General features: G+C 72.4%; 44 protein-coding genes, 3 rRNA genes and 1 riboswitch (2 of these 48 cut by a window edge). Of the genes, 17 read left to right on the top strand and 30 right to left on the bottom strand.

Going from position 1 to position 57,671, the window contains the following annotated elements; translation table 11 throughout:
* Nucleotides 1-188, bottom strand: the start of a protein-coding gene (locus tag D1J60_RS06120) for a CPBP family intramembrane glutamic endopeptidase (protein WP_185899547.1). 610 nt of this gene lie to the left of the window's left edge; the window shows 188 of its 798 coding nt (coding positions 1-188); its start codon is at nt 186-188; its stop codon lies off the left edge, out of view.
* Between the two features lie 96 nt (nt 189-284).
* On the bottom strand, nt 285-1,820 hold the full coding sequence (locus D1J60_RS06125) for a glutamate-cysteine ligase family protein (RefSeq protein WP_125600140.1): 1,536 nt from the start codon (nt 1,818-1,820) through the stop codon (nt 285-287).
* Nucleotides 1,821-2,315: 495 nt separating this feature from the next.
* On the opposite strand from D1J60_RS06125, the gene D1J60_RS06130 reads away from it, so the two are divergent.
* Both D1J60_RS06130 and D1J60_RS06135 read left to right on the top strand, forming a co-directional pair.
* On the top strand, nt 2,316-2,936 hold the full coding sequence (locus D1J60_RS06130) for a hypothetical protein (RefSeq protein ID WP_125820428.1): 621 nt from the start codon (nt 2,316-2,318) through the stop codon (nt 2,934-2,936).
* Between the two features lie 260 nt (nt 2,937-3,196).
* Nucleotides 3,197-3,385, top strand: coding sequence for a DUF5999 family protein (locus D1J60_RS06135; protein ID WP_007262885.1), 189 nt, complete (start codon nt 3,197-3,199; stop codon nt 3,383-3,385).
* Nucleotides 3,386-3,515: 130 nt separating this feature from the next.
* Here D1J60_RS06135 and gcvP read toward each other — a convergent pair whose 3' ends face one another.
* A complete protein-coding gene (gene gcvP / locus D1J60_RS06140) occupies nt 3,516-6,401 on the bottom strand; it encodes an aminomethyl-transferring glycine dehydrogenase (RefSeq protein ID WP_125820429.1) in 2,886 nt (961 codons plus the stop codon).
* A 197-nt stretch (nt 6,402-6,598) separates the two neighbouring features.
* A riboswitch (glycine riboswitch) is annotated at nt 6,599-6,697 on the bottom strand.
* Nucleotides 6,698-6,820: 123 nt separating this feature from the next.
* Between gcvP and D1J60_RS06145 the strand changes: the two genes are divergently transcribed.
* On the top strand, nt 6,821-7,174 hold the full coding sequence (locus tag D1J60_RS06145) for a PRC-barrel domain-containing protein (protein WP_206436488.1): 354 nt from the start codon (nt 6,821-6,823) through the stop codon (nt 7,172-7,174).
* Here the strand turns inward: D1J60_RS06145 and D1J60_RS06150 are convergent.
* The 13 genes from D1J60_RS06150 to D1J60_RS06210 all read right to left on the bottom strand — a co-directional run bounded on the left by D1J60_RS06150 (nt 7,171) and on the right by D1J60_RS06210 (nt 22,556).
* Entirely contained in the window at nt 7,171-8,559 is a 1,389-nt protein-coding gene (locus D1J60_RS06150; protein ID WP_125820431.1) for a DNA polymerase IV, read from the bottom strand. The genes D1J60_RS06145 and D1J60_RS06150 overlap by 4 nt on opposite strands.
* A gap of 126 nt (nt 8,560-8,685) precedes the next feature.
* Nucleotides 8,686-9,324: a MerR family transcriptional regulator gene (locus tag D1J60_RS06155; protein WP_125820432.1), complete on the bottom strand. Its 639-nt coding sequence runs from the start codon at nt 9,322-9,324 to the stop codon at nt 8,686-8,688.
* 198 nt (nt 9,325-9,522) lie between these two features.
* Nucleotides 9,523-9,996, bottom strand: a complete 474-nt coding sequence (locus D1J60_RS06160; RefSeq protein ID WP_007262890.1) for a bifunctional nuclease family protein — start codon at nt 9,994-9,996, stop codon at nt 9,523-9,525.
* A gap of 63 nt (nt 9,997-10,059) precedes the next feature.
* The gene (locus D1J60_RS06165) at nt 10,060-10,824 is read right to left on the bottom strand and encodes a MerR family transcriptional regulator (RefSeq protein ID WP_206436489.1); all 765 of its coding nucleotides are present in this window, start codon (nt 10,822-10,824) and stop codon (nt 10,060-10,062) included.
* Between the two features lie 71 nt (nt 10,825-10,895).
* Nucleotides 10,896-11,789: an FHA domain-containing protein gene (locus D1J60_RS06170; protein ID WP_125603031.1), complete on the bottom strand. Its 894-nt coding sequence runs from the start codon at nt 11,787-11,789 to the stop codon at nt 10,896-10,898.
* A gap of 130 nt (nt 11,790-11,919) precedes the next feature.
* Nucleotides 11,920-12,792 carry a DUF881 domain-containing protein gene (locus D1J60_RS06175; protein WP_125820433.1) on the bottom strand — a complete coding sequence of 291 codons (873 nt, stop codon included), beginning with the start codon at nt 12,790-12,792 and terminating at the stop codon, nt 11,920-11,922.
* Nucleotides 12,793-12,797: 5 nt separating this feature from the next.
* Nucleotides 12,798-13,130 carry a small basic family protein gene (locus D1J60_RS06180; protein ID WP_007262894.1) on the bottom strand — a complete coding sequence of 111 codons (333 nt, stop codon included), beginning with the start codon at nt 13,128-13,130 and terminating at the stop codon, nt 12,798-12,800.
* Entirely contained in the window at nt 13,127-14,032 is a 906-nt protein-coding gene (locus D1J60_RS06185) for a DUF881 domain-containing protein (RefSeq protein ID WP_125820434.1), read from the bottom strand. The genes D1J60_RS06180 and D1J60_RS06185 overlap by 4 nt, the downstream gene beginning before the upstream one ends.
* An 85-nt stretch (nt 14,033-14,117) precedes the next feature.
* Entirely contained in the window at nt 14,118-16,616 is a 2,499-nt protein-coding gene (locus tag D1J60_RS06190) for a mannose-1-phosphate guanyltransferase (RefSeq protein ID WP_125820435.1), read from the bottom strand.
* Nucleotides 16,617-16,717: 101 nt separating this feature from the next.
* A complete protein-coding gene (locus D1J60_RS06195) occupies nt 16,718-17,305 on the bottom strand; it encodes a CDP-alcohol phosphatidyltransferase family protein (RefSeq protein WP_125820436.1) in 588 nt (195 codons plus the stop codon).
* Nucleotides 17,306-17,442: 137 nt separating this feature from the next.
* A 5S ribosomal RNA gene (rrf, locus tag D1J60_RS06200) occupies nt 17,443-17,559 on the bottom strand.
* Nucleotides 17,560-17,634: 75 nt separating this feature from the next.
* Nucleotides 17,635-20,751 (bottom strand): 23S ribosomal RNA (locus D1J60_RS06205).
* 281 nt (nt 20,752-21,032) lie between these two features.
* Nucleotides 21,033-22,556: ribosomal RNA gene (locus D1J60_RS06210) — 16S ribosomal RNA — on the bottom strand.
* The 16S, 23S and 5S rRNA genes sit together here, the layout of an rRNA operon.
* Nucleotides 22,557-23,285: 729 nt before the next feature.
* Between D1J60_RS06210 and D1J60_RS06220 the strand changes: the two genes are divergently transcribed.
* Together D1J60_RS06220 and ptsP are read left to right on the top strand one after the other, a co-directional pair.
* Nucleotides 23,286-23,735, top strand: a complete 450-nt coding sequence (locus D1J60_RS06220; protein ID WP_125603851.1) for a PTS glucose transporter subunit IIA — start codon at nt 23,286-23,288, stop codon at nt 23,733-23,735.
* A 76-nt stretch (nt 23,736-23,811) separates the two neighbouring features.
* Nucleotides 23,812-25,482 (top strand): phosphoenolpyruvate--protein phosphotransferase, encoded by a 1,671-nt coding sequence (ptsP, locus tag D1J60_RS06225; protein WP_125603852.1) that lies wholly within the window; start codon nt 23,812-23,814, stop codon nt 25,480-25,482.
* An 87-nt stretch (nt 25,483-25,569) separates the two neighbouring features.
* Here ptsP and D1J60_RS06230 read toward each other — a convergent pair whose 3' ends face one another.
* Both D1J60_RS06230 and D1J60_RS06235 read right to left on the bottom strand, forming a co-directional pair.
* Entirely contained in the window at nt 25,570-26,487 is a 918-nt protein-coding gene (locus D1J60_RS06230) for a hypothetical protein (protein ID WP_125820437.1), read from the bottom strand.
* Between the two features lie 57 nt (nt 26,488-26,544).
* Nucleotides 26,545-28,521: an acetoacetate--CoA ligase gene (locus tag D1J60_RS06235; protein WP_125820438.1), complete on the bottom strand. Its 1,977-nt coding sequence runs from the start codon at nt 28,519-28,521 to the stop codon at nt 26,545-26,547.
* 212 nt (nt 28,522-28,733) lie between these two features.
* Here D1J60_RS06235 and D1J60_RS06240 point away from each other — a divergent pair, with 212 nt between their 5' ends.
* Complete coding sequence (locus tag D1J60_RS06240) at nt 28,734-31,145, top strand: TIM-barrel domain-containing protein (RefSeq protein ID WP_125820439.1); 2,412 nt, start codon at nt 28,734-28,736, stop codon at nt 31,143-31,145.
* 166 nt (nt 31,146-31,311) lie between these two features.
* Nucleotides 31,312-31,887 carry a hypothetical protein gene (locus D1J60_RS06245; protein ID WP_125820440.1) on the top strand — a complete coding sequence of 192 codons (576 nt, stop codon included), beginning with the start codon at nt 31,312-31,314 and terminating at the stop codon, nt 31,885-31,887.
* A gap of 184 nt (nt 31,888-32,071) precedes the next feature.
* Here the strand turns inward: D1J60_RS06245 and D1J60_RS06250 are convergent, their stop codons facing one another.
* Nucleotides 32,072-32,584: an NUDIX domain-containing protein gene (locus D1J60_RS06250; RefSeq protein ID WP_125820441.1), complete on the bottom strand. Its 513-nt coding sequence runs from the start codon at nt 32,582-32,584 to the stop codon at nt 32,072-32,074.
* 89 nt (nt 32,585-32,673) lie between these two features.
* Between D1J60_RS06250 and D1J60_RS06255 the strand changes: the two genes are divergently transcribed.
* Complete coding sequence (locus tag D1J60_RS06255; protein ID WP_125604824.1) at nt 32,674-33,129, top strand: zinc ribbon domain-containing protein; 456 nt, start codon at nt 32,674-32,676, stop codon at nt 33,127-33,129.
* Complete coding sequence (locus tag D1J60_RS06260; protein WP_125820442.1) at nt 33,126-34,316, top strand: lipid-transfer protein; 1,191 nt, start codon at nt 33,126-33,128, stop codon at nt 34,314-34,316. The genes D1J60_RS06255 and D1J60_RS06260 overlap by 4 nt, the downstream gene beginning before the upstream one ends.
* A gap of 177 nt (nt 34,317-34,493) precedes the next feature.
* Here the strand turns inward: D1J60_RS06260 and D1J60_RS06265 are convergent, their stop codons facing one another.
* Genes D1J60_RS06265 through D1J60_RS06280 form a run of 4 tightly spaced genes read right to left on the bottom strand, consistent with a single transcriptional unit; the run spans nt 34,494 to nt 38,763 of the window.
* Complete coding sequence (locus D1J60_RS06265) at nt 34,494-35,120, bottom strand: ATP/GTP-binding protein (RefSeq protein WP_125604820.1); 627 nt, start codon at nt 35,118-35,120, stop codon at nt 34,494-34,496.
* Nucleotides 35,101-35,532, bottom strand: coding sequence for a DUF742 domain-containing protein (locus tag D1J60_RS06270; RefSeq protein WP_125604818.1), 432 nt, complete (start codon nt 35,530-35,532; stop codon nt 35,101-35,103). The genes D1J60_RS06265 and D1J60_RS06270 overlap by 20 nt, the downstream gene beginning before the upstream one ends.
* A 10-nt stretch (nt 35,533-35,542) precedes the next feature.
* On the bottom strand, nt 35,543-35,980 hold the full coding sequence (locus tag D1J60_RS06275; protein ID WP_125820443.1) for a roadblock/LC7 domain-containing protein: 438 nt from the start codon (nt 35,978-35,980) through the stop codon (nt 35,543-35,545).
* Complete coding sequence (locus tag D1J60_RS06280; RefSeq protein WP_125820444.1) at nt 35,977-38,763, bottom strand: nitrate- and nitrite sensing domain-containing protein; 2,787 nt, start codon at nt 38,761-38,763, stop codon at nt 35,977-35,979. The genes D1J60_RS06275 and D1J60_RS06280 overlap by 4 nt, the downstream gene beginning before the upstream one ends.
* A gap of 340 nt (nt 38,764-39,103) precedes the next feature.
* Between D1J60_RS06280 and D1J60_RS06285 the strand changes: the two genes are divergently transcribed.
* A complete protein-coding gene (locus D1J60_RS06285) occupies nt 39,104-39,526 on the top strand; it encodes a hypothetical protein (protein ID WP_241253168.1) in 423 nt (140 codons plus the stop codon).
* A 77-nt stretch (nt 39,527-39,603) separates the two neighbouring features.
* On the opposite strand, the gene D1J60_RS06290 is transcribed toward D1J60_RS06285, so the two are convergent.
* From D1J60_RS06290 to D1J60_RS06305, 4 genes are read right to left on the bottom strand one after another with little or no spacing between them, the layout of a single operon-like run.
* On the bottom strand, nt 39,604-44,349 hold the full coding sequence (locus D1J60_RS06290; protein WP_125820445.1) for a hypothetical protein: 4,746 nt from the start codon (nt 44,347-44,349) through the stop codon (nt 39,604-39,606).
* Nucleotides 44,350-44,405: 56 nt separating this feature from the next.
* Complete coding sequence (locus D1J60_RS06295; protein ID WP_125820446.1) at nt 44,406-45,323, bottom strand: hypothetical protein; 918 nt, start codon at nt 45,321-45,323, stop codon at nt 44,406-44,408.
* Nucleotides 45,320-45,634: a hypothetical protein gene (locus D1J60_RS06300; protein ID WP_125820447.1), complete on the bottom strand. Its 315-nt coding sequence runs from the start codon at nt 45,632-45,634 to the stop codon at nt 45,320-45,322. The genes D1J60_RS06295 and D1J60_RS06300 overlap by 4 nt, the downstream gene beginning before the upstream one ends.
* Entirely contained in the window at nt 45,631-47,181 is a 1,551-nt protein-coding gene (locus tag D1J60_RS06305) for a hypothetical protein (RefSeq protein WP_241253169.1), read from the bottom strand. The genes D1J60_RS06300 and D1J60_RS06305 overlap by 4 nt, the downstream gene beginning before the upstream one ends.
* A gap of 80 nt (nt 47,182-47,261) precedes the next feature.
* On the opposite strand from D1J60_RS06305, the gene D1J60_RS06310 reads away from it, so the two are divergent.
* Genes D1J60_RS06310 through D1J60_RS06320 form a run of 3 tightly spaced genes read left to right on the top strand, consistent with a single transcriptional unit; the run spans nt 47,262 to nt 49,506 of the window.
* Nucleotides 47,262-48,020: a 5-oxoprolinase subunit PxpA gene (locus D1J60_RS06310; RefSeq protein ID WP_125823896.1), complete on the top strand. Its 759-nt coding sequence runs from the start codon at nt 47,262-47,264 to the stop codon at nt 48,018-48,020.
* Nucleotides 48,017-48,637 carry an allophanate hydrolase subunit 1 gene (locus tag D1J60_RS06315; protein WP_125820449.1) on the top strand — a complete coding sequence of 207 codons (621 nt, stop codon included), beginning with the start codon at nt 48,017-48,019 and terminating at the stop codon, nt 48,635-48,637. Before D1J60_RS06310 ends, D1J60_RS06315 begins: the two co-directional genes overlap by 4 nt.
* Nucleotides 48,638-48,642: 5 nt before the next feature.
* Nucleotides 48,643-49,506, top strand: a complete 864-nt coding sequence (locus D1J60_RS06320; RefSeq protein ID WP_125823897.1) for a biotin-dependent carboxyltransferase family protein — start codon at nt 48,643-48,645, stop codon at nt 49,504-49,506.
* A 758-nt stretch (nt 49,507-50,264) separates the two neighbouring features.
* Here the strand turns inward: D1J60_RS06320 and D1J60_RS06325 are convergent.
* Nucleotides 50,265-51,662 carry a HEAT repeat domain-containing protein gene (locus tag D1J60_RS06325; RefSeq protein ID WP_125820450.1) on the bottom strand — a complete coding sequence of 466 codons (1,398 nt, stop codon included), beginning with the start codon at nt 51,660-51,662 and terminating at the stop codon, nt 50,265-50,267.
* A gap of 342 nt (nt 51,663-52,004) precedes the next feature.
* Complete coding sequence (locus D1J60_RS06330) at nt 52,005-52,406, bottom strand: ankyrin repeat domain-containing protein (protein WP_125605338.1); 402 nt, start codon at nt 52,404-52,406, stop codon at nt 52,005-52,007.
* A gap of 351 nt (nt 52,407-52,757) precedes the next feature.
* On the opposite strand from D1J60_RS06330, the gene D1J60_RS06335 reads away from it, so the two are divergent.
* Both D1J60_RS06335 and D1J60_RS06340 read left to right on the top strand, forming a co-directional pair.
* The gene (locus D1J60_RS06335) at nt 52,758-52,952 is read left to right on the top strand and encodes a hypothetical protein (RefSeq protein ID WP_125605336.1); all 195 of its coding nucleotides are present in this window, start codon (nt 52,758-52,760) and stop codon (nt 52,950-52,952) included.
* Between the two features lie 203 nt (nt 52,953-53,155).
* On the top strand, nt 53,156-54,778 hold the full coding sequence (locus D1J60_RS06340) for an ATP-binding protein (protein WP_125820451.1): 1,623 nt from the start codon (nt 53,156-53,158) through the stop codon (nt 54,776-54,778).
* Between the two features lie 59 nt (nt 54,779-54,837).
* Here D1J60_RS06340 and D1J60_RS06345 read toward each other — a convergent pair whose 3' ends face one another.
* On the bottom strand, nt 54,838-56,340 hold the full coding sequence (locus D1J60_RS06345) for a PLP-dependent aminotransferase family protein (RefSeq protein ID WP_125820452.1): 1,503 nt from the start codon (nt 56,338-56,340) through the stop codon (nt 54,838-54,840).
* 181 nt (nt 56,341-56,521) lie between these two features.
* On the opposite strand from D1J60_RS06345, the gene D1J60_RS06350 reads away from it, so the two are divergent.
* Both D1J60_RS06350 and D1J60_RS06355 read left to right on the top strand, forming a co-directional pair.
* Entirely contained in the window at nt 56,522-57,292 is a 771-nt protein-coding gene (locus D1J60_RS06350; protein WP_125820453.1) for a glycerophosphodiester phosphodiesterase, read from the top strand.
* A gap of 66 nt (nt 57,293-57,358) precedes the next feature.
* Nucleotides 57,359-57,671, top strand: the 5' end (the start) of a protein-coding gene (locus D1J60_RS06355; protein WP_125603819.1) for an MFS transporter. It continues 1,070 nt past the right edge of the window; only the first 313 of its 1,383 coding nucleotides appear in the window; it begins with the start codon at nt 57,359-57,361; its stop codon lies beyond the right edge, outside the window.

A 57,671-nucleotide genomic window follows, 5' to 3' on the forward strand; every position in this document is an offset into this window, starting at 1 on the left:
GAGCCGTTGAGGGTGGCGGCCTGGTCCTTGAGGCCGCCCGGCTTGGTGAGCGAGCCGATGAAGCTGATCAGCGCCGAGACCCCGCTCGCGCCCAGCGACAGCGCGAGCACGAGCAGGGTCTCGGTGCGCAGGACCCGGCGCCCGTCCTCGCGCAGTTCCACGACCACCGGCTCCGGCTCGACGCGCACGCCTGACTCCCGTCCCGTTGCGACCACCACCCCATACTGCCTCCTCGGCGGCGGGAGCGGATCAGCGGGCGGGGACCGGCGCGGCCGGCCGGCTCCTCAGCGGCGGGCCGCCCGGGTGGCGTCCACCTCCTGTTCCTCCAGGCCCACGGGCCAGGTGTGCACGGGGTCGCCCTTGTGCATCAGCTCGCTGTAGCGCCGGGTGGTGGCCGCGAGGGCGGCGTCGCGCTCCAGTCCGCCCGCCAGGGCGCGGTGGTACGTCTCCACCTGCCAGGTCGCCCCGTTCACCCGGCGCCGGCACCGCTCCTCGATGATCCCGAGGTAGTGGTCCCGGTCGGCGGGTTCGATGCCCCAGGCGTCCAGCCCGGCCGCGGCCATCGGCAGCAGCTCGTCCAGCACCAGCCGCACCGCGGGCACGCTCACCAGCCCCCCGGCCCGGCCCTTGCGCGGCCAGCGGATCCGCGCGTCGATCCCGTACCGGCAGGCCGCGTCGAAGTTGGCCTCCGCCTCCGCGAAGGACATCCGGGTCCACACGGGGCGCGGCTCGTCCGCGAGGGTCCGTACGAGTCCGTAGTAGAAGGCGGCGTTGGCGACGACGTCGGCCACGGTGGGCCCGGCCGGCAGGACCCGGTTCTCCACCCTCAGGTGCGGCACCCCGTCGGCGACCCCGTAGACGGGCCGGTTCCACCGGTAGACCGTGCCGTTGTGCAGGACCAGCTCCTGCAGGCTCGGCACCCCGCCCTCGGCGAGCACCCGCAGCGGCTCCTCCTCGTCGCAGATCGGCAGCAGGGCGGGGAAGAAGCGGACGTTCTCGGCGAACAGCTCGTACGCCGAGTCCACCCACCGCTCCCCGAACCAGGTCCGCGGCCGCACCCCCTGCGCCTGGAGCTCGGGCGGCCGGGTGTCGGTGGCCTGCGTGAACAGCGGCGGACGCGACTCGCGCCACAGCTCGCGCCCGAACAGGAACGGCGAGTTGGCCCCCACGGCTATCTGGACGGCGGTCACCGCCTGCGCCGCGTTCCACACGTCGGAGAACCGGGCCGGGGTGACCTGGAGGTGCAGCTGTACGGAGGTGCAGGCGGCCTCCGGCACGATCGAGCCCGTGCTCCAGGTCAGCCGCTCCACCCCGTCGATGTCGAGGCGGAAGTCCTCCCCGCGCATCATCAGGATCTGCTCGTTGAGCAGGGAGTAGCGGTCCACCGCCGAGAGGTTGGCCAGGGCCAGGTCCGCGCGGGAGATGGTGGGGAGGATCCCGATCATCACGACGCCCGCGTCGATCTCCGCGGCCTGCCGGTGGGCGTAGTGGAGTCCCGCGCTCAGTTCTTCGGAGAGCTGGTCGAATACCCTCCCGTCGAGCCGGTGCGGGAGTACGTTCACCTCCAGGTTGAACATTCCGAGTTCGGTCTGGAAATCCGGGCTCGCTATCCGCTCCAGCACCTGCGCATTCACCATGCGCGGCAAACCGTCGGCACCCGCGAGATTCAGCTCGATCTCCAGCCCCATCATGTTCTTCGGGCGATCGAACCTCTTCTCCGCCAGAAGCCGCTCCAGCCCCTCCAGGCACTCGTGAAGCTTCCTCCGATACCGATGCCGATCGGACAGGTCGAATCCGCCTGCCACGACCTTCTCCCCCATCGAAGTGTCCCTCCTCGAGTGGGCCAGGCCCGGTCCCCCCGGGCGCACGTCACGGTCGATGATGCCCAGGCACCGTGATCCATAACGCGGGGCGGGCGGCCTTGGCGGGGAGCGCGCGCCGGTACGGCCCGAAGGGCGCTCCGGCACATTCACCTGGCAACCCACGGAACGCAATTTCCCCTTGGCCTTTGCCAATTCCTGATAGCCGAAGGTTTCAAGCCGAGCACCCCTGGGGTAACCTCCGAGGTCAGCGCGGCATGTCCGCGTGCATCCGGCATGAATACCATGGCAGCGGGACCGGAAGACGCCTTGCCGGCAATAGGCGGGACGGCTAGCCGAAACACTGCGTGAACACATGTCGTATAAACTCCGCAAACGAGGCAGAGAGTTGGCGCGCGGCCATTGCCCCAAAGCCCACCTCTGACCCCAGAATGCGACAGCGCCGTCCGCACCTTCCCCCGCACCACAGGTCTCCCAAGTGAGAGGCGACCCACCATGCCGCTGCATGTTCCCCCGGCTCCCGCGCCCGCCCTGCGCAGCGTTCTCGCGGCACTCGGTTCTCCCACCGCCGTCCACGAGGCACACACCCCGGCCCTGCGCTCGGTCCAGGGCCCGCTGACCGCCGAACTCCCGCTCCCGGTCCACGTGCTCGACCGCCTGAGCGTGTCCGGCCACGCGGCCGGCGGCCGCCCGCCCCGCACCCGCCTCACCGGCTGGCGGTTCCTGATCCGCAGCGGCGACCGCTTCGTCGCGGCGGCCGACACCCGGCTGACACCGGACGGCTGGACCTTCTCCCACTTCTTCGAGGGCCCCTACGTCGCCGCGACCGAACGCGCCCTGCGCCAGGCGGAGTCGCTCGGCAAGGGATACCAGCCGAGGCTGCTGTCCGTACCTGAGCTGTACATGTTGACCTTGTGGCTGCACGGGGCGGTGGGCGCCGACGCCGCCGCCGGCCTCCTCGCCGCGGCGGACCTGCTGGTGCCCCTGGCTCCCGCCCCGCCCGGGATCGCGCCCTTCCGGCCGCATCCCGTCTCGGAGCTGCTGCCCGTCATGACCCACCGGCTGACCCCGGCGGCCCCACCGGTCCCGCCGACCCTCGCCGCCCCGGCGGCCTGATCCGGGTGGCCCATTCGGCCTAGTCCACTCGGGTCAATGCGAACCACCCGAAATGACAGGGGAGTTGGCATGAACCGCCCGCACGGGTGATGCGTCCTCCTTCCTAGAGGACAGCTGCCGGGAAATACCTGCGAAGCAGCGGTCCTGGGGGAACACTGAGGACATCCTCCCCGCAGGTGCGGGGACGACCCAGGGGGACGGCCATGAACCACGCATCGAGCCGTAGCGAACAGACCACACCGCAGCGAAAGAACCCATCCATGTGCCAGCACCAGCCCGCCTGCCCGTCATCAGAATCCGCCGACCGGGAGGCCGCGCGCCCGGTGGCCAACCACCCGGAACAGGGCTGGAGCCTGCTGTGCAACGGCGTCCTGCTCTTCGAGGACACCGGTGAGCTGCTGCCGGACGGACAGATCATCGCCCCGCACCGCCCGCTCGCGGCGGCGTGACGGGCGGCGCACGGCAACACCGCACGGACACGGAAGGGGCCGGTCCCGGAGCTCAAAGCTCCGGGACCGGCCCCTTCGGCGTTCCCTCACCGCGTCAGCGGCCCGTCGGCGACGGGCCCGCCGTCCCGGCTCAGTTGTCGTACTCGTCCAGCGGCGGGCAGGAGCAGACCAGGTTCCGGTCGCCGAACGCGCCGTCGATCCGGCGCACCGGCGGCCAGTACTTCTCGGCAGCCACGACCCCGCCCGGGAAGACGGCCTCGTCACGGGTGTACGGGTGGTTCCACTCGCCGCCCAGCGCCGCGGCGGTGTGCGGGGCGTTGGCCAGCGGGTTGTCGTCCACCGGCCACTCGCCGCCGGCGACCCGCTCGATCTCGGCGCGGATGGCGATCATCGCGTCGCAGAAGCGGTCGATCTCGACGAGGTCCTCGGACTCGGTCGGCTCGATCATCAGCGTGCCGGCCACCGGGAAGGACATGGTCGGCGCGTGGAAGCCGTAGTCGATCAGGCGCTTGGCGATGTCGTCCACGCTCACGCCCGTGGCCTTCGACAGCGGGCGCAGGTCGATGATGCACTCGTGCGCGACCAGGTTGCCCGGACCGGTGTAGAGGACCGGGTAGTGCGGCTCCAGGCGCTTGGCGATGTAGTTGGCGCCGAGCACCGCCACCTGGGTGGCGCGCTTGAGGCCCTCGCCGCCCATCAGGCGGACGTACGACCAGGAGATCGGCAGGATGCCCGCCGAGCCCCACGGCGCGGCGGAGATCGGGCCGACGCCCGTCTCGGGGCCGGCGGTGGGCTGGAGCGGGTGGTTCGGCAGGTACGGGGCCAGGTGCGCCCGGACACCGACCGGGCCGACGCCCGGGCCGCCGCCGCCGTGCGGGATGCAGAAGGTCTTGTGCAGGTTCAGGTGCGAGACGTCGCCGCCGAAGTGGCCCGGCTTGGCCAGACCCACCAGGGCGTTCAGGTTGGCGCCGTCCACGTACACCTGGCCGCCGGCCTCGTGCACCTGGGCGCAGATGTCGGCGACGTGCTCCTCGAACACACCGTGCGTCGACGGGTAGGTGATCATGAGGACGGAGAGCTCGTCCCGGTACTGCTCGATCTTGGCGCGCAGGTCGTCCGCGTCCACCTCGCCGTCGTCGGCGGTCTTGACGACGACGACCTTCATGCCGGCCATCACGGCGCTGGCGGCGTTGGTGCCGTGCGCGGAGGACGGGATGAGACAGATGGTGCGCTGCTCGTCGCCGTTCGCGCGGTGGTAGGCGCGGACGGCCAGCAGGCCGGCGAGCTCGCCCTGGGAGCCGGCGTTCGGCTGGATGGAGACCTTGTCGTAGCCGGTCACCTCGCAGAGACGTTCCTCCAGCTCGGTGATGAGCGTGAGGTACCCCTCGGCCTGCTCGACCGGGGCGAACGGGTGGAGCTGGCCGAACTCGGGCCAGGTCACCGGCTCCATCTCGGTGGTCGCGTTGAGCTTCATGGTGCAGGAGCCCAGCGGGATCATGCCGCGGTCCAGCGCGTAGTCCTTGTCCGAGAGCTTGCGCAGGTAGCGCAGCATCGCGGTCTCGGAGCGGTGCTGGTGGAAGACCGGGTGGGTCAGGTACGCGTCCGAGCGCAGCAGGCCCTCGGGCAGCGTGTCCGCGGTGACCGCGTCCAGGGCCTCGACGTCGGCGGTGACGCCGAAGGCGGCCCAGACCGCTTCCAGGTCGGCGCGGGTGGTGGTCTCGTCGCAGGAGACCGACACGTGGTCGGCGTCGGCCCGGTACAGGTTGACCCCGCCCTCACGGGCGGCGGCGACGACCTCGGCGGCCTTGCCGGGGACCTTGGCGGTGACGGTGTCGAAGAAGGAGCCGTGCGCCACCTCGACCCCGCCGGCCGTCAGGCCCGCGGCGAGGACCGCGGCGTAGCGGTGGGTGCGGGCGGCGATCGTCTTCAGGCCGTCCGGGCCGTGGTAGACGGCGTACATGCCGGCCATGACGGCGAGCAGCACCTGCGCGGTGCAGATGTTGCTGGTGGCCTTCTCGCGGCGGATGTGCTGCTCGCGGGTCTGCAGGGCCAGGCGGTACGCCTTGTTGCCGTCCGCGTCCACGGAGACGCCGACGAGGCGGCCGGGGAGGGAGCGGGCGTGCTTGGCCTGGACGGCCATGTAGCCGGCGTGCGGGCCGCCGAAGCCCATCGGGACGCCGAAGCGCTGGGTGGTACCGACGGCGATGTCCGCGCCCAGCTCGCCCGGGGAGGTCAGCAGGGTCAGGGCGAGCAGGTCGGCGGAGACGGTGACGATCGCGCCGAGCTCGTGCGCCTGGTCGATGACCGGCTTGATCTCGCGGACCGCGCCGGAGGCGCCCGGGTACTGGAGCAGCACGCCGAAGACACCGCGCTCGGCGATCTCGGCGGGAATGCCCTCGGAGAGGTCGGCGACGACGACCTCGACGCCCGTGGGCTCGGCGCGGGTCTCGATCACGGCGATGGTCTGCGGCAGCGCGTCGGCGTCGACGAGGAAGACCCCGCCCTTGACCTTGCCCACGCGGCGGGCCAGCGACATGGCCTCGGCCGCCGCGGTGCCCTCGTCCAGCAGGGAGGCGCCGGAGGTCGGCAGGCCGGTCAGGTCGGCGACGAGGGTCTGGAAGTTCAGCAGCGCCTCCAGGCGGCCCTGCGAGATCTCCGGCTGGTACGGGGTGTAGGCCGTGTACCAGGCCGGGTTCTCCATGACGTTGCGCAGGATCACCGGCGGGGTGAAGGTCCCGTAGTAGCCGAGACCGATCATCGAGGAGAGCACCTGGTTGCGGTCGGCCAGCGAGCGCAGCTCGGCCAGCACCTCGGCTTCGGTGCGGGCCTCGGGCAGGTTCAGCGCCTCGGCGGTCTTGATCACATCCGGTACCGCGGCGGCGGTCAGCTCGTCGAGGGAGCCGTAGCCCACCTGGGCGAGCATCTTGGCCTGCGCTTCGGCGTCCGGGCCGATGTGACGCTGCTCGAAGGGGATGCCCCGCTCGAGCTGGGAGAGCGGAATGCGGTTGGCGGTCATAACGGAGGCCTCCTGGTCGTATGACCTGCGAGGGGCACCACGGCGCGGGCACCCGGACGGCCTCCCCCTCTGTCATCTCAACCTGAGAGCTTCACCGGAGTCGCGGGGTTCGCCCGAGAGCTCCGGCTTTCACCGTCGGTGAGGGGAGGGTCCCGGTACTGCGGGCCCGGCACCTGCCCCTGCTTTCCAGAGTGGCCTCGTCACGTGCGGTACGTATGCCTGAGAGATTCCGGGGAGGATTTGCTCCTTCGGCGCCTCCGTCGTACTCACTCGGAGGACTCTCCCGCACAGGGTCAACAGCCGTCACCCAGCCTACCAGCGAGGATCTGGACCCTCCCTCGAGTGGCCCTCACTTCAAATATGCACTTCTGTAGTCATTACGGATGAGCTGTGCATCACCGCGACCGTACGGAGGGACCGTGCAGACCGACATCGATCCCCGCAGCCTGATCGGCCGCAAGGCGTTCGACCGCAACGGCGCCAAGATCGGCACCGTGGACGAGGTCTACCTCGACGACGCCACGGGCGTCCCGGAGTGGGCCGCGGTCCGGACGGGCCTCTTCGGCCGCGACGCCTTCGTCCCCCTGGAACCCAGCGAAGTGGTGGACGACGCCCTGCGCGTGCCCTTCGAACGTTCCCTGATCAAGGACGCCCCCGACTTCGGGGTCGGCCGCCACCTCTCCCCCGAGCAGGAGCTCCAGCTCTACCACCACTACGGCCTGGACGTGGCCCTCCCCTCCGACTTCCAGCGCCCCCACCCCCAGGACGGCTAAACCTCCCCCACCAGGGGCAGGGGGTCGGACGGCTCCAGCTCCGGGTCGTCCAGCAGGAACGTGCGGACCCGGCCCGGGGGCGATCCGGGCCGCTCGAACCGTACGGTCACCCGCCCGACCCCGCTGCCCTGCACCCAGCCCGGCCCGTACACCGCGTGGCGGACGTCGCTGCCCGCCGGCCAGTGCCTCACGGGAGCGGCCCCGGCGCCCTCCAGGGGCTCCGCGGGCGCCCCCGGTACCCCGCCCTCCGGGGCGGCCCCGGCGGCGTCCTCCTCGGGGCCCTGCGGCTCCGCCGCCTCCCCCTCGGCGGCGGCCCGCGCCTGGGCGAAGAGGTCCTCCTGCGTGTAGTCGGCGAGCCCCGTCACGCCCACCCCCAGCAGCCGCACCCCGCCGGTGGTGTCCACGCCCTCCAGCAGCCGCGCGGCCGCCTCCCGCACCACCGCCGGGTCGTCGGTGGGGCCCCGCAGCGTCTCGGAACGGGTCAGGGTCGAGAAGTCGTAGCGGCGCACCTTCAGGACGATGGTCCGCCCCGAGTGGCCTGAGGCGCGCAGCCGGCCCACGCAGCGGTCGGCGAGCCGCTGCACCTCGTACCGGATCCGCACCCGGTCGTGCAGGTCCACGTCGAAGGTGTCCTCCACCGAGACGGACTTCGCGTCCCGCTCGGCGACCACCGGCCGGTCGTCCAGCCCCAGCGCCATCCGGTACAGGCCGACGCCGTGCGCCCGGCCCACCATCCGCACCAGCTCGTCCTCGCCCGCCTCGGCCAGCTCCCCCACGGTGGTGATCCCGGCCCGGCGCAGGTGCTCCCCGGTGGCCGGACCCACCCCGGGCAGGGTGCGCACCGGCATGGGCGCGAGGAGCTCGCGCTCGGTGCCCGGTTCGATCAGCAGCAGTCCGTCGGGCTTGGCCTCCTCGGAGGCGATCTTGGCCAGCATCTTGGACCCGGCCAGGCCCACCGAGCCGCTGAGCCCCGTCAGGGCCGTGATGCCGGCCCGCAGCCGCTCCCCCGTCGCGCGTGCGGTCGCCGCGTCGAAGGCCGCGCCGCCCGCCTCCAGGTCCACGAAGGCCTCGTCCAGGCTGAGCGGCTCCACCAGCGGCGACAGCTCCCGCAGCAGGCTCATGACCAGCTCGCTGACCTCGCGGTACAGGGTGAAGCGGGGGATCAGGTAGGCGCCGTTCGGGCAGAGGCGGCGGGCCTGCGCCGTCGGCATCGCCGAGTGCACCCCGAACCGTCGGGCCTCGTAGGAGGCGGTGGCGACGACCCCGCGCGGGCCGAGCCCTCCGACGATCACGGCCTTCCCCCGCAGGCTGGGCTTCGACGCCTGCTCCACGGAGGCGTAGAAGGCGTCCATGTCCAGGTGCAGGATGGTCGGGGCGGATCTCACAGCACCGATGCTGCCCTACGCCACTGACAACGCGCTGATCACCGGCCCCGGGACCCGCCGCGGGGCTCGGACGGCGGTCCCGCTCCGGTCGGCCGGGTTGGGCCGACCGGGTTCACACGGCCCGGTTCAGACGGCCCGGTTCCGGCGGGCTGCGAGCTCGTCGGTGGGGTTGTGGCCCACCAGGGTCTCCCCGGTGTCCACGCGCTCCCCGTGCAGCTGCGACAGCGCGTTCTCGACGTCGCGCCAGACGACGCCCACCGCGATGCCGAAGACGCCCTGCCCGCCCTGGAGCAGGCTCACGACCTGGTCCGGCGAGGTGCACTCGTACACGGTCGCGCCGTCGCTCATCAGCGTCATGCGCTCCAGGTCGGAAAAGCCCCGGTCCCGCAGGTGCTGCACGGCGGTGCGGATGTTCTGCAGCGCCACCCCGGTGTCCAGGAAGCGCTTGACGATCTTCAGGACGACCACGTCGCGGAAGCTGTACAGCCGCTGGGTGCCCGACCCGTACGCGGGCCGCACGCTCGGCTCGACGAGGCCGGTGCGCGCCCAGTAGTCGAGCTGCCGGTACGTGATCCCCGCGGCGGCGCACGCCGTCGGTCCGCGGTAGCCGACCTGCTCGGACGCCGGGCCTTCGCTCACCGGTCCGACCGGCGCGGCCGCCGGCTGACGGGGCGAGGCGCCCACCGCGCCAGCGTGCACCGGGTACGGCCCACCGTCGCTCCGCGCGGGGGTTCCCCCGGTCGTACCGTCGCCCGTGATCCTCACGCCGACCCTCCGTCCTTGACCTGCCACCTTGAAGGTAGGCAGTGACCAGGGGTGCGTCAACGATCGCCACACTCGGCACGCCGAGTGATAATCACCCTGAGAGTGGTTTCCCGTACCCCGTTGCGGGGAAAGGCTACTCGAATGGGCTGACAGTTCCCGGTGGACGGCACGGCCGCCGGCGCGGCTACCGGGGGCCGTTCACTGGGGGCCCGTCCCGAAGTCCTCCGGCGAGATCTGGTCGAGGAACTCGCGGAACTTCTCCACCTCGTCCTCCTGCTCGTCGGGAATGGCGATTCCGGCGTCGTCCAGCACGCCGTCACTGCCGTAGATCGGCGTTCCCGTGCGCAGGGCGAGCGCTATGGCGTCCGACGGCCGCGCGCTCACCTCGACCCCGCTGGCGAAGACCAGCTCCGCGTAGAAGACGCCCTCCCGCAGATCCGTGATCCGGACCTCGGTGAGCTCCTCACCGACCGCCTCCAGCACGTCCTTGAACAGGTCGTGCGTCAGCGGCCGGGCAGGGGCCATGCCCTGCTGCGCGAAGGCAATGGCGGTCGCCTCCCCAGGACCGATCCAGATGGGGAGGTACCGGTCGCCTCCCACTTCACGCAGGAGCACGATCGGTTGGTTGGAGGGCATTTCCACCCGGACACCCACAACGTCGAGCTCGTTCACACAGCAACCCTAGGACCTGCCCGGCAGGTTTGGGTAGTCGGGGCCCCACCGGGACCTGTCCGTTCAGTGCTGACGGAGCCCGAGGGCGGTCTGCACCAAGGCCTCGTGGAGCCTCACGGAAAGCCCCGCGAGCTCCCTCGTCGTGGCTTCCGCGTGCGCCCTCGTCTGCGGGTTGCGGTGCCTGCGCAGCGGGGCTACGAGCTGCTCCACCAGACCCGCCTCCCGGTCCGCCGCCGCCTTCATCCCCCGGAGGTGGCGCGGTTCGAGGCCGAACCGGCCCAGATCGGCGATCAGCCGGGCCACCTCGAGCGTCCCGGCGTCGAACCCGCCGCCGGGCAGCTCGGAGACGAGCCCGTACGACTCCCACTCGACCAGCTGCGCCTCGTCCGCCTCGGCGGCGGCGATCAGCTCGGCACGGCCCACCCGGGCCGCCGCCGGCGGCTCCCCGGCCGCCTCGGCGTAGCCGCCGCAGGACTGGGCGCCGTCCACGGACTCCCCGTGCGCGGCGGGTGCGGGGATGCGGATCTGCTCACCCCGGTCGAGTGCGTCGAGCTGCTCCCGGATGACCTTCAGCGGGAGGTAGTGGTCGCGCTGCAGGCGCAGGACGCGCGCGAGGCGCTCCACGTCCTGCGTGCTGAACTTGCGGTATCCGGAAGGCGTGCGCCGGGGTTCGACCAGGCCCTCCGCCTCCAGGAAGCGGATCTTGGAGATCGTGACTTCGGGGAACTCGTCCCGCAGCGTGGTCAGCACCGTGCCGATGCTGACCAGCTGCCCGGCAGAGCCGGCGGTGCCGTTCTTGGGGGCACCGCCCGTCGGGGTACGCAGCATGGAACCTTCCCTGGGGTCCCCCCGGAGGGTGTCCGGGGGTGGGGTTCCCCCCCGGACGGTGTCCGAGGGGGTCAGACGCCCCGCAGGCTCGCGTAGAAGACCAGCCGGTACTTGCCGATCTGCACCTCGTCACCGTTGTGCAGGGCGACGGACTCGATCGGCTCCCGGTTCACGTACGTGCCGTTGAGGCTGCCCACGTCGGCGACGGTGAAGCCGCCCTCCGGGCTCCGGCGGAATTCGACATGCAGGCGGGACACGGTGATGTCGTCCAGGAAGATGTCGCTCTGCGGGTGCCGGCCCGCAGTCGTCAGTTCGCCGTCCAGCAGGAACCGGCTGCCGGAGTTCGGGCCGCGACGCACGATCAGCAGCGCGGAACCGGGCGGCAGCGCCTCCACCGCGGCCTGGGCCTCGGGAGAGAGCGAGGACGACACGTGCTGGCCCGACCCCTCGGCCTCGTAGGCCTCCAGGCCCGAGATCGAGATGGTGGACGTGGTCTCCGAAGCGCGCTCCGGCGTCAGGCCCGGCCGCAGCGGCGCCCCGCAGTTGGAGCAGAAACGGCTCGCGGCGTCGCTGCGGTGACCGCACCTGCCGCACGTCTGCTCGGCCGACATGGACGGCTCCTCGCGCCGCGGCTGCCCCGCGGAGGCACTGGTGGCATAGGGGTCAGAGGCAAACCCTCCACCCGCACTAGAGCTTGATGGTTCACCGAAACCTATGCGTCCGGAACCAGCCGGGTCAACGGACGACGCGCCGAGCCCGCCCGAATTGTCACCCGGGCCGGCCACCTCGTCACGGAAGAGCGGCCTGTCGCCCTGCCCTTCCCCTTCCGGCTGCCCCGCGCGATGCCGCGTCGCACCGCTTTCCTCGTTCTTCTTCTTGCCGAACAACTTCTCAAACAACTTCACGGGCGATTCCCCTTGACCGAAACAGACCCGCCCGTGGGGCAGGACGAACTCTGCATGCACACACCTGCCGACCCGGACATTCTGACAACGTCCGTAACCACCAGACAGTTTCCACCACGCACGGCGACTTCCGTGCGCCGACCCCCCGCAGGCGTCGGCCCGCGTGAGCCCGTCCGCGTTCCACTGCGCATCACGGCGATGACGACCGAGCGTAGTCAGGCTGCTTCGCAGCCCGCAAGGCATCCACAACGATCTTCGCCGACCGTGTGACGGCGACCGTGGCCTGTTCCTTCTCCATCGTCTGCACCACACCTCCCGGGATGTTCAGCGCGGGCTCCAGATCCTGCGGCTTGCCGATGACCTTGAACTCGTAGGGCTGTGTGATCTTCTTACCGTCGATCCCGACCCCGCCGCCCTCGTCGGAGAAGTACGAGCCCGCCACGACGCGCACGCCGTTGATCTGGATCGCCTCCGCCCCGGCCGCCCGCAGCTCCTGGAGGGTGTCCAGCAACTGGTCGGACCTCACCTGGCCCTTGGTGTCGGTGATCCGCAGCGTGATCCCCGGGCCCTGTGCGGCCACCGTACCGGCCAGGATGCCCAGTTGGCGCTCCTTCTCAACCGTCTGGCGGCGGGCCTCCTCCGCCTGGTTGGAACTGCTCTGCAACTCCTTGCGCTGGTCGTCCAGCCGCTGCTTCTCGTCCTCCAGGCGCTGCGTGCGCCCGTCCAGCTCGTCGAGGATCCGTACGAGGTCCTCCTGCCGGGCACCGCGCAGCGGGGCACTGGAGTCGCTGTTGGACCGGACCTGGATCGCGAGGCCAAGGCCCAGGACGAACAGCAGCAGCGCGACGATCAGTTGGGCGCGGCTGAGCCTGGGCGGCCACAGTCCGGCGGCCAGGCGCTGGCGCCCGGTCTCCTGCGGCACGGCCGGCCCGGGCTGCCCCGGCGGTTCCGGGGCCTCCGCCGGCTCGGGCTCCGGCCGCGCCGGCGGCTGGGACGGCTGCGGCTTCGGCTTCGGCTTCCCGGGGACGTCAGGCTCCTGCGGCGGGGTGTTCTCCGTGCTCATCGGCGTCACGCCCGGAAGACGTGCCGGCGGATGGCCGCGGCGTTGGAGAAGATCCGGATGCCGAGGACGACGACCACACCCGTCGACAGCTGAGAGCCGACGCCCAGTTTGTCGCCGAGGAAGACGATCAGCGCGGCGACGACCACGTTCGACAGGAACGACACCACGAAGACCTTGTCGACGAAGATCCCGTCCAGCATCGCGCGCAGCCCGCCGAACACCGCGTCGAGGGCGGCCACCACGGCGATCGGCAGATAAGGCTCCACCACGGCCGGCACCTCGGGCCGGACCAGAAGCCCGACCACCACTCCGGCCAAGAGGCCCAGTACCGCGATCACGATGCACCCTTCTTCGGCTCTGCTGCTGTGGCTATGCGGACGGTCAGGCTCGACGCCGCGGGCAGCCGCACCTCGTCCACGGGGGTCAGGCTGTAGCGGATCCCGTAACTCTCCTGGAGGACGTGCAGGTACTGACCGTCCACGGAGTCCTGGAACGTGGTCCCGAGCCGCTTCTTGTCGCCCACCGCGAGGACCTCGTAGGGCGGCACCAGCGGCTTGTTGTCGACCAGTATCGCGTCACCCGCGGCCCTGATCGCGGACAGCGCCGTCAGCCGCTGCCCGTTGATCGAGACGGCCTCGGCGCCGGCCTGCCAGAGCCCGTTGACGATCCGCTGCATGTCCCGGTCACGGACGCGGCCGGTGTTCGAGAACCCGGCGCTCTCGCGCGGACCGCCACCACCGCCCGACGAGGCACCCTTGGCATCGTCCACCACAAGCTTGACGCCGGGACCGTGCGCCTCGGTTGCACCCGCCAGCAGTTCCACCAGCCGACCCCGCTCGCCGACCTGCTGCTTCAGCGCGACGCGCTGCCGGTCGGCGACCTCGGTCCGCAGCCGCTCGGTCTCCCGCTCCAGGGCTTCGGCGTGGTCGTCCGCCCGCCGCACCCGGTCGATCAGCTCCTGGCGCTCCTTGGCCAGCACCGGCGCCGCCACGCGTGCCTGCGCGGCACCCAGAGTGACCACCATCGCGGCGAGCACGAGACCCGCGGCGAGCCCCAGCTTGGCCTTGACGGTACGGGGCAGCCCCGCGGTGCCGTCCGCCTCGCGCCGGGCCGACGCTTCCGCATAGCCCTCGTCGAGGCTGTGGTCCATCACGTGGGTCAGCAGCGACATGGAGGCGTCCGGGCGCGCGGGCGGTGTGGCCGAACTCCGGTTGTTGGGCGGCTGCGACATGCCGCACATCGTTGCATGTCGCCCCCGCCAACACCCAATGCGCCCGTCCGGCGGGCCGGGCCGGGTCACCCACCGCGCCCGGCCCGCCGGAAGGTCAGTGCTGTCCGGCGCCGTCCACGACCGCGCCCCACTCGTCGAGGAGCGCCTGCGCGGAGGCGTCGTCGGGGCCTTCGGCCCACAGGTGGGTGACGGCCTCCGCCGTGTCGGGCAGGACCAGCGCCCACCGCCCGTCGGCCTCGACCACGCGCACCCCGTCGGTGGTGTCCACCTGCCGGTCGCCGGCGGCCTCCACGACCCGCCGCATGACGAGCCCCTTCGCCGCCCACGGCGTGGGCACGTCCCGCTTGAGCACGTGCGCGCGCGGGATGCGGGCGTCGATCTGGCTCAGGGTGAGCTGGGTCCGCGCCACCAGCCCGATCAGCTGGACGAAGGCCGCCGACCCGTCGAAGACGCTGCTGAACTCCGGGACGATGAAGCCGCCCCGGCCGTCCCCGCCGAAGATCGTGGTCTCCTCCCGGCCGACCCGGGTCAGGTCGTCGGGCGAGGTCGTCGTCCACTCCACCTGGGTCCCGTGGTACGCGGCCACCTGCTCGGCGACCCGCGTCGTGGTCACCGGCAGGGCTACCTTGCCGCTGCGCTTCTCGGCGGCGACGAGGTCGAGGAGCACGAGCAGCGCCCGGTCGTCCTCGATGATCCGGCCCCGCTCGTCCACCAGGGAGATCCGCTCGCCCACCGGGTCGAACCGCACGCCGAAGGCGGCCCGGGCCGACGCCACGATCTCCCCGAGCCGCACCAGCCCGGCCCGCCGCGACTCCCGGGTCTCGGTGGGCCTGGACTCGTCGAGACCGGGATTGATCGTCAGCGCGTCGACGCCGAGCCGGCCGAGGAGGCTCGGCAGGACGAGTCCGGCGCTGCCGTTGGAGGCGTCCACGACCACCTTGAGCCCGGCATCGGCGATCCCGGTGATGTCCACGCGCCGGAGCAGCGAGCCCGTATAGGAATCGAACACGCTCGACGGGAACTGCAGGTCGCCGATCTCCCCGGGGAAGGCGCGCCGGTACTCCTGGCGCGCGTACACGCGGTCCAGCTTCCGCTGCTGCGCCTGAGACAGATCGGCTCCCCGCTCGTCGAGGAACATGATGTCCACCGAGTCGGGCACCCCGGGCGAGGTTCTGATCATGATCCCGCCCGCGGCACCGCGGGCCGTCTGCTGACGAGCCACCGGCAGCGGTACGTTCTCCAGGTCGCGCACGTCGATGGCGCTGGCCTGGAGCGCCGAGATCACCGCGCGCTTGAGCGCACGCGCACCTCGGGAGTGGTCTCGGGCCGTGGTGACGATCGCGCCCTTCTTCAGCATCGTCGCGTAGGCGCCGGCCAGCTTGACCACCAGCTCGGGGGTGATCTCCACGTTCAGGATCCCGGAGACGCCGCGGGCACCGAACAGGTGCGCCTGGCCGCGGGACTCCCAGATCACCGAGGTGTTGACGAAGGCGCCCGCCTCGATCGTCTTGAAGGGGTAGACGCGCACGTTGCCCTGGACGATGGATTCCTCGCCGACGAGGCACTCGTCACCGATGACGGCCCCGTCCTCGATCCGGGCGGCCCGCATGATGTCGGTGTTCTTGCCGATGACGCAGCCGCGCAGATTGCTGTGGGGGCCGATGTAGACGTTGTCGTGGACGACGGCCTTGTGGAGGAAGGCCCCGCTCTTGACGACCACGTTCGACCCGACGACCGTGTGTTCGCGCAGTTCCACGCCGGCCTCGACCTTGGCGTAGTCACCGACGTACAGCGGCCCGCGCAGCACCGCGTCCGGGCTGACCTCGGCCCCTTCGGCGATCCACACCCCGGGCGAGATCTCGAAGCCGTCCATGTCGACCTGGACCTTGCCCTCGAGGACGTCGGCCTGCGCCTTGACGTAGCTCTCGTGGGTGCCCACGTCCTCCCAGTAGCCCTCGGCCACGTAGCCGAAGATCGGCCGGCCTTCCTTCATCAGCTGCGGGAAGACGTCACCGGACCAGTCGACCGAGACGTCCGGGTCGACGTAGTCGAAGATCTCCGGCTCCATCACGTAGATGCCGGTGTTGATGGTGTCCGAGAACACCTGTCCCCAGGTCGGCTTCTCGAGGAAGCGCTCGACCTTGCCCTCCTCGTCCACGATGGTGATGCCGAATTCCAGCGGGTTCGGCACCCGGGTCAGGCACACCGTGACCAGTGCGCCCTTCTCCTTGTGGAAATTGATGAGGTCGGTGAGGTCGAAGTCGGTCAGCGCGTCGCCGGAGATGACGAGGAACGTGTCGTCCTTCAGAGCCTCCTCGGCGTTCTTCACGCTGCCGGCGGTTCCGAGAGGCTTTTCCTCGTTGGCGTAGGTGAGCTCCATTCCGAGCTCCTCGCCGTCACCGAAGTAGTTCTTGACCAGTGAGGCCAGGAACTGCACCGTGACCACGGTCTCGCTGAGCCCATGGCGCTTGAGCAGCCTCAGCACGTGCTCCATGATCGGCCGGTTGGCCACCGGCAGGAGCGGCTTGGGCATGCTTGAGGTCATGGGGCGAAGCCGCGTACCTTCGCCACCGGCCATCACGACGGCCTTCATGTCGGAAGAGTCCTCCTAGAGAGATGACGGTCCAGCCGACCTCACCCGCCCCGGACGGATACTCCGCAACTCCTCCGCGTCAGCTCCGGCGCCGAGCGAGCTCAATCGGCCGTGGTAGCCCTGACCAGGCGTCGGACTTGCACCACGTAAAGGATTCCTGCCCACCAATAGAGCGTTGTACCCCATCCCGCGAACGCCCATCCGAAAACGGACGCCATCCAGGCCAACCAGCCGTCCCCGTCACTGAGCAGCAGGAGCGGGAAGGCGTACATCAGGTTGAAGGTCGCGGCCTTGCCGAGGAAGTTGACCTGCGGGGGCGGATAGCCGTGCCGGCGCAGGATCCACACCATGACCAGCAGCATTGCCTCACGGGCGAGGAGGGCCGCGGTGAGCCACAGGGGGAGAATCTCCCGCCAGGTGAGACCGAAGAGCGTCGTCAGGACGTAGAGGCGGTCCGCGGCGGGGTCCAGCAGGCGGCCCAGTTTGCTGATCTGGTTCCAGCGGCGCGCGAGTTTTCCGTCGAGGTAGTCACTGATCCCGCTGAGCATCAGGACGGCCAGCGCCCAACCGTCGTGCCCCTCCAGGATCAGCCAGAGGAACAGCGGTACGCCGACGAGCCGAGCCATGCTCAGGATGTTCGGAATGGTGAAAATTCGGTCGGTCTGAACCCGAGTCTCCTGGACCTCCACCCGGGGGCCTCCCACTGTGACGCTAGAAACGGTCGAACGATGCTCCCTGACCCTACAGGAGTCCCGCCGGAGGCCGGCCGGGCCCTGAACGCAGAAAAGCCCCGCACCAGAAGGTGCGGGGCTTTCCCACAATGATTGTTCGGCGGCGTCCTACTCTCCCACAGGGTCCCCCCTGCAGTACCATCGGCGCTGAAAGGCTTAGCTTCCGGGTTCGGAATGTAACCGGGCGTTTCCCTAACGCTATGACCACCGAAACACTATGAAGTTTGAACTCCAGCCGGCAAGGCGAGTTCGTTACTTCAGAACTAACACAGTGGACGCGAGCAACTGAGGACAAGCCCTCGGCCTATTAGTACCAGTCAGCTCCACCCGTTACCGGGCTTCCACATCTGGCCTATCAACCCAGTCGTCTACTGGGAGCCTTACCCTCTCAAGGAGGTGGGAATACTCATCTTGAAGCAGGCTTCCCGCTTAGATGCTTTCAGCGGTTATCCCTCCCGAACGTAGCCAACCAGCCATGCCCTTGGCAGGACAACTGGCACACCAGAGGTTCGTCCGTCCCGGTCCTCTCGTACTAGGGACAGCCCTTCTCAATATTCCTACGCGCACAGCGGATAGGGACCGAACTGTCTCACGACGTTCTAAACCCAGCTCGCGTACCGCTTTAATGGGCGAACAGCCCAACCCTTGGGACCGACTCCAGCCCCAGGATGCGACGAGCCGACATCGAGGTGCCAAACCATCCCGTCGATATGGACTCTTGGGGAAGATCAGCCTGTTATCCCCGGGGTACCTTTTATCCGTTGAGCGACGGCGCTTCCACAAGCCACCGCCGGATCACTAGTCCCGACTTTCGTCCCTGCTCGACCCGTCGGTCTCACAGTCAAGCTCCCTTGTGCACTTACACTCAACACCTGATTGCCAACCAGGCTGAGGGAACCTTTGGGCGCCTCCGTTACCCTTTGGGAGGCAACCGCCCCAGTTAAACTACCCATCAGACACTGTCCCTGATCCGGATCACGGACCGAGGTTAGACATCCAGCACGACCAGAGTGGTATTTCAACGGCGACTCCACAACCACTGGCGTGGCTGCTTCAAAGTCTCCCACCTATCCTACACAAGCCGAACCGAACACCAATATCAAACTGTAGTAAAGGTCCCGGGGTCTTTCCGTCCTGCTGCGCGAAACGAGCATCTTTACTCGTAGTGCAATTTCACCGGGCCTATGGTTGAGACAGTCGAGAAGTCGTTACGCCATTCGTGCAGGTCGGAACTTACCCGACAAGGAATTTCGCTACCTTAGGATGGTTATAGTTACCACCGCCGTTTACTGGCGCTTAAGTTCTCAGCTTCGCAACCCCGAAAGGTCACTAACCGGTCCCCTTAACGTTCCAGCACCGGGCAGGCGTCAGTCCGTATACATCGCCTTACGGCTTCGCACGGACCTGTGTTTTTAGTAAACAGTCGCTTCTCGCTGGTCTCTGCGGCCACCCCCAGCTCAGAGAGCAAGTCTCATCACCAGGAATGGCCCCCCTTCTCCCGAAGTTACGGGGGCATTTTGCCGAGTTCCTTAACCATAGTTCACCCGAACGCCTCGGTATTCTCTACCTGACCACCTGAGTCGGTTTAGGGTACGGGCCGCCATGAAACTCGCTAGAGGCTTTTCTCGACAGCATAGGATCATCCACTTCACCACAATCGGCTCGGCATCAGGTCTCAGCCTTAACGTGTGACGGATTTGCCTACCACACGGCCTACACCCTTACCCCGGGACAACCACCGCCCGGGCTGGACTACCTTCCTGCGTCACCCCATCGCTTACCTACTACCACCTTGGATCGCCGGCTCCACCACTTTCCATTCCCCGAAGGGTCCGGAACGGCTTCACGGGCTTAGCATCAGAGGATTCGATATTGGGCGTTTCAAAGCGGGTACCGGAATATCAACCGGTTGTCCATCGACTACGCCTGTCGGCCTCGCCTTAGGTCCCGACTTACCCTGGGCAGATCAGCTTGACCCAGGAACCCTTAGTCAATCGGCGCACACGTTTCTCACGTGTGTATCGCTACTCATGCCTGCATTCTCACTCGTGAACCGTCCACAACTAGCTTCCGCTGCTGCTTCACCCGGCACACGACGCTCCCCTACCCATCACAGCGGGCGTTGGCCCTATTGCTGCAATGACACGACTTCGGCGGTACGCTTGAGCCCCGCTACATTGTCGGCGCGGAATCACTTGACCAGTGAGCTATTACGCACTCTTTCAAGGGTGGCTGCTTCTAAGCCAACCTCCTGGTTGTCTCTGCGACTCCACATCCTTTCCCACTTAGCGTACGCTTAGGGGCCTTAGTCGATGCTCTGGGCTGTTTCCCTCTCGACCATGGAGCTTATCCCCCACAGTCTCACTGCCGTGCTCTCACTTACCGGCATTCGGAGTTTGGCTAAGGTCAGTAACCCGGTAGGGCCCATCGCCTATCCAGTGCTCTACCTCCGGCAAGAAACACACGACGCTGCACCTAAATGCATTTCGGGGAGAACCAGCTATCACGGAGTTTGATTGGCCTTTCACCCCTAACCACAGGTCATCCCCCAGGTTTTCAACCCTGGTGGGTTCGGTCCTCCACGAAGTCTTACCTCCGCTTCAACCTGCCCATGGCTAGATCACTCCGCTTCGGGTCTAGAGCGTGCAACTCAATCGCCCTATTCGGACTCGCTTTCGCTACGGCTTCCCCACACGGGTTAACCTCGCTACACACCGCTAACTCGCAGGCTCATTCTTCAAAAGGCACGCAGTCACGAGATGCACAAGTGCATCCGACGCTCCCACGGCTTGTAGGCACACGGTTTCAGGTACTATTTCACTCCGCTCCCGCGGTACTTTTCACCATTCCCTCACGGTACTATCCGCTATCGGTCACCAGGGAATATTTAGGCTTAGCGGGTGGTCCCGCCAGATTCACACGGGATTTCTCGGGCCCCGTGCTACTTGGGAGATGAGCAAGCAAGCCGTACAGATTTCAGCTACGGGGGTCTTACCCTCTACGCCGGACCTTTCGCATGTCCTTCGCCTATCCATACGGTTTCTGACTCGCCTCACAGCCGGCAGACTGTGAAAGCTCATTCCCACAACCCCGCATGCGCAACCCCTGCCGGGTCTCACACGCATACGGTTTGGCCTCATCCGGTTTCGCTCGCCACTACTCCCGGAATCACGGTTGTTTTCTCTTCCTGAGGGTACTGAGATGTTTCACTTCCCCTCGTTCCCTCCACACTGCCTATGTGTTCAGCAGTGGGTGACAGCCCATGACGACTGCCGGGTTTCCCCATTCGGACACCCCCGGATCAAAGCTCAGTTGGCAGCTCCCCGGGGCCTATCGCGGCCTCTCACGTCCTTCATCGGTTCCTGGTGCCAAGGCATCCACCGTGCGCCCTTAAAAACTTGGCCACAGATGCTCGCGTCCACTGTGTAGTTCTCAAATAACGACCAGCCACCCATCACCCCACCAGACAAGCTGGCGAGTTCACTGGGGCCGGCACTGAAGACTGACCAGACGGCCGTGCCTTCAGGACCCAACAACGTGCCAGGCACGATCTCTTTCAGTGACTCACTTTCCACGCCGAAGCAGTACTCGTGATCCATCCAGAAGACCGTGCCAAATAATCAACGTTCCACCCATGAGCTGACCGTGCAGAACGTTTGTCTGCAATCGGTACTGTGCTCCTTAGAAAGGAGGTGATCCAGCCGCACCTTCCGGTACGGCTACCTTGTTACGACTTCGTCCCAATCGCCAGTCCCACCTTCGACAGCTCCCTCCACAAGGGTTGGGCCACCGGCTTCGGGTGTTACCGACTTTCGTGACGTGACGGGCGGTGTGTACAAGGCCCGGGAACGTATTCACCGCAGCAATGCTGATCTGCGATTACTAGCGACTCCGACTTCATGGGGTCGAGTTGCAGACCCCAATCCGAACTGAGACCGGCTTTTTGAGATTCGCTCCACCTCACGGTATCGCAGCTCATTGTACCGGCCATTGTAGCACGTGTGCAGCCCAAGACATAAGGGGCATGATGACTTGACGTCGTCCCCACCTTCCTCCGAGTTGACCCCGGCGGTCTCCTGTGAGTCCCCATCACCCCGAAGGGCATGCTGGCAACACAGGACAAGGGTTGCGCTCGTTGCGGGACTTAACCCAACATCTCACGACACGAGCTGACGACAGCCATGCACCACCTGTATACCGACCACAAGGGGGGCACTATCTCTAATGCTTTCCGGTATATGTCAAGCCTTGGTAAGGTTCTTCGCGTTGCGTCGAATTAAGCCACATGCTCCGCCGCTTGTGCGGGCCCCCGTCAATTCCTTTGAGTTTTAGCCTTGCGGCCGTACTCCCCAGGCGGGGAACTTAATGCGTTAGCTGCGGCACCGACGACGTGGAATGTCGCCAACACCTAGTTCCCAACGTTTACGGCGTGGACTACCAGGGTATCTAATCCTGTTCGCTCCCCACGCTTTCGCTCCTCAGCGTCAGTAATGGCCCAGAGATCCGCCTTCGCCACCGGTGTTCCTCCTGATATCTGCGCATTTCACCGCTACACCAGGAATTCCGATCTCCCCTACCACACTCTAGCTAGCCCGTATCGAATGCAGACCCGAGGTTAAGCCTCGGGCTTTCACATCCGACGTGACAAGCCGCCTACGAGCTCTTTACGCCCAATAATTCCGGACAACGCTTGCGCCCTACGTATTACCGCGGCTGCTGGCACGTAGTTAGCCGGCGCTTCTTCTGCAGGTACCGTCACTTTCGCTTCTTCCCTGCTGAAAGAGGTTTACAACCCGAAGGCCGTCATCCCTCACGCGGCGTCGCTGCATCAGGCTTTCGCCCATTGTGCAATATTCCCCACTGCTGCCTCCCGTAGGAGTCTGGGCCGTGTCTCAGTCCCAGTGTGGCCGGTCGCCCTCTCAGGCCGGCTACCCGTCGTCGCCTTGGTGGGCCATTACCCCACCAACAAGCTGATAGGCCGCGGGCTCATCCTTCACCGCCGGAGCTTTCCACCACAGGAGATGCCTCCCGCAGTCGTATCCGGTATTAGACCCCGTTTCCAGGGCTTGTCCCAGAGTGAAGGGCAGATTGCCCACGTGTTACTCACCCGTTCGCCACTAATCCACCCCGAAGGGCTTCATCGTTCGACTTGCATGTGTTAAGCACGCCGCCAGCGTTCGTCCTGAGCCAGGATCAAACTCTCCATGAATGTTTACCGGTAATCCGGTCCACACCACGAAAGAGCGGGCCAGTCACGGTCGGAATAAGACCGACTGGCCACAACGTCCTCGCTGTGTTCGTTGCCTGCCAGTGCCCGAGGGCCCGACAGGTCTTTTTCAAAGGAACCTCATCCACCGGAGTGGACGGGGTATCAACTTCTGGCGTTGATTTTTGGCACGCTGTTGAGTTCTCAAGGAACGGACGCTTCCTTTGTACTCACCCGCAGTAACAATTACTGGGGCTTTCCTCCGGGCTTTCGTTCTTGCGATTCAGACTCTATCAGAGTCTTTCTCGCTTACTTTCCAGGTCCTGCGCTTTCGCGCTTTCCCTTTCCGGCGGTTCCGACTCTATCAGTGATTTTCCTTCTCTCCGGCCACCCTCCGTTTTGCCGTGAGGCACGCGGAAAGCGATCAAGCGGAGATCTGGAAGATCATTGATTGAGGAGGAGTCCCGGCCACCGACTGTTCGCGAGATGTTCACGCGGCACGTCCTGGCGGGAGTCACGACAGTACAGCTCCCGTGGGAGACAGGCAAATCGGTTCACGCGTATGGTCTAGTCCACCGGTCTAGTCCACTAGTCTCCGTGTCCAAGGGCCGTCCGTATCGGGACCAACATCGGGCGAACCCGTACAAGCTGTGCAATATCCTTCAAACGAGTACGCCGTTCGCGACAGGCAGTGACGGCGGCACGAAGAAGCCCCACCCCTGGGAGGCCCCCATGACCAGCGTCACGTCCCCGCTCGCCGGGCAGGCCATCGGACTCGCGGCAGTGCCCGACCCGGTGTTCTCCGGCGCGATGGTGGGACCGGGCACCGCCATTGATCCCGTGCGCGAGCCCTCCGCGGCGGTGTCTCCCGTCGACGGTGTGGTCGTTTCCCTGCACCCGCACGCGTACGTGGTCGTCGACGGCGAGGGCCACGGCGTCCTGACCCACCTCGGCATCGACACGGTGCAGCTCAACGGCGAGGGCTTCGAGCTCCTCGTGAACAAGGGCGACACCGTGGTCCGCGGCCAGGAGGTCATCCGCTGGGACCCCGCCGCGGTCGAGGCCGCCGGCAAGTCCCCGATCTGCCCCGTCGTGGCACTTGAGGCGACGAACGACTCCCTCTCCGGCGTCGTCGAATCCGGTGACGTCAAGCCGGACGACGTCCTCTTCAGCTGGCAGTAGCCTCCGCCTGCTCCCACAGGCGAGTCGGATATCCATCACGGCGGCTGGAGCCGCCGCTCAATCGGAGACGGGTGTAATGGAGACAACGCTGCGAGGCGTCGGCGTGAGCCACGGTGTGGCTATCGGCGAGGTTCGGCACATGGGTACGGCCGTGCTCGAACCGCCCGCGAAGCAGATCGCCGCGGACGAGGCGGAGCGCGAGCAGGGGCGCGCCCGTCAGGCCGTGGAGGCTGTGTCGGCCGACCTGATCGCACGCGGCCAGCTGGCCGGCGGGGAGGCCCAGCACGTGCTGGAGGCCCAGGCGATGATCGCCACGGACCCCGAGCTGATGTCGGACGTCGACCGGCGGATCGTCGTCGGCAGCACCGCCGAGCGCGCCGTCTACGACGCGTTCGCGTCCTACCGCGACCTGCTCGCGGGGGCCGGCGAGTACATGGCGGGGCGGGTGGCCGACCTGGACGACGTGCGCAACCGGATCGTGGCGCGGCTGCTGGGCGTGCCGATGCCGGGCGTGCCGGACAGCGACGAGCCGTACGTGCTGATCGCCCGGGATCTGGCTCCCGCCGACACGGCGCTGCTGGACCCGGCGCTGGTGCTCGGGTTCGTGACCGAGGAGGGCGGGCCGACCAGCCACAGCGCCATCCTCGCGCGGGCGCTGGGCGTGCCGGCGATCGTGGCGCTGCCGGGTGCGGGTGAGATCGCCGAGGGCACGGTAATCGCCGTCGACGGCAGCACCGGTGACCTGTTCGTGGAGCCGACCGCGCAGAAGCGGGCCGAGCTGGAGGCCGCGGCCGCCGAGCGGAAGGCGGCGCTGGCCGCATCCTCCGGTCCGGGTGCCACGTCCGACGGGCACAAGGTGCCGCTGCTGGCGAACGTCGGCGGGCCGGCTGACGTGCCGGCCGCGGTGGAGGCCGGGGCGGAGGGCGTGGGCCTGTTCCGTACGGAGTTCCTGTTCCTGGACGACAGCAAGAAGGCTCCGTCCGAGGAGAAGCAGATCGAGTCGTACCGCAAGGTGCTGGAGGCGTTCCCCGAGGGGCGCGTCGTCGTGCGGGTGCTGGACGCCGGCGCCGACAAGCCGCTGGACTTCCTGACTCCGGCGGACGAGCCGAACCCGGCGCTGGGCGTGCGCGGTCTGCGGACCCTGCTGGACCACCCGGAGGTGCTGCGCACGCAGCTGACCGCGCTGGCCAAGGCGGCCGAGGGGCTGCCGGTCTACCTGGAGGTGATGGCCCCGATGGTGGCCGACCGCCAGGACGCGAAGGCGTTCGCGGACGCGTGCCGCGAGGCCGGTCTGGTGGCGAAGTTCGGCGCGATGGTGGAGATCCCCTCCGCGGCGCTGCGGGCGCGCTCGATCCTGCAGGAGGTGGAGTTCCTGTCGCTGGGTACGAACGACCTCGCGCAGTACGCCTTCGCCGCCGACCGGCAGGTGGGGGCGGTGTCGCGGCTCCAGGACCCGTGGCAGCCGGCGCTGCTCGACCTGATCGCGATGTCGGCCGAGGCCGCCAGGGCGGAGGGCAAGAGCTGCGGTGTCTGCGGTGAGGCCGCTTCGGATCCGCTGCTGGCCTGTGTGCTGACGGGTCTGGGTGTCACCTCCCTGTCGATGGGTGCGGCGTCGATCCCGTACGTGCGGGCGACGCTCGCCAAGTACACCCTCGCGCAGTGCGAGCGTGCGGCCGCCGCCGCGCGGGCCGCGGACAGCGCCGAGGAGGCGCGGGTGGCCGCGCAGGCGGTGCTGTCCGGCGAGTAGCGGGCGGTACGCGTGGTCGGTTCCGAGGGGCCTTCGCCGGTGGCGGGGGCCCCTCGGGCGTTTCCGGTGCCGGTCCGGCCGCGGGGGCTACTCGTGGTGCGGGCCGGGGACGTCCACCTCGTAGCCGGGGCAGTACTCGACGCCTGGTTCGGGGGCGACGGGGTCGCCGGTGTCGACGTCCGTGCAGTAGGCGTCGAACACGGCGGCGGCGGTGAGGGCGACGAGGCGGCCGCGGTCGAGGCGCCAGCCGTGGACCCGGTCGCGGAAGCCCTCGGTGGTGCTCCGCAGGACCAGTCCGCCGGAGCCGCCGAGGGCGAGTCCGGCGGCCAGGACGGTCACGAAGTCGAGGCCTTCGCGGCCTTGGACGCGGGGCCGGGAGGCGGGCTCGACGGCCGCCTCGGCGTGCAGGACGGCGATGAGCTGCTGCTCCTCGGCGGGGACGCTGCACACGAGGTGGTGGTGACCGGGTCCGGCGCCGGAGACGAGGCGTTCGAGCATGTCGGCGGCGCGCTCGAAGGAGGCCTTGCCGATGTCCTCGCCGCAGTCCGCGCAGGCGCCGACGCCGGCGAGGAGCTCGGTGGCGTACTCCCAGGTGGACTGCCGGACGGCTTCGTCGACGAGGAGCGGTACGAGTTCCTCGACGGGCTGGCCGGCGTAGGGCAGTGTCGGGCCGCCGGCGAGTTCGGCGGTGAAGCGGCTGCGGGTGTGGGGGCTGTCCGGGTCGAGGCCGTGTTCCGCGCAGTAGGCGGCGTACTCCTCGGGGTCGAAGAGGGCGACGGTGGTGTGGATGCCCTGGGCGGCGAGGGAGCGCAGCAGGGCGTCGATCCGGCGGAGGTAGTCGGGGTATTCGTCGTGGTGGCCGAAGGCGAAGGTGCGGTAGTCCCGCATGGCCGCGAAGTCCCCGGGGTCGGTGATGAGGCCGACGGTGCTGGGGACCTCGCGGCGCAGCGAGGCGGTCGTGGATGAGGTGGTGGCGGTGCGTGGTGTGTCGGGTGTGGCGTTCATGGTTCCCCCTGAGCGTGCGATCACTTGCTCACTCACGGTAACCGTCGCCACTGACAGTCACCTCCGGGTGCGGCCGAGCTCCTCGTAGAAGGCGAGCAGTTCCGGGTTGTCGACGGAGCCGGGGTTGACCGCCTTGGCCATCGGGGTGCCCTGGAGGAGGCGCTTGACCGGGACCTCGATGCGCTTGCCGGTCAGGGTGTGCGGGACGGCCGGGATCTCGATGACCTCGTCGGGGACGTGGCGCGGGGAGAGCTGCTCGCGGATGGTGGCGGCGATCTTCTTGCGCAGGGCCTCGTCGAGGACGGCGCCGGGGGCAAGGTGGACGAAGAGCGGCATCCAGTAGCCGCCGCCCGGTTCCTCCAGGCCGATGACCAGGGATTCCTTGATCTCGGGGAGGCGTTCGACGACCTCGTAGATGTCGGCGGAGCCCATGCGGACGCCCTGCCGGTTGAGGGTGGAGTCCGAGCGGCCGTGGATGACGACGGAGCCGTGGTCGGTGATCGTGATCCAGTCGCCGTGGCGCCACGCGCCGGGGAACATCTCGAAGTAGCTGTCGCGGTAGCGGCTGCCGTCGGGGTCGTTCCAGAAGTGGATCGGCATGGAGGGCATGGGGGCGGTGACGACGAGTTCGCCGACCTCGCCGGTGAGGGGCTTGCCGGCCGGGTCCCAGGACTGGAGGTCCGTGCCGAGGCAGGCGGCCTGGAGTTCGCCGATGTGGACGGGGAGGGTGGGGACGGCTCCGGCGAAGCAGCTGCACACGTCGGTGCCGCCGCTGACGGAGGCGATCCACAGGTCTTCGGCGACCTCCTCGTGGAGCCAGCGGAAGCCGTCGGGGGGCAGCGGGGAGCCGGTGGTGGCGACGCACTTGACGGCGGAGAGGTCGAAGTCGCGGGAGGGGTGGACCTCGGCCTTCTTGCAGGCCATCACGTAGGCGGCGGAGGTGCCGTAGAGGGTGGCGCGGGTGCGTTCGGCGATCCGCCACTGGGCGCCGGTGTCGGGGTAGCCGGGGCTGCCGTCGTAGAGGACGACGGTGGTGCCGGTGAGGAGGCCGGAGACGAGGAAGTTCCACATCATCCAGCCGGTGGAGGTGTACCAGAAGAACCGGTCCTCGGGACCGAGGTCGCAGTGCAGGCCGAGCTGCTTGAGGTGTTCGAGGAGGATCCCGCCCTGGGACTGGACGATGGCCTTGGGCGCACCGGTGGTCCCGGAGGAGTAGAGGATCCACAGCGGGTGGTCGAAGGGGACCGGTTCGAAGACCGGGTCCTGCGTGCCGGAGGTCAGGTCGGCCCAGGCGCGGGTGCCCTCGGGGGCCTCGGTGCCCAGGAGCGGGATGTGGACGACGGCGCGCAGGGAGGGCAGTCCTTCGCGCAGCTCGGCGACGGTCTCGCGGCGGTCGTGCTCCTTGCCGCCGTAGCGGTAGCCGTCGATGGTGAAGAGGACGACCGGTTCGACCTGCTCGAAGCGGTCGAGGACGCTGCGGGCGCCGAAGTCGGGGGCGCAGGAGGTCCAGACCCCGCCGACGGCGGCGGTGGCGAGGAAGGCCACCACCGCTTCGGGGATGTTGGGGAGGTAGCCGCTGACGCGGTCGCCGGGGCGCACGCCGAGGGCGCGCAGCTCGGCGGCGAGCGAGCCGACCTGGCGGCGGAGCCCGGCCCAGGTGAGCGGGGCCGGTTCGTGGGTCTCGTCGACGTGGAGGAGGGCGGGGTCGTCGGCGCGGGCGGGGTCCTCGGAGGCGCGCAGGGCGTGCTCGGCGTAGTTGAGGGTGGAGTCCGCGAACCAGCGGGCGCCCGGCATGGAGCGGTCGGCGAGGACCTCCCGGTAGGGGGTGCTGAAGCGGACCTCGAACCATTCGGCGACGGCCTGCCAGAAGGTGTCGAGCTCGTCGACGGACCAGCGGTGGAGGGCCGGGTAGCCGCCGTCGGCGGGGGCGCCGAAGCGTTCGGCCGCCCAGGCCTGGAAGCGGGTGACCTGGGCCCCGGCGATCCTGTCGGCGCTCGGGGACCAGAGGGGTTCCGGCTGGGTGGCAGAGGTCATGGGTCGGCTCCCGGTCAGGTCTGGGCTCTCGCGCTTCGTGTGCGTACGGCTCCGTCGCGGCGTCGGTGTGCGCGCGGCGGCTCACAGGGACCATGCCACGTGATCGACATCCGCACCAGAGCTGTCCTGGGCCGGGCGGGTTGATCGTTTTCCGGGTGAACGGCAGCTGAACGCCGCCCGCGCGGCGGGGTGCCGGTGGCAGGGTGGCCGGCATGGACGGTCGTGATCTGGTGCGTGCGGTGAAGGAGATCGGTACGGCGCGCGGGCGGCGGGCCTGGCGTTCGGCGTGGCGCCACCGGCGTGCGGACGCCGAGGGGCTGCCGCGCCGGGGCGCGGAGCGGGCGCGGGTGCCGGGGCTGCTGGCGGGTACGCAGGCCCGGCCCGGTGGTGGGGTGCTGCGGTTCGCGCGCAGTGAGCTGCTGGTGCGGGTGACCGTGGGCGGCGCGGTGTTCTGGGGGTGGGACGGGGCGGAGCCGGTGCCCTCGTACGCGGTGGTGGGCAGTGGCCCCGCGCCGGATCCGCGGGCGGTGCTGGAGCCGGACACCGGGGGCGGCTGGCGGGTGGTGTCGGAGCGGGTGACGGTGGCGGTGTCCCGGCACGGGGCGGTGGAGGTGCGGACGCCGGGCGGGGCGGTGCTGCGCAGGGAGCTGCCGCCGCGCTGGTGGGATCCGGTGGGGGGTGCGGGAGGTGACGGCGCGGGGGGTGACGGCGCGGGTCCGGTGGCGGGCGGGGGCGGTTCGCGGTGGCTCCAGCGGGCGGAGGTGCCGGCGGACGCGCGGTTCTTCGGGCTGGGCGGGCGGGCGCGGGGGCCGCGGCTGCGGGACGGGGAGTACCGGCTGTGGAACACCGACCCCAAGGGCGGCTTCGGGCCGGACACGGACCCGCTGTACATCACGATGCCGGTGCAGGTGGTGGTGGCGGACGCGGGGACGCACCTGGCCTTCTACGACAACCCCTGGGAGGGGCGGGTCGTGCTGCGCGAGGGCGAGGAGGGGGCCGGTTCGGGGGTGGACCGGCCGGGGACGAGCGAGCTGCGGCTGGAGGGCGGCCCGCCGAGGTGCTGGGTGCTGGTGGGGACGCCGGCGCGGGTGTTGCAGGGGTGGTCGGGGCTGACGGGGGCGGCGGCGGTGCCGCCGGAGTGGGCGCTGGGGTACCAGCACGCACGGTGGGGCTTCGGGAGCGAGGCCGAGGTGCGGCGGGTGGTGGCCGGGTACGAGGAGCGGGGGCTGGCGCTGTCGGCCGTGCACCTGGACATCGACCACTACGACGGGCACCGGGTGTTCACCGTGGACCGGGAGGCGTTCCCCGATCTGCCGGGGCTGGCCCGGGAGGTGGGGGCGCGGGGGGTGCGGCTGGTGTCGATCGTCGACCCGGCGGTGAAGGCGGGGGACGCGGTGCACGCCTCGGGCCGGGCGGTGGGGCCGCGGGGGGCGTTCGTACGGGACGCGCGGGGGCGTGAGGTGCGCGGGGAGGTCTGGCCGGGCGAGTGCGCGTACCCGGACTTCACGGATCCGGCGGCGCGGGAGTGGTGGGGCGGCCTGTACGAGGAGCGGCTGGCGCAGGGCTTCGCGGGGTTCTGGCACGACATGAACGAGCCGGTGTCCTTCGCCCCGTGGGGTGACGCGACGCTCCCCCGGTCGGCGCGGCACGCCCTGGAGGGGGCGGGCGGGGACCACCGGGCCGGGCACAACGTGTACGGGCTGATGATGGCGCGGGCCGGCTGGGAGGGGCTGGTGCGGCTGCGGCCGGCCGAGCGGCCGTTCCTGTTCTCCCGGTCGGGGTGGGCGGGGATGCAGCGGTACGGGGGCACGTGGTCCGGTGACGTGGAGAGCAGCTGGGAGGGGCTGCGGGCGTCGCTGGCGCTGGTGTTGGGGCTGGGGCTGTGCGGGGTGCCGTACTCGGGTCCGGACGTGGGGGGTTTCGGGGGGTCGCCGTCGGCGGAGCTGTACCTGCGGTGGTTCCAGCTGGGGGCGTACCTGCCGTTGTTCCGGACGCATTCGGCGATCTGGGCGGGGCGGCGGGAGCCGTGGGAGTTCGGGCCGCGGGTGGCGGAGCTGGCGGGGGCGGTGCTCGCCGAACGGGAGCGGCTGCGGCCGTACTTCGTGACGCTGGCGCATCTGGCGCGCCGGACGGGGGCGCCGTACGTGCGGCCGGTGTGGTGGGGGGCGCCGGAGGACCGGCGGCTGCGGGACTGCGAGGACGCGTTCCTGCTGGGGGACGCGCTGCTGGTGGCCCCGGTGCTGGAGTGCGGGGCGGACCGGCGTGCGGTGCGGCTGCCGCGGGGGCGCTGGTACGACACGGCGACGGGGGCGGCGTACGAGGGGCCCGGGCAGGTGCTGTTCGAGGCTCCGCCGGGCCGGATGCCGGTGCTGGCGCGGGCGGGGGCCGTGCTGCCGGTGCGGCGGGAGGACGGGTCGGTGGGCCTGGAGGCGTGGGCCCCCGCGCGGGGGCGCACCGGTGGCGGGGTGGTGATCCGTGATCCGGGGCCGGGGTTCGAGGCGGGCGAGGTGGAGCGGTACGCGGTGCGGTGGGCCGGGGACGCGGTGGTGGTCGAGGACGAGGCGGGGGGTGTGGTGAGCGGGGTGGAGGTGCGGGGCCTGGGGAGTGTGCCGGCCGGTGCGTAGCGGGTGCCTCGGGGGTGCGTAGCCGGTGGCTAGGGGGTGGGTAGCCGGTGGCTAGGGGGTGTGTCGGCCACCCCCTATAGGGGTGTAGGTCCCGTGTAGGGAGGAGGAGGATGCTGCGGGCGGCGGCGGGTGTGCCGCCGGTGGTCGGTCGAGCAGGGAGTCTGTGATGGTCTTAACGAGCCCGGCGCGGGCGTACGCGCCGGACCGGTCGGCACCGGGACGGCGGGCGCCGGTCACCGCGCGGCGGTGGGACCGGGTGCCGGGTTCCGAGGTGGTGGGGGCGTGGCAGACGGTCACGGTGTGGGCCCTGTTGCTGGTGACCGGGGTGGTTCCGGCCGGGGGGCCCGGGGAGCTGGGCCTGGCGGCGGTCTCGCTGGCCGCGGCGGGTTTCCTGCACGGGTTGCTGATCGTCAAGCCGCTCGCGGCGCTGGGCCGTTGGACCGCCCGGGTGAGCGCGTGGCCGCGGCCGGTGGCGGTGGCGGTGCTGGCCGCGCCGGTGTCGGCGCCGGCGGTCGTGGTGGTGCGGTGGTGGCTGGGGGCGCAGGGCGCTCCGGTGCCGGGCTTCGGCGTGGTGTGGGCCGGGTGCGTGGCGGGCACGGTGCTGCCGCTGGTGGTCGGGGCGTTGCTGCGGGGCCGGCCGGTGCCGGCGGGGGTGTTGTGGGCGCGGGGGGCGGTGGTCGCCGGGACGGCGGTGGGGGTGGTGGGGTTGGCGTCGCTGGTGATGGACCTGCCCGTGCCCTAGCCGGGCCTGTTGCCGGGGGGCGGGGGCGGCGGCGCTGGGGTGCCGCTGCGCGGGGCTGGGTCCCCTACCCGCCCTTCGCCCGTTCCCCGGGCTTCGCCCGGACCCCTTCTGGGGGCTCCGCCCCCAGACCCCCGCGCCTCAAACGCCGGCGGGGCTGGAGGATCGGCAGGGCTGGGAGGGGCGGTCAGGGGGTGTAGTGGCCCGCGAACCAGGAGGCTGTCGCCTGGGTGTGGAGGGGGAAGGCGAGTTCCGTCGGGGCGTGGAGGACGTGCCAGCCCGTCGTCTCGTCCGTGGGGGCCGAGCGCGGGAGGGCCGAGGCGGGGCGCGGCGGGAGGAGGCCGAAGACGAGGAGGTGGCCTCCCGGGGAGCTGAGGACGTCGGCCAGGGTGACGTCGGCGGCGGGGGCTTCGATGCCCGTCTCCTCGCGGAGTTCGCGGACCACCGCCGTGCGCCAGTCCTCGCCGAAGTCCATGAACCCGCCGGGCAGTGCGACGCCCCCCAGGGCCGGTTCGATGGTGCGGGTGATGACCACCAGGCCGGTGCCGGCCGCGTCCTCCACGGGGAGCAGGGCGACGGCGACCGGGAGCGGGTTGCGGTAGGTGACGGCGCCGCACGCGGCGCACGCCCGGGGCCACCCGTCGGTGTCGAACGTGGCTCCGCAGGTGGAGCAGTGCGAGTCCCTCAGCTGTGCCGGCATGCGGCGATGGTACCGGCCCCCCTGTCGCGGTGGGGCGGCCCGTGGCAGACTTCTGACGCTTCGTCAGATCACGTTGTCCGGGAGGGGTCTTGGAACGCACACGCACGCCCGTGGTGAGCGGGTGGTTCACCGGTGCGGAGGCCGGGGACGGCTTCCGCCTGCTCGGCACCCGGTGCTCCGCCTGCGCCTCGGTGTTCTTCCCGCGCGAGGACGCGTACTGCCGCAACCCGCACTGCCCCGGCGGCGGCGAGCTCGCCGAGGTGCCGCTCTCGCCGCGCGGCCGGGTCTGGTCCTACACCGACGGGCGCTACCGGCCGCCCGCCCCCTACGTCTCCGATCCGGACGCGCCCTGGGAGCCGTACACCCTGGTCGCGGTGGAGCTGGAGGCCGAGCGGATGGTCGTGCTCGGCCAGGCCGCGCCCGGGGTGACGCCGGCCGGCCTGGCGGTCGGGATGGAGGTGGAGGTGGTCGCCGGGGTGCTGGACGAGGGCGCCGGGACCGTGACCACCACCTGGTGGTTCCGGCCGGTGGAGGGGACGCGGTGAGCGGGGACGTGGCCGTCCTGGGGGTCGGCATGCACCCGTGGGGCAAGTGGGGGCGCAGCTTCGTCGAGTACGGGCGGGCCGCCGCCCGGGCCGCGCTCGCCGACGCCGGGCTGGAGTGGACCGACGTGCAGTCCGTCGTCGGCGCCGACACCGTGCGCGGCGGCTACCCGGGCTACGTCGCCGGGGCCACCTTCGCGCGGGCGCTCGGCTGGCAGGGGGCCCGGGTCACCAGTGTGTACGCGGCCTGCGCCTCGGGGGCCCAGGCCATCGGGGCGGCCCGCGCGCAGATCCTCGCCGGGCTGGCGGACGTGGTGCTGGTGGTCGGGGCCGACGCCGCGCCGAAGGGGTTCTTCGCCCCGGCGGGGGGCGAGCGGCCGGACGACCCCGACTGGCTGCGGTTCCGGATCCTGGGCGCGACGAACCCCGCGTACTTCGGGCTGTACGCCCGGCGGCGGATGGCCCTGCACGGGGACACCGCCGAGGACTTCGCGCTGGTCAAGGTGAAGAACTCGGCGGCCGGGGCGCACAACCCGTACGCCCGCTACCGCAAGGCGGTCTCCGCCGGGGAGGTGGCGGCCTCGGCGGTGGTGGCCGACCCGCTGCGGCTGCTGGACATCTGCGCGACGTCCGACGGGGGCGCGGCGCTGGTGCTGTGCGGCATGGACTTCGCGCGGGCGCGCGGGGTGGCGGACCCGGTGCGGATCCGGGCGGTGTCGACGGTGACGCCCACGTATCCGCGTACGGTGCTGGACCTGCCGGACATCGCGACCGACTCGGCGGTCGCCGTGGAGCCGGCGGCCGGGTCCTTCCGGGCCTCGATCGCCCGGGCGGCGTACGAGGAGGCGGGGCTGGGGCCGGAGGACCTCTCGCTGGCCGAGGTGTACGACCTGTCGACCGCGCTGGAGCTGGAGTGGTACGAGGACATCGGGCTGTGCGGGGAGGGCGAGGGCGCCAAGCTGCTCCGGGAGGGCGCGACGGCGCTGGGCGGGCGGGTGCCGGTCAACGCGAGCGGCGGGCTGGCCTCCTTCGGGGAGGCGGTTCCGGCGCAGGCCATCGCCCAGGTGTGCGAGCTGACCTGGCAGCTGCGGGGTACGGCGGGTGCGCGCCAGGTTCCGGGGGCGCGGGCCGGGATCACCGCCAACCAGGGGCTCTTCGGGCACGGTTCGGCGGTGGTGGCGGTGCGGTGAACGCCGCGCACAAGTACTGCCGTCGGGGTGCTTGACGGCCCCGGGCGGCGGGTTCACACTCGCTCCACGGTCCCGCGGCGACGGGGACCCCGCGACCCCCCATGAGAGCTGCGGCCCGTACCCCAGTCGGCGGGGGTACGGGCCGCCTCCCCGGGGGGCGCGCCCGGCACGGCGCTCTCAGGACGAGGCGCGCAGGCCCGCGCGGCGGGCCCGGGCGAGGGACATGGCGTGCTCCACGACCCCCACCAGGACGTCCTTGACGGACTCCCGGTCACGGGCGTCACAGAGCAGCACCGGCACCTCCTGGTCGAGGTCGAGCGCGTCGCGCACGGTCACCACCGGGTGGCGGTCGGCCCCGTCGAAGCAGTTGACCGCGACGAGGAAGGGGATGCCGCGCCGTTCGAAGTAGTCGACAGCGGCGAAGCAGTCGGCGAGCCGGCGGGTGTCGGCCAGCACGACGGCGCCGAGGGCGCCCTGTGCCAGTTCGTCCCACAGGAACCAGAAGCGGTCCTGTCCGGGGGTGCCGAAGAGGTAGAGCACCAGGTCCTCGCGGAGGGTGATGCGGCCGAAGTCCATGGCCACGGTCGTGGTGCTCTTGCCCTCCACTCCCCCGGTGTCGTCGATGCCGACGCCCGGTTCGGAGAGCAGTTCCTCGGTCCGCAGCGGACGTATCTCGCTGACCGCGCTGACCAGGGTGGTCTTGCCCACCCCGAAGCCGCCCGCGACCAGGATCTTCAGGGTCAGCGGCTCGACCGGCGAGACGGCGTGCATCGCACCGGTGCGGCTAGAGCGCCCGAAGGCCATCGATCACCTCACGGAGAATGGATTCATCGGGCAGTTCGGCCGGCGGGACCGGCCTGGTCACGTGGACCAGCTCCTCGTCGACGAGGTCGCCGATCAGGACCCGGACGACGCCGACGGCGAGGTCGAGGTCCGCGGCGAGTTCCGCGACCGACTGGGGGCGTTCCCGGCACAGCCCGAGGATGTGGGCGTGTTCCGGGGAGAGGGTCATGTCCCAGACCGGATCGTCGGCCGCCGGCTCCGCGACGACGAGCGCGATCAGGTCGAGACGGTGCTGGCCGGCGTGGCTGGTCCGGCCGCGGGTCATGGCGTACGGGCGTACGACGGGACCCGCGTCGTCGTCGAACCAGTGGGGGTGGTCGGTCTCGGGCGTCGGACGGTCGGTCGGGGGGTGGTCCTGGCCTGGATCGCTCATGCCGTCCGACTCACCCTCCGGCTGGCTGCCCGGAACGCGGGGCGGTCGCCAGGTGGTCGCCTACGCGCTTGACCATGAGCGTCATCTCGTACGCGACCTGGCCGACGTCGGAATCGGCGTCGGAGAGCACGGCCAGGCAGCTGCCGTCGCCCGCGGCCATGACGAAGAGGAAGGCCTCGTCGAGTTCGACCACGGTCTGGCGGACCCGCCCGGAGTCGAAGTGCCGGCCGACGCCCTTGGCCAGGCTGTGGAAGCCGGAGGCCACGGCGGCCAGGTGCTCGCTGTCCTCGCGGGTGAGGTCCTTCGAGCTGCCCGTGGGCAGGCCGTCGCCGGAGAGGACGACCGCCTTGCGGATGCTGCCGACCTTGTCGACGAGTTCGTCGAGGAGCCAGTTGAGCGGGCCGGAGCCACGGCCCCTGGTGTCGTTTCCGGTCTGCGGTGCGGTCATCGACCGTCCCCTTCGTTCTCGTGCGCGGGACCGGCGCCGGAGCGGCCGGCCTCGGTCTCGGACTGCTGCTGTGCGTGCTGGTCGCGGCCCGCCGTCCAGCCTCGCTGGAGGGCGGACATGCGCGTGCGTACGTCCTCCGCGTCCCGGTCGGTCACCGGGTCCTCGGGGGACTGTGCCGCGGCGGCGGCGGGGGCGTTCTTGAGCTGGGGCGCGAGGTTGGCCTGGCGCACCCGGCGGGGCAGGCCGGCCGGACCGGGCGCGGGCTCCTCGGAGCCCGTGCGCGGCGCGGGGACCGCCTTGACGGCGGCCGGGCGGGGCTCCACCCGGCGACCGTGCTCGGCGACCAGGGTGGGCGTGGGGCGCCGCCGGGGCAGCGGCACGGGCCCGCCGCCGGCGCGGGCGCCGTCGGGGGGCGCGGGCTCCGTGCGGGGGCGCTCCGCGCGGACCGGGCCGGTGGGGGCCAGGGGCTCCCGCCCGCGGTCGCGGTCGCGCTTCCAGGGGCCGCCGCGCTCCGTGTGGCCCGCGCCGTGCGGGTGGCCGCCGAGGGGCCGGTCCGCGGAGCCGAGGAGGGCGCTGCGGGGGATGCCGCCGGGCGGGGTCTCGTCGTCGAGGGTGGCCATGGGCGGGCGGCCGCCGACGCCGGTGAGGCCGACGATGCCGGTGGCCATCTCGTCGAGTCCGGCGGGGTCGTCGAGGCCGTCCAGGCCGAGGAGGCCGATGGGGCCCTCCAGCTCGACCGGCCCGTTGAGGACGCCGGTGGGCAGCGGGCGGGCCGAGGGGGCCCGGTCGATGGCGGTGGGGCCGGGCCGCGCGGAGCTCTTGGCGGGGCCGGTCCCGACTCCCCGGACGCCCTTCACGGCGTCGAGGCGGATGCCGGTGCCGTTGGTGTCGGGGGCCTCGGTGAGGAGGTCGGCGGGGAGGAAGACCACCGCGGTGGTGCCGCCGTAGGGGCTGGGCTGGAGGACGACCTTGACGTTGTGGCGGCGTGCCAGGCGGCTGACCACGAAGAGGCCGAGGCGGTCGGTGTCGGAGAGTTCGAACTCGGGGGTCTCGGCGAGCCGGAGGTTGGCGTCGAGCAGCGCCTCCGGGTTCATGCCGAGGCCGCGGTCGTGGATCTCCAGGGTGAAGCCGTTCGCGACGCGTTCGCCGTGGACCTGGACGGCGGTGTGCGGGGGCGAGAACACCGTGGCGTTCTCCAGGAGTTCGGCGACGAGGTGGGTGACGTCGGCGACGGCCGGGCCCTCGATGCCGATGCGGGGCAGGCGCCGCACCTCGATGCGCTCGTAGTCCTCGACCTCGGCGACGGCGGCCCGTACGACGTCCATCAGCTGGACGGGCTTGCGCCACTGGCGGGAGGGTGCGGCGCCGGAGAGGATCACCAGGCCTTCGGCGTGGCGGCGCATGCGGGTGGTCATGTGGTCGAGGCGGAAGAGGTCGGCGAGTTCCTCGGTGTCCTCGGTGCGCCGTTCCATGGTGTCGAGCAGGGTCAGCTGGCGGTGCAGCAGCACCTGGTTGCGGCGGGCCAGGTTGACGAACACCTCGGAGACCCCGCGACGGAGCTCGGCCTGCTTGACGGCGGCCTCGACGGCGGCGCGCTGGAGGCTGTTGAGGGCGAGGCCGACCTGGCCGACCTCGTCCTTCTCGAACTCCAGGCGGGGGGCTTCGGTCTCGACGTCGACGGTCTCGCCGGCCGCGAGGCGGCGCATCACGCTGGGGAGGCGGACGCCGGAGGCCTCGTGGGCCTCCTTGCGGAGCCGGGACAGGTCGCGGATGAGGTCGCGTCCGATGCGGACGGACATCACGAGGGAGAAGACGAGGGCGATGAAGCCGAGGACGCCCGCCACGGCGGCCTGGACGAGCACGCCGACGGCGACGGGTTCCACGCGCTTCTGGTAGCGGTCGCCTGCGGCGGTGCCCATGGTGGCGAGGTCGCCGAGGACCTTGTTCGCGGCCTCGTTCCACTGGGCGGCGGTGACGCGCGGGTTCTTGCCGGCGCCGCCGGTGATGAACCGTTCCTCCGCATCGCGCAGGGCCTTGGTCTGGGGGCCGTTCCAGTACTGCTCGAAGAGCTTGCGGTCGTCGGGCGGCAGGATCGCGAGGTTGAACTCGTACAGCAGGCCGCGGTTGGCGGCGAAGTCGGAGACGCGGCGCAGGTCGGCGGCCGGGACGTTGCCGGCGGCGAGGGCGGAGGCGATGACCGCGTCCTCGCGGGAGAGGGTCTCGCGGGCGCGGGTGATGCCGACGAGGGCGCGGCCCTGCTTGTCCATCTCCACGTTCTCCAGTGCGTGGAGGTTCATCAGGAACTCGTAGCAGGGGTCGACGAGCCGGCTGTAGAGCTCCAGGGCCTGGCCGGGGCTGACCCCGCCCTGGTCGACGGACCGGCGCAGGGCGCCGATGCCCTGGAGGGCCTCGATGATCGACCTGAGGCGCTGGCGGGCCTGCGGGCTGAGCTCGTCGGAGACCTCGGGGTCGAGGGCGTTCGCGGTGATGGAGCGGACCATCGTGTCGGTCGCGGTGCGGCTCTTGGTGAGTTCCGCGGTGGCGGCCACCTCGCGGGGGTCGCCGAGGACGACCAGGGTCTGGCGGCGTTCCTTCTGGACGACGCGGACGACGTCCTCCATCGGGTAGCCGACCTTCTTGATGACGTACGCGACGTCGAGCAGTTGCAGTGCCTCACGGCCGGTGATGACCGTGGAGAAGCCCCAGAGGGCGGTCAGGGAGACGAGCGGCACCAGGAGCAACGCCACGATCTTCCGGCGGATGGACTTCCCGCGAAAGCGCATGGCCTCCCCAGCCTCCCCCAGCTCAACCCCGTTGTCAGAGGTCGGTGTTCCGTCATTTAAACGGCGTGAGCCTACTACTGCCACGGAGCGGGTTCGCAGACGTGTCCGGACGTTTTCGGCCTGACCCCCGTACGAAGATCACCAGTTGTCCGATGTTTCCGGTCAAGTCAGGCCCGATATGTGGCAGATGACACTTGGTGGGGTGTCAGTTCCGTTGTCCGGATGGATGGCTGGAATTCTGCCTTCCGGGTCCGGTATACGGAACTCCGAGGGGGGTTCCGGTCGTCTGACAGACAGGGCGGGCAGCAGCACGGGAGAAGAGGCGGGGAGTGAGCGGACCATGAGGATGTACGACGAGGACGGCACGTCGGCCGAGGCTCCGGGGCGGGGCCTGTGGGTGGTGGAGCCGGCCCGGCGGCGCCGGATGCCGGACCCGGTGCGGTCGTCGGCGGTCCGGGCGGTGCTGATCGTGGCCGTCACGCTGACGCAGGCCACGATCACGTTCTTCCTCGCGCTGACCGGGTCCTGGCTGGCCTTCCCGATGGTGCTGGCGGGCATAGCGGCGACGGTCGTGGCCACCTGGTCGGTGCTGGACGTGTGGATCACCCGGCAGATGTGGAACCAGCGCCACGGCGTCCTGTCGGAGCCGAGCAGCGCCGCCCGCGAGCCGTGGCGCGCCCGCACACCGGCCCGGGAGGGCCGCCTGGCGGCCGCTCCCCTGGCCGGGGGCATACCGGTCCACCAGCGCTCCGGACGGCGCTGACCGGCCCGGGAGCGGCCGCGGGCCGGTCACCGCCGGGGAGCGGTGACCGGCCCGCGGCCGGGGGCGTCCGGAGCGGCTCAGGCCTGTGCGGCGGGCGCCCGGCGGAACATGCGGGTCGCGGTGATCTCGCCGTGGATCGTCTCGCCCTCCGGGGACTGCTGGGGCAGGCCGGGACGCAGGTGCTCCTCGACGCTGATGTACTTCAGGCCCGCGCGCAGGTCGGCGTCGTTGCGCAGCCGGATGACCAGCGGGAACTCGGCGAGGGCCGTGGTGTCGAAGAGGCCCGTGGTGTACAGCAGCTGGACGCCGAGGGCGTCCGAGACGGCCCGCTGGAGCTCCAGCAGGTACGTGGCGTTCGCGCGCCCGATCGGGTTGTCGAGGAAGAGCGTGCCCGCGTGCCGGTGCTTGTCGCGGCCGCGGTCGTTGCTGCGCAGCGCGGCCATCGTGCAGTACAGGGCGATGGCGGCGGTGAGCAGCTGGCCGCCGGAGAACACGTCGCCCATCTGGCCGACGGGGACCCGCTCGGCGCGCAGCACGGCATCGGGCTTGAGGATCTCCACCGCGATGCCCTTGGGCTCCAGGGCCGCCTGGACGCCGCGCAGGAGCAGGGACATACCGTCGCGGCGGCCCTCGCCGAAGGCGGCGTTCTTCTTCACGGCCGTGCGGGTGGCCTCGTCGATGACCTCGCCGAGCCGCTCGGTGAGGGTGGCCTGGTCGGGCTCCTCGAAGCGGATCCGCAGGAACTCCTGGCCCGACCACTCGCCGAGGCCCTCGGGCAGCTGGGAGAGGCGCTGCGCGGAGCGGAGCGTGGCCAGGGCGGATTCCACCAGGCCGCGCAGCCGGTCGACGATGCTGTCGCGGTTGCGCTCCAGCTGCGCGAGCTCGTCGGTGAGCACGCGCAGGCGCGGGGCGAACGCGGCGGCCCAGGCGGCGGCGTGCTCGGGCAGCGCGGAGGCGGGCAGTTCCCGGATCTGCTGGCGCGCGGGGGTGCGTACCTGCTCGTAGCGGTTGGCGTTGGCGTGCCGGACCAGGACGTCGCTCGCCTCGCGCACCGCCGACTCGGCGGCGGAGAGGTCGGCGGCGCAGCCGCGCAGGGAGCGGCGGGCCTCGGCGGCGGACTGCCGGGCCTCCTCCAGGGTGCCGGGGTGGGCCACCGGCTCCTGCTCGTCCTCCGGATGGGTCTGCTCGCGCAGCAGGTCCCGCAGCAGGGCGGCGGTCTCGTCGAAGCCGCCGGCGCCGTCCTCGGCGGCGCGGTGGGCGCGCAGCAGGTCGGCGTGGGCGGCGCGGGCGGCCTCCACGGCGGCGGAGTGCGCGGCGAGCTGGGCGGTGGCGGTGCGCAGCAGGCCCTGGGCCTGCTCCACGTCGGCCGGGATCAGCTCCTCGGGCAGCTCGGTGTGCGCCTCGCCCTCGACGGGGGCGTGCCGTTCGGCTTCGCCGCGCAGCCGGCCGAGCTGCTCGCTCGCGGTGGAGGCGCGGGACTCCAGCATCTGGACGAGGGCCTCGGCGCGGGCGGCGGCGGCCTGCCGGGAGGGGCCGTCGGCGCCGTCGGTGCCTTCGAGGAGCTGGGCGGCGCGCGTGCGGACCTTGTTGGTGAGGCGGTCGAGTTCGGCGAGGGCGGCGCTCTCGTCGCCCTCGGCGCGGGCCTGTTCGGCGCGCAGGTCGGCGCCGACGCCGACCTTCTCGTAGACCTGGGAGGCGGTGCGGTAGGCCTCGCGGAGGTCGGGCAGCGGCGGCCGGTGCTTGTCGGCGCTGCCGTCGTCCTCGGGCAGGGGCTCGGGGGCGCCGGCGATCTCGGCGCGTTCGGCGCGCAGGGCGCGGGCGGTGCGGCGGGCGTCGTCGGCGGCGCGCTGGGCGGCGCGGCGGTCCTCGTCGGCGGCGCGGGCGCGGGCCAGGCAGGCCTCGGCGCGGGCCTCGGACTCGGCTGCCTCGTCGGCGAGTTCGCGGACCCTGGCCTGCCAGCCGGAGCGTTCGCGCAGGCGGTGGGCGAGGCCGGCGAGGGCGTCGGCGGCGCGGCGGGCGCGCTGGGCGGCGTCCTGGCGCTCGTCGCGGACGCGGGCGGCGTCGGCGGCGGCCTCGTCGGCCTCGGCGCGTACGGTACGGGCCTCCGCGAGTTCGGCGTCGGCCTCCTCGGCGAAGGACCGGGCGGCGGCGGCCTGCCGCGCGAGTTCGTCGAGGCGGCCGGGCGGGCAGCCGGTGCGCCAGGAGGAGAGCCGGGCGGCGAGTTCGCGGTCGCCGGCAAGGCGGGAGGCCAGCTCGCGGATCTCGGTGTCGCGGGCGGTGGCGCGGGCGCGCAGCGCGTGGCGTTCCTCGTCGGCGGCGTGCTCGTCGTGCATGGCCGGGTTCGGCGGGACGAGGAACACCGCGTCGGTGCCGTCGGCCGGCGGGACCGGCGCCAGCAGGGCGGCGGCCGTGCCGACGGCGACGGTGGAGCGGGGCAGCAGGGCGGCGGCGGAGAGGACCTCGCGGGCCCGGCTGTGGGTGTCGGGGTCGGTGATGACGACGCCGTCGACGAGTTCGGGGCGGGCGGCGAGGACGGCCGCGTGGTCGGCGGGGTCCACGGACTGGGCGAGGTAGCGCCAGCCGGGCAGGGCCGGGATGCCGTGCTCGCCCAGGTACTCGACGGTGGCGAGGACGTCGGGGCCGGGCGGGAGCAGGCCGCCGTCGCCGAGCGCGCCGAGGATGCGGGCGTCGTCGGCGGCGGCGGTGCGCAGGTCGAACAGGTGGCGTTCGGCCGAGCCGACGGTGTCGGCCAGGATCCGGACCAGCTCGTCGGAGCCCCGGTCGAGGTCGGCGACGCTCAGGCCGCCGGCGGGGGCGGCGGTCACGGCGCCCGCGGTCGCGGCGGAGCCCTGTACGCCGGAGGGGGCGGTGCCCGCGGCGGCGCCGCCGCCGGCTTCGGCGGCGGGGGCGGATCCCGCCCCGGCCGGCGCACCGGGGTGTGCCCCGCCCCGCGGGCGCGGCAGGAAGGTGTCGGGGGCCTGCGGGAGGCCCAGGAGCTCCGCCAGGCGCGGGGAGGCGGCCAGGGCTTCGGCGGCGCGGTGCTCCGCCGCGTGGGCGGCCTCGGCGGCGTCGGCGGCGTCGGACGCGCGCGCGGCGGTGAGTTCGGCGCGGGATTCCGCGGAGGCGGCCTCGCGGGCGGCCTCGGCGGCGGAGCGGGCGGCTTCGCGGGACTCGTCCCAGGCGGCCACGGCGGCCTTCTCGGCGTCGCTGGCCGCGAGCGCGGCGCGGGCCGGGTCGGCGTCGGGGGCGGTGTCGTCGAGCCAGCCGGCGCGGACGGCGTCGGCGGTCTCCTGCTCGACCTCGGCGAGGCGGGCGCGCAGGTGCTCGGCCTCGCTGCGGGCCCGCTGGGCGGCGGTCGCGGCGGCGGTGGCGTCGCGGTGGGCGCTCTCGCCGAGCGACTGGAGCTCGGCGGAACGCTCCTCCTCCTCGTTGGCTGCGCGTTCGCCCTGTTCGGCGGCGGTGTGCAGGGCGCGTACCAGCTCGGCGGCGGCGGTGGCGCGGGCGGCCAGCGCGGGTGCGGCGTCCCGTTCGGCCTCCAGGATCGCCGCGGCGACGCGGGCGGAGCGGTCGGCGGCGGCGCGGTGGCGCAGCACGGTCTCGGCGGCCTGCCAGGCGGAGTGCAGGGTGCGGGCTTCGAGGAGCTCGCGGCGCTGGGCGGCGGCGGCCTTGTCGGCGACGGTCAGGGCCAGGGAGGCGTGCCGGTAGGCGAGTTCGGCGGAGACGGCGGCGCTGCGGGCGCGCTGGGACTCCGCGGCGGTGACCTCGTGGGCGGCGCCGGTGACCCGCTGGGCGAGGTCGGCGGCGCGGCCGCGTTCCTCGGAGGCGCGGGCGGACAGCCGGCGGGCGAGCGTGCGGGTGCGGCGCTCGGCGCCCGCGTGGACGTCGCGGAGCCGGGAGCGGGTCTCGGCGGCCTCCACGATCCGGTTCAGGAGGTCCACGGAGCCGGCGGTGAAGTCGCGTTCGGCCATCAGCTCGGCGCGGCGGCCGAGCTTGTTGCCGAAGCCGTGGACGAGGTCGGCGAGGCCGTCGGTGTCGCGGGTGTCGGTGACGGCGCGCAGGAGGAGGTCGGTGAAGTCGGAGTCCTTCTTGACCGCGAAGAGGCCGGCGGCCTCGCCCTCGTCGGCGTTCATCTCGCGCTGGTAGCGGAAGAGCTCGGGGTCCAGGCCGAGTTCGGTGAGGTGCTCGTTCCAGCGGTCGTGGATCTCCTCCCAGTACACCTCCAGGTGCGGGTACGCCTTGCCCGCCTCGGTGATCGCGTCGCGGAAGCCCTTCATCGTGCGGCGGCGGCCCTGGGCGCCGGAGGCGCCCTCGACGGGCGGCCGGACGGAGGTGGCCTCGGCGACGGGGAGGTTGTCCAGGCTCAGGCCCGGGCCGGGGCGGAAGGAGTACCAGGCCTCGGCGAACTTGCGGGGGTCGTTGGAGACCTGGCGGCCGCGCCACTCGCTGACCTTGCCGACGACGACGCACTCGCCGGTCTGGGTGTGCTGCCATTCCAGGGCGACGTGGCCGCAGTCGTCGGCGAGGAGGAACTTGCGCAGTACGCCGGAGCTGGCGCCGCCCAGGGTGTTGCGGTGGCCGGGGAGCATCACCGAGAAGATCAGCTTGAGGAGGACGGACTTGCCGCCGCCGTTCTCCAGGAAGAGCACGCCGGCGGGCGCGGGGCGCCGCGGCGGTCCGGTGGGCTCGTCCTCGAAGAACTCCGCCTGGGTGGGCGCCGGGTGGGGCACCGGCTCGCCGACTCCGCGCAGGTCGAGCACGGTGTCGGCGTAGCGTGCGCCGGCGGGCCCGATGGAGTAGAGGCGGATCCGGGACAGCTCGTACATGGCGGCGGACTCTCGTTGCTTCTCGGTGTGTCTCGGTACGGGGGCTCTGGGGCGGGTCAGGCGTGGAACGGCAGGCCGGCGTCGGCCGCGAGTTCCAGGTCGTCGCCCTCGGGCGGCGGCAGGAGGGTGGCGGAGCCGTCGCTGACGGGGACCACGCCCAGTTCCAGGAGTTCGGCCATGGCCGCAGTGCCCGCCATGTCGCGGACCTGGAGCTGGTAGCGGGGGGTGGTCCGGTAGGTGCCGCCGGAGTCGTCGCCGGTGCGCTGGAGGAAGCCGGACTCGGTGAGGAAGGCGGCGGCCTTGCCGACGATGCCGGTGGTGGAGCCGGCCAGGCGGCGGGCGTCCTTGGTGGCGCCGGTCGCGCTGCGGCGGGCGTAGACCCGCCAGGCGGCCTCCAGGCCGGGGGCGTCGGAGGCCGGGTCGGTGTTCTCGCCGAGCTCCTCGGCGCGCTCCTCCAGGCGGCGGCAGGTCTGGCGGACGAAGGCGTCGACGCCGTTGACGGTGATGCGGCCGATGTAGCCGTCGTCGGCGAGGTCCTCCGGGCGGGGGAAGGCGAGGGCGGCGACGGCGAGGTGGGCGAGGCCGTGCAGGAAGCGGTCGCCGCCGTCGGCGGAGGTGCGGCGGGCGTAGTCGCCCATGCGGACGGCGAAGACGGAGTCCTCGCCGGCGGCGACGGCCATCCCGGCGCGCGGGGACACCTCCAGGACGACGAGGCCGAGGCCGGTGGCGACGGCGTCGGCGAGCCGCCCGAAGGCGGGGTCCTCGCGGTAGCGGCGCAGCAGCTCGGCGTACTCGGCGTCGCGGGCGGGGAGCAGCTTGGGCTGGAGCCCGAACCCGACGAGCCGGGCCGCGTCGGCGGCGTCGGCCGGGGTGAGGGACCCTCCGGGGGCGGGGGCGGCCGGTGCGGGCGCGGCGGGGACCGACGGGCCGTCGGGCTCGCTCCACGCGGTGTGCTCGGCGTGGTGGTCGCTCACGGGCGGGTCTCCTCGGTGGTGCGGGTGTTCCGGGTGCGGGTGTTCCGGGTGCGGGTCTGGGTGTTCGGGGTGCCGGCCCGGGACTTCGGGGTGCGGGCCTGGCCGTTCGGGGTGCCGGCCAGGGTGTTCGGGGTCCCGTCCCGGGACTTCGGGGTGCGGGCCCGGATGTCGAGGGTGCACGCCCGAGAGTTCCGGACGCAGGCCCGGGCGATCCGGGTGTGGGCCCGGGACTTCGGGGTCCTGGTCTGGGGGGTCGCGGGCGTGGGGGCCGGCACCGGGAGGGGGGCGGGCTGCGGAACCGGCGGGGTCATACCGACTCCGAGCGGTCCGCCGCCATGCCCGCCGCGTCCAGGAGGGCCGTGCCGACGATCAGGTCGGCGCCGCCGAACTCCGGGTCGTCGAGCCGCGTGCCGTCGTCCACCGCGAACAGCAGCCGCTCCTCGCCCTGCCGGTACGCCGTGCCCACCGCGGGGCTCGCCGCGTGGACGGCGAGCAGGGCGACCAGGTACGGGAGGTCGGGGTCGTCGCGGCGGGCCTCGGCGAGGAGGCCGGAGAGCCGGCGCGGGGCGTCGTGCGGCAGGTCCAGGAGCTGGGTCGCGGCGGCGAGCTGCTCCTCGCTGAAGCGGCTGTCGTCCGGGGTGGCGATGAGGTCCGGCTCGGGCATCTCCGCGCCGAGGTGCTCCCGTTCCACGGGCGGGGTGAGGAGTATGTCCACCAGGTCGGCGACCCGTACCGAGACGGGGGTGCGCAGGCCGGTGCCGGCGGCGAAGAAGGCGTCGGTGACCCGGGTGGCCTGCTCCAGCGGCAGCGGCATCAGGGGTGCCACGAGCTGGCCGTACAGGTCGATCCCGGAGCGCGGGGCGGGTGCGGCGAAGGCCTGGCGGTCCTGCTCGGCGCGGAAGAGCGGGCCGGCGTCCAGCAGCCGCGACTGGAGCTGGGTGTGCCGGCGGATGCAGTCCTTGACGATGTCGACGAGCTCCGCGGCGCGCCGCTTGTTCTCGGGGTCCTCGGCCTCGTCGCGGGCCCTGCGGATGTTGGTGAGGATCGCGTTCTCGTGCCGGTAGCGGTCGGCGACGTGGTCGAGGGCCTCGGCGATCATGTCGGGGACGGCCTGGAGCCAGTCGACCGCGCGGACGTTGCGCCGGGTCGCGTCGAGGGTGCGGCGCAGGGTCTCGGCGTACTGGACGGTGCGGTAGCGGGCCTGTTCGGCGGCGAGCTGGGCGTCGGCCAGCCGGCCCCGGCTGATCAGCACCTCCAGCTTGACCTCGGCGGCGATCTGGGCGCTGGTGACGTCCGTGTCGAGGGCGCCGACCAGGACGTTGACCGCCTCGTCGGTGGTGCGCAGGTAGACCGCGCCGCCGTGGCCGGGGACCTCCTCGATCAGCTTGAAGTCGTAGTCCCGGCGGACGTAGACCCCGTCGGGGCCGAACGTGCCGTAGACCGCGCGGAAGCCGCGGTCCACGCTGCCGACGTTGATCAGGTTCTCCAGGACCCAGCGGGCGACCCGCTCGTGTTCGGCGGCCGGCCGCCGGGGGGCCTGGGCGGCGACGCGCGGCAGCATCCGGAGCACTATCTGCTCGTGGTCGGCGCCGGTGTCGAAGTCCATGTTGAGCGTGACGAGGTCGATCGCGGACAGCGCGACCTCCGCCATCGCGTAGACCCCGTACTCGCCGGCCAGGTTGGCCTTGCGTACGTCGAGGTCGTGCAGCGGGGCGGTGCAGGCCAGGGCGCGGAGCCGCCGGGCGAGGCCCTCGTCGGCGGCCGGGCCCGGCGCCGGGGACGGAAGGGGTTTCGCCGGGGCTGGGAGAGTCACGTCGGAAAGAGTAGGCGGTGTCGCGGACAACAACCCAAACGGCATGGTTTCCGCCGGACCGTCCCCGATGGGTGGGGCGGCGGGGGCTGTTCTACCCTCACCGCATGGCTTCCATGATCACACCTCTGATCGACCTGAACGCCGACCTGGGCGAGGGCTTCGGGCGCTGGACGCTGACCGACGACGCGGCACTGCTGTCGGTGGTCACGAGCGCCAACGTGGCCTGCGGCTTCCACGCGGGCGATCCGTCGATCATGCGCCGGGTCTGCGAGCTGGCCGCCGAGCGGGGCGTACGGATCGGCGCGCAGGTCTCGTACCGGGACCTGGCGGGCTTCGGGCGGCGGTCGATGGACGTGCCGTCCGGAGAGCTGGCGGCGGAGGTGGCCTACCAGATCGGGGCGCTGGAGGTGTTCGCGCGGGCGGCCGGCTCCCGGGTGTCGTACGTGAAGCCTCACGGTGCGCTGTACAACCGCACGGTGCACGACGCCGCCCAGGCCGCCGCGGTGGTCGCCGGGGTCCGGCTGGCCGCCGGGGAGGCCGGGCTGCCGGTGCTGGGCCTGCCCGGGTCGCTGCTGCTGGGGGCGGCCGCGGAGGCGGGGCTGGAGGCCGTGCCGGAGGCCTTCGCGGACCGGGCGTACACCCCGCGGGGGACGCTGGTGCCGCGCGGGGAGCCGGGGGCGGTGCTGCACGATCCGGACGCGGTGACCGGGCGGGCGGTGCGGATGGCCGCCGAGCGGTCGGTGACGGCGTCCGACGGGTCCCCGGTGGCGGTGCCGGCGCGCTCGCTGTGCCTGCACGGGGACACCCCCGGGGCGGCGGGGCTGGCCCGGCGGGTGCGGGAGGCGCTGGAGGCGGCCGGGGTGCGGGTGGAGGCCTTCGCGTGAGGACGCTGGTGGTGGGCAGGGAGGCCCTGCTGGTCGAGGTGGACACCGCCGGGGAGGTCGCCGCGCTCCACGCCGAGCTGCTGCGCCGCCGGGACGCGGGCGAGCTGGGCGGCGTACGGGAGGTCGTGCCGGCCGCGCGGACGGTGCTGCTGGACGGGGTCCGGGAGCCGGGCGCGCTGGCGGCGCGGATCGCGGGCTGGGAGGTGCCGCCGCTCGCGGAGGCGGAGGGGCCGCTGGTCACCGTGCCGGTGCGGTACGACGGGCCCGACCTGGCGGAGGCGGCGGCCGCGTGGGGCGTCGCGGAGCGGGAGGTGGCGGAGCTGGTCGGGGGGATCGTCTTCCGGGTGGCCTTCTGCGGGTTCGCGCCCGGCTTCGGCTACCTGACGGGGCTGCCGGAGCGGCTGTGGCTGCCCCGCCGGGCGACGCCCCGCACGGCGGTCCCGGCGGGGTCGCTGGCGCTGGCCGGGGAGTACGCGGGGGTGTACCCGCGCTCCTCCCCCGGCGGCTGGCAGCTGATCGGCTCCACCGACGCGGTGCTGTGGGACCCCGCCCGGGAGCCGGCGGCGCTGTTCGCGCCCGGGGTGCGGGTGCGGTTCGAGGAGGCGGGGGCGGCGTGAGCGGGCTGCTGGTGCTGCGGGCGGGGGCGCTGACCACCGTCCAGGACGCGGGCCGCCCCGGGTACGCGCACCTGGGCGTGCCCCGCTCGGGGGCGCTGGACACGGGGGCGTACGCGCTGGCCAACCGGCTCGTCGGCAACCCGGCGGGCGCCGCCGCGCTGGAGACCACCCTGGACGGGGTGCGGGTGCGCGCACTGGCCCCGGTGACGGTGGCCGTGACGGGCGCTCCCTGTGCCGTACGCGTCTGCGGGCGCCCGGCGGCCTGGGGTGCGCCGGTGTGGCTGCGCGCGGGGGCGGAGCTGGACGTGGGCCGGGCGGAGCCGGGGCTGCGCAGCTACGTCGCCGTCCGGGGAGGTCTGGCTGCGCCGGCGGTGCTGGGGAGCCGCGCGACGGACCTGCTGTCGGGGCTCGGCCCGCCGGTGCCGGTGGCGGGGTCGGTGCTGGAGGTCGGCCCGCCGGGCCCGGACCCGGTGCCGTCCGCCGACGCGGTGGCCCCTGCGGGGGTGCCGACGGCGGAGCTGGTGCTGCCGCTGCGGCTCGGGCCGCGGGCGGACTGGTTCACGGGGGCTTCGCTGGCGGCGCTGCTGTCCTCGGCGTACCGGGTGTCCCCGGCGTCGAACCGGATCGGCCTGCGCACGGAAGGGGGCCCGGCGCTGGCCCGCGTGCGGGGCGGGGAGCTGCCGAGCGAGGGGATGGTGCTGGGGGCGGTGCAGGTGCCGCCGGACGGGCTGCCGGTGGTCTTCCTGGCCGACCATCCGGTGACGGGCGGCTACCCGGTCGTCGGCGTCGTCCCCGCGGGAGTGGCCCTGGACGCCGCCGCCCAGGCCCGCCCGGGCCTCGGTCTCCGCTTCGTGCCGGCCCGTCCCTGACCGCCGCCACTCGCGCACGCGCCCCTGTCGGGCCCTCCCCGGCCCCCGTCCCGCCGTGCGGGGCCGCCCCACGCGGCTCCGCACCGCCGCACCGCCGCGCGGCCCCGCCGCACCGCCGCGCCGGCACCGCCGCACCGCCGCGCGGCCCCGCCGCACCGCCGGACCGGCCCCGCCGCACCGCCGGACCGGCCCCGCCGCACCGCCGGACCGGCCCCGCCGGACCGCCGGACCGGGCCGCTCCGCGTGGCTTCGCGCCGCCGCGCCGGCCGTCGGGTACGGGGCGGGGCCGGGCGCCGCGGGGTCGTCCGCGGCCGGGTGGCCCGCCGCGCCGGCCTCCGGCCGTCTGGTGTGGGGCGGGGCTGGGCTCCGTGGCCGGGGCCGGTGGGTCGTCCGCGGCCGGGTGGGCCGCTGCGCGGGGCGAGGTCCCCTACCCGCCCTTCCACCGTTCCCAGGGGCGCTGCCCCTGACCCCGCGCCTCAAACGCCGGCGGGGCTGGAAGACCGGGCGCTGCGCGCCCGGTGCGCTCAAACGCCGCGCGGGCTGGAATTTCGCTGCGCGAAATCCAGCCCCGCCGGCTCCTCATAGCCCCGCCGGCGTTTGAGGCGCGGGGGTCTGGGGGCGGAGCCCCCAGGGGGCCCGGGGCGCAGCCCCGGGGAACGGGCGAAGGGCGGGTAGGGGACCAGCCCCGCGCAGCGGACCCCGCCCGCACCCGCGCGCCGCGCTCCCCGTCGGGCCGGGGCCCGGGGCCGGGGCCGGGGTTAGACCGCTGACTCGGGGGTGATGCGGCTGCGGACCGCCGACTGGACGTCTTCCTCCTCCGCCGGGTCCGCCGCCAGGCGGCGCAGCCGGGGGGCCACGCGGGCGTCGGCGGTCTCCGCGTGGCGGGCCGCGACCTCGCGGGTGGTCTCCTCGCAGTCCCAGAGGCATTCGACCGCGAAGCCCGCCGCGAAGGTGGGGTCGGTGGCGGCCAGGGCCCGGGCGGCGCGCCCGCGCAGGTGGGAGGAGGCCGTCTCGCGGTAGACGTGCCGCAGGACGGGGGCGGCGCAGCCGATGGAGAGCCGGCCCGCGCCGTCGACCAGCGCGAAGAGGCGGACGGAGTCCGGGCCGGAGCCGCGGACGGTGTTGCGCAGGGCGCCGAGGACCAGTCCGGCGTCGTCGGCGCCGCCGCGGGCCGCCAGGAGGGCCGCGGCGGCCGCTCCGAGGGCGTCGGGGCGGTGGACCCAGAGCCGGGCCCGGTCGAGGGCGGCGGGGCCGCACATGCGCTCGTAGGCGGCCACGGCGGGCTCGTCCCCGGCGGCTTCGACGAGGTCCAGGACGGCCGGGTTCTCCGGCTCCGCGAGGACCAGGTGGTGCAGGGCGGTGGCCCGGGCGGCCTCGCCGCAGGCTCCGGCGGCGGCCGCGAGGATGGCGGGCCGGTCCTCGGGGGCGGCCACGGCGGCGAGGCAGCGCGCGGCGGGCACGTGGAGCGGGGTGCCCCGGCGCAGCCCGTCGGCGGCCCAGTCGAAGACGGCCTGGACGCCCCAGCCGGGGCGGGGGCCGCTGGGGGTCATCTGGCGCTGCCAGCGGTCGAAGGAGCCCTGCTGGCGGGCCGCGCGCAGGCGTTCCGCGTAGAGGGGCGACTCCTCCCACAGGGCCCACGGGCGGGGCTCGTAGGCGTCGCGGACGGCGGCGGCCAGCCGCGCCTCGCCCTCGGGGGTGGCGGGGAACCGGGCGAGGACGGGTGCGGCGAGGGAGCGCAGTCCCGCGTCGTCGTCGCGCAGGGCGAGCTCGTCGAGCGCCCAGGCCCAGTTGGCCCCGGAGGCGGCGTAGCGGCGCAGCAGCATGAGGGCGTCGTCGCGGCCGTACGAGGCGAGGTGGCCGAGGACGGACAGGGCGAGGCCGGTCCGGTGGTCCTCTTCGTCGAAGAGGTCGTCCGCGCCGAACAGGTGGGCCTCGATCTCGCCGAGGGGGCCGTCGAGGTCCAGGTACAAGCGGGCGTAGTAGAGGGAGCGGTTCTCGACCTGCCAGTCCTGGCGCGGGTCGCGCAGGACGCACTGGTTGAGTGCCGCGAGGGCCTCGGACCTGGGCGCGGCGAGGGCGTGCAGCGTGCCGTCGCCGCGGCCGCGCTGGAGGAGCCCGAGCAGGGTACCGCTCGGCGCTATGACTGGTTCGAACATGGGAGTGGCCTCAAATCAAGCTGGGGACGCGACCGGGAATCGGGATTCACAGAGCCGCGTAACAGCATGTGAGGACGTCCGCCGTCTGGTTCAGCTCGATGTAGACCATTGCCTTCTCACTCTCGTCGGTGCTTCGCGACCACGGCGGCCGGTGCGGCAGGGGTGGGGGTGGGCACCCGTCGTGTCCAGCCCGGTCCTGCCCGTCCGTCATGTCCGCGAATCGAATCCGTCGCCATGATGACCCAGGCGGTTTGTGCGCCGCGACCACATTTAAGGGCGCCGTGACCAAGCCGTGAGGTGGCGGGGCCCGTCGGGGCCGGTCGGCGCCCCGGAAAAAGCGGACTACTTGGCTCCGAAGAGTTCCAGCAGGTCGGCCTTGTTGAACATGCGCGCCGTGTCCACGGCGGAGGGGGTTCCGGCGTGGGGATCGGCCCCGCCGGCGAGCAGCGCGCGGATGACTGCCTCCTCGCCCTTGAAGACGGCGCCGGCGAGGGGGGTCTGGCCCCGGTCGTTGGCGCGGTCCGCCTCGGCGCCGCGCTCCAGCAGGGCCGTGACGGCGTCGGCGTGGCCGTGGTAGGCGGCGAGCATGACGAGGGTGTCGCCGCGGTCGTTGGTGAGATTGGCCGGAACCCCGGCGTCCAGGTAGGCGGCCAGCGTCGCGGCCTCACCCTGACGGGCGAGGTCGAAGATCTTGCCGGCCAGTTCGACGACGTCCTCGTCGGGGGCGTCCTGGTGCTCGCTCATCGGTCGTACCGCCTTTCGTCTCCGGCTTGTCGGCTTGTCCGCCCCCGGAAGGAGTTTCCCCAGGCCGGGAGGGCAGGACGGCGCACGGCACTGCGTCCGTACGGGTGAATCGCCAGGGTAGCGCCCGCTCGGGGACATGACGGGGGCGGTCCGAGGCAAGGATGGCCTGGCGGCTGCGCCTCCCACACCGTGAGCGGCGGCCGCGCCAGTCAGGCGCGGCCGGTCAAGTGAAAAAAGCCAGGATTCACCCGTATGCACCTTTTATCGCATTGATACTTCCTGTGAGCCTGGAACAACTGATGGTGACCGTACCCACCCACCAGGAGCCTCGACTCAACAGGAGAACGTCACATGGTCCTGTCCATCTCAGGTGTCGTCCTGCTCGGCATCATCTGCTTCCTGTTCTTCAAGAAGGACGGGATGAAGCTGACGCACGCGTTCGTCTGCGGGCTGTTCGGCTTCTTCCTGGCCGGCTCCGCCATCGCCCCGAGCATCACGGCCAGTACGGCGAGCCTCGCGAGCCTGCTCGGCGGGATCAAGCTCTAGCCCGCTCGAGCTCCAGGCCCGCTCCGGCTCCGGGCCCGCCCCGGCTCCAGGCCCGCACGGGTGCCGGCCCCGCCGGGGCTCCGGCCCCGCACGGGCCCTTCACGATCAGGCCCGCGGCCTCGGCCGCCTGGGTTCCGCCCAGCCCGCCACCGCCCGGGCCCTGACGCCACCGTCCCGCACCACGACCACTCCAGGAGACGACCGTGGCCCGGCGCCCCCTCCCCCGCATCCTCACCAGCGGCACCGCGTCGCTCACCCGGGGCCGCGACCTCGCCCGCACGGCTGCCGACAACGCCACCGACGTGCTCCACCCGCTCATCGTCATCGGGCGCGGCCTGCGGGTCCTGGCCGCCGCCGGGCGGCGCAGATGGGCGGCGACCCCGAAGGACAAGCGGGGTCCGGCACTGTTCCTCGGGGCTGCCTGCGTCCTCGTGGTCGCGATCGTCCCCTACGGCCCCCTCGGCGCGCTGATCAGCGTCATGGCGGCCGCCGCCTGGCACGGGCGCGACCGGTCCCCGGCCGTCGCCGGACCCGGCGACGCGGAGGCCGAGCGGCTGCGCTCGCTGTACGAGGCGCTGGTGCCGTACTTCTCCGCCCCCGAGGACCCCAGCCCGCTGTTCTCCCACGGCGGGGCCTGGGAGGAGGCCTTCAGCGGCTACGAGTTCGACGGCGCGGGCCGGGTGAGCCGGCTCCGCATCCGCTACCCCGCCTACTTCACCGACGGCGAGACCGCCTCGCGGGCCCGGATCGAGGCCCTGCTGCACGCCAAGGCCGGGCGCGGGCGGGAGTACCTCTTCGACTGGGACGAGGAGGGAAACCAGCTCGACCTGCGGGTGCTGGCCGCGCTGCCCACAGACATCGCGGCCCAGCGCTTCGTGACCTCGCCGGGCGAGACCGTCCTCGGCTTCACCGACCCCGGCGGCGTGCAGCGCACCGTTCCCGTACTGGAGGGGGAAGAGCCGGCCGACGTGCCGCCCGTGATCTGGCGCACCGGACCGCGCTCCGCCGAACCGCACCTGCTGGCCGTCGGCCAGCCCGGCAGCGGCACCTCCACCCTGCTGCGCTCGATCGCTCTCCAGGCGCTGGGCCAGGGCGGTGACGTGATGATCGTCGAGGGCGGCGGCAGCGGCGAGTACGCGTGCCTGGCCGGCCGGGCCGGCGTGCTCGCCGTCGAGTGCGGCCCCGCGGGGGCGCTGGCGTCCGTCGAGTGGGCGGCGCACGAGACCGAGCGGCGGCTGATCGCCACGCACCGGGCGCGGGAGGCGGACCGCCCCGCGCCCGAGGACTCCCGGCGCCCGCTGTGGATCCTGCTGGACCGGCCCAGCGTGCTCGCGCACCTGGCCGCGGCCGACGGGCGCCCGGACCCGCTCGCCCCGTTGCAGGTGCCGCTGCGGCACGGACGCGCCGCGCACGTCACGGTGGTCGTCGCCGAGCACTTCGACCACCTGGAGCTGCTGAACGACGCCGTCTGGCAGCACACCCGCGCCCGGGTCGTCCTGGGGCCCGCCCCGGTCCAGCAGGTCGCCGACGTACTGGGGCTGCCGCCGCACACCACCCCGCCGCCCCAGCTGCCGCCGGGCCGGGGGTACGCCCGGCTCGGCACCGGCCCCGTGCACCGCCTCCAGGTGCCGGCCACGCCGGACCCGTACGACGACGCCGCGCACCCCGCCCACCGGCAGGCGGTGCTGGAACTGCTGCCGGAGCGGCAGGCGCCGGGCCGGGGCGGCGAGGGGCCGCCGGTGCCGTGCAGGCCGCTCCAGGTCCAGCCGCAGCCCTCCTCGATCGACGCCTCGCAGGCCCCGGAGGTCCCGGCCGAGACACCGTAGGGAGGCCCGCTGAGCCCTCCTCCCGGCGGAGACGCCGCAGGAGGCCCGCCGGGGCCTCCCTACGCGACGAAGGTGCGCGGGGGCTCCGCCCCGCCGCCGCCCGCGCCCGTGCCGACCAGCCGGGCCGCGGCGGCCAGGCGGGCGGCGGCCTCCTCGGCCACCGGCCCGCCGACCGTGAACGGCAGCCGGACGTAGCCCTCGAAAGCCCCGTCCACGCCGAACCGGGGCCCCGAGGGGACGCGGACGCCGACCCGCTCCCCCACCTCGGCCAGCCGCGACCCGGACAGGCCGCCGGCCCGGGCCCACAGCGTGAGCCCGCCGCCGGGCACCTCGTACTCCCAGTCCGGCAGCTCCCGGCGCACCGCCCCGACCAGCGCGTCCCGGTTCTCCCGGGCCTGGGCGCGGCGCATCCCGACGGCCTCCTCCCAGCCGCCGGTGCGCATCAGCCAGTTCACCGCGAGCTGTTCCAGCACCGGGGTGCCCAGGTCCGCGTACGCCCGTGCGGCGACCAGGCTGCGGATGACGTCGGGGGCCGCGCGGACCCAGCCGATCCGCATGCCCGCCCAGAAGGCCTTGCTGGCGGAGCCGACGGTGATCACCGTGGAGCCGGCCGGGTCGAAGGAGCAGACCGGGCGGGGCATGACGAGGTCCGGGTCCAGCCGGAGTTCGGCCATGGTCTCGTCGGCGATCAGCACGGTCCCGGCGGAGCGGGCCGCCTCGACCATCGCGCGGCGCCTGTCCTCCGAGGCCAGGGCGCCGGTCGGGTTGTGGAAGTCGGCGACGACGTAGGCCAGGCGGGGGGCCGAGTCGCGCAGCACCTGCCGCCAGACGTCCATGTCCCAGCCGGTCAGCCCCGGCCCCATCGCCACCGGCACGAGGCGGGCCTCGGCGGCGCGCATCAGCTGGAGGATGTTGGCGTAGGAGGGGGACTCCACGGCGATCCGCTCGCCCCGGCCGGCGAAGAGGCTGCAGATGGCGTCTATGGCGCCCATCGCGCCGGTGGTGACCATGATCTGCTCGGGCATGGTGGGGATGCCCCGCTCGGTGTAGCGGTCGGCGAGCATCCGGCGCAGCGCGGGCAGGCCCGCCGGGTAGTCCCCGTGGGTGTGCGCGTAGGGCGGGAGTTCCTCCAGGGCGCCCTGGACGGCCTTGGTCAGCCAGGGCTCGGGGGCCGGGAGGGCGGCGCAGCCCAGGTCGATCATCGAGCCGAGGGACTCGGGGGGCAGCGGCTCCAGGCCGCGGGCCGGCAGCGGGTTCCCGGCCGGTACGGAGGTCCAGCTGCCCGCGCCCCGGCGGGACTCCAGGAAGCCCTCCCCGCGCAGGGCCTCGTACGCGGCGGCGACGGTGGTGCGGCTGAGCGACAGGGCGGCGGCCAGCTCCCGCTCGGCGGGCAGCCGGGCGGCGACGGGCACGCGGCCCTCCAGGACGAGCAGCCGGATGCCGTCGGCGAGGGTGCGGTACGCGGGCGGCTTGCGGGCGCCGGGCGGCGCGGGCCGGTCCTGTTGGGAGCCGATGAGCCGGGCGAGCTGTGCGGCACCGACCGCTGAGGTCCACTGAGCCATGGCGTCCGGTCCACCTTCGTCGGATTGGCCCCCGGACGGGCGTCCCGGGGCCGGTATTGGATTGTTCGCGGGGCCCCAGAGTGTCACGGGCCGGCCCAGGGGGGCCAGGGGGGTGCCGCGCGGGCGCGGGGCCAGGACGCGCCGCTCCCGCGGGGCCGGGCGCATTGGGCATACTGCGGCCGTGACTCACGTACGCCTCCGGCACCCCTACCTGGACCATCCGGCTCCGATCCCCTTCGCCCACCGGGGCGGGGCCGCGGACGGGCTGGAGAACACCGCGGCCGCCTTCCGCAGGGCCGCCGGGGCGGGCTACCGGTACTTCGAGACCGATGTGCACGCGACGGCGGACGGGAAGCTGGTGGCCTTCCACGACGCCAGGCTGGACCGGGTCACCGACATGAGCGGCCGGATCCGGGAGCTGCCCTGGAGCCGGGTGCGCGAGGCCCGGGTGGCGGGGACCGAGCCGCTGGCCCTCTTCGAGGACCTGCTGGAGCAGTTCCCGGACGCCCGCTGGAACGTGGACGTCAAGGACGAGTCGGCCCTGCACCCGCTGGTGAACCTGATCGCGCGGGCCGGGGTCTGGGACCGGGTGTGCGTCGGCTCCTTCTCGGAGAGCCGGGTGGCCCGGGCGCAGAAGATCGCGGGGCCCCGGCTGGCGACCTCGTACGGGGTGCGCGGGGTGGTCGGGCTGCGGCTGCGGTCCTTCGCGATCCCGGCGGCCCTGCGCGTCGGCGCGGTGGCGGCCCAGGTCCCGGAGACCCAGGCGGGCATCCGCGTGGTCGACCGGCGCTTCGTACGGACCGCGCACGCGCGCGGGCTCCAGGTGCACGTGTGGACCGTGAACGAACCGGAACGCATGGAGGCTCTCCTCGACCTGGGCGTCGATGGCATCATGACCGACCGGATCGACATCTTGCGCACGGTGCTGGACCGGCGCGGCGCCTGGGCCTGACACGGCCGCGGCCGCCGCGCGGCGCCCGCGGCCGTGCGGTACGGGGAACAGCGAGGGGGCTCTCGAATGAGCGCGCAGACGACGGACGGGGCGGAGCCCGGGGCCGAGGACGGCAGACCGTCAGCGGAGGCGGCGGCCGCCCGCAAGCGGGAACAGCGGGGCTGGTACTTCTACGACTTCGCCGTGTCCGTGTACTCGGCGAGCGTGCTCACGGTGTTCCTGGGCCCGTACCTGACCTCGGTGGCCAAGGCGGCCGCGGACGCCGAGGGCTACGTGCACCCCCTGGGGATCCCGGTGCGGGCCGGGTCCTACTTCGCGTACTCGGTGTCGGCGTCGGTGATCCTCGCCGTGCTGCTGATGCCGCTGGCCGGCGCGGTCG

This window comes from Streptomyces sp. W1SF4 (genome assembly GCF_003950035.1).
Classification (GTDB): domain Bacteria; phylum Actinomycetota; class Actinomycetes; order Streptomycetales; family Streptomycetaceae; genus Streptomyces; species Streptomyces racemochromogenes.

What these genes read in the sequence shown, in the direction of transcription:
- D1J60_RS06125 (WP_125600140.1), bottom strand. Translation starts at nt 1,820, where the DNA reads ATGGGGGAGAAGGTCGTGGCAGGCGGATTCGACCTGTCCGATCGGCAT.
- D1J60_RS06130 (WP_125820428.1), top strand. Translation starts at nt 2,316, where the DNA reads ATGCCGCTGCATGTTCCCCCGGCTCCCGCGCCCGCCCTGCGCAGCGTT.
- D1J60_RS06135 (WP_007262885.1), top strand. Translation starts at nt 3,197, where the DNA reads ATGTGCCAGCACCAGCCCGCCTGCCCGTCATCAGAATCCGCCGACCGG.
- gcvP (WP_125820429.1), bottom strand. Translation starts at nt 6,401, where the DNA reads ATGACCGCCAACCGCATTCCGCTCTCCCAGCTCGAGCGGGGCATCCCC.
- D1J60_RS06165 (WP_206436489.1), bottom strand. Translation starts at nt 10,824, where the DNA reads ATGCTGCGTACCCCGACGGGCGGTGCCCCCAAGAACGGCACCGCCGGC.
- D1J60_RS06175 (WP_125820433.1), bottom strand. Translation starts at nt 12,792, where the DNA reads ATGAGCACGGAGAACACCCCGCCGCAGGAGCCTGACGTCCCCGGGAAG.
- D1J60_RS06185 (WP_125820434.1), bottom strand. Translation starts at nt 14,032, where the DNA reads ATGTGCGGCATGTCGCAGCCGCCCAACAACCGGAGTTCGGCCACACCG.
- D1J60_RS06190 (WP_125820435.1), bottom strand. Translation starts at nt 16,616, where the DNA reads ATGAAGGCCGTCGTGATGGCCGGTGGCGAAGGTACGCGGCTTCGCCCC.
- D1J60_RS06220 (WP_125603851.1), top strand. Translation starts at nt 23,286, where the DNA reads ATGACCAGCGTCACGTCCCCGCTCGCCGGGCAGGCCATCGGACTCGCG.
- ptsP (WP_125603852.1), top strand. Translation starts at nt 23,812, where the DNA reads ATGGAGACAACGCTGCGAGGCGTCGGCGTGAGCCACGGTGTGGCTATC.
- D1J60_RS06230 (WP_125820437.1), bottom strand. Translation starts at nt 26,487, where the DNA reads ATGAACGCCACACCCGACACACCACGCACCGCCACCACCTCATCCACG.
- D1J60_RS06235 (WP_125820438.1), bottom strand. Translation starts at nt 28,521, where the DNA reads ATGACCTCTGCCACCCAGCCGGAACCCCTCTGGTCCCCGAGCGCCGAC.
- D1J60_RS06240 (WP_125820439.1), top strand. Translation starts at nt 28,734, where the DNA reads ATGGACGGTCGTGATCTGGTGCGTGCGGTGAAGGAGATCGGTACGGCG.
- D1J60_RS06245 (WP_125820440.1), top strand. Translation starts at nt 31,312, where the DNA reads ATGGTCTTAACGAGCCCGGCGCGGGCGTACGCGCCGGACCGGTCGGCA.
- D1J60_RS06250 (WP_125820441.1), bottom strand. Translation starts at nt 32,584, where the DNA reads ATGCCGGCACAGCTGAGGGACTCGCACTGCTCCACCTGCGGAGCCACG.
- D1J60_RS06265 (WP_125604820.1), bottom strand. Translation starts at nt 35,120, where the DNA reads ATGGCCTTCGGGCGCTCTAGCCGCACCGGTGCGATGCACGCCGTCTCG.
- D1J60_RS06270 (WP_125604818.1), bottom strand. Translation starts at nt 35,532, where the DNA reads ATGAGCGATCCAGGCCAGGACCACCCCCCGACCGACCGTCCGACGCCC.
- D1J60_RS06275 (WP_125820443.1), bottom strand. Translation starts at nt 35,980, where the DNA reads ATGACCGCACCGCAGACCGGAAACGACACCAGGGGCCGTGGCTCCGGC.
- D1J60_RS06280 (WP_125820444.1), bottom strand. Translation starts at nt 38,763, where the DNA reads ATGCGCTTTCGCGGGAAGTCCATCCGCCGGAAGATCGTGGCGTTGCTC.
- D1J60_RS06285 (WP_241253168.1), top strand. Translation starts at nt 39,104, where the DNA reads ATGAGGATGTACGACGAGGACGGCACGTCGGCCGAGGCTCCGGGGCGG.
- D1J60_RS06290 (WP_125820445.1), bottom strand. Translation starts at nt 44,349, where the DNA reads ATGTACGAGCTGTCCCGGATCCGCCTCTACTCCATCGGGCCCGCCGGC.
- D1J60_RS06300 (WP_125820447.1), bottom strand. Translation starts at nt 45,634, where the DNA reads ATGACCCCGCCGGTTCCGCAGCCCGCCCCCCTCCCGGTGCCGGCCCCC.
- D1J60_RS06305 (WP_241253169.1), bottom strand. Translation starts at nt 47,181, where the DNA reads ATGCCGTTTGGGTTGTTGTCCGCGACACCGCCTACTCTTTCCGACGTG.
- D1J60_RS06325 (WP_125820450.1), bottom strand. Translation starts at nt 51,662, where the DNA reads ATGTTCGAACCAGTCATAGCGCCGAGCGGTACCCTGCTCGGGCTCCTC.
- D1J60_RS06330 (WP_125605338.1), bottom strand. Translation starts at nt 52,406, where the DNA reads ATGAGCGAGCACCAGGACGCCCCCGACGAGGACGTCGTCGAACTGGCC.
- D1J60_RS06335 (WP_125605336.1), top strand. Translation starts at nt 52,758, where the DNA reads ATGGTCCTGTCCATCTCAGGTGTCGTCCTGCTCGGCATCATCTGCTTC.
- D1J60_RS06345 (WP_125820452.1), bottom strand. Translation starts at nt 56,340, where the DNA reads ATGGCTCAGTGGACCTCAGCGGTCGGTGCCGCACAGCTCGCCCGGCTC.